Origin of the sequence: Vibrio sp. Isolate22 (assembly GCF_022398115.1) — a bacterium.
Lineage (GTDB): Bacteria > Pseudomonadota > Gammaproteobacteria > Enterobacterales > Vibrionaceae > Vibrio.
The window spans coordinates 57,672-102,879 of record NZ_JAKEUW010000015.1 but is presented as its reverse complement, the minus strand read 5'-3'; the positions used below and the strand labels follow the sequence as shown (position 1 = coordinate 102,879).

At 45.1% G+C, this 45,208-nt stretch carries 45 protein-coding genes (1 of these 45 running past the window's edge); 22 read left to right on the top strand and 23 right to left on the bottom strand.

Annotated elements, in window-relative coordinates; translation table 11 throughout:
• Positions 1 to 217 (top strand): IS3 family transposase (locus L1D55_RS10985; RefSeq protein WP_152966870.1); only part of this gene is annotated, 217 nt, incomplete at its 5' end.
• Between the two features lie 271 nt (positions 218 to 488).
• Positions 489 to 1,226: an HAD-IIB family hydrolase gene (locus L1D55_RS10980; RefSeq protein WP_239917444.1), complete on the top strand. Its 738-nt coding sequence runs from the start codon at positions 489 to 491 to the stop codon at positions 1,224 to 1,226.
• Between the two features lie 53 nt (positions 1,227 to 1,279).
• On the opposite strand, the gene L1D55_RS10975 is transcribed toward L1D55_RS10980, so the two are convergent.
• From L1D55_RS10975 to L1D55_RS10965, 3 genes are all read right to left on the bottom strand, one after another.
• Positions 1,280 to 1,492 (bottom strand): TIGR02450 family Trp-rich protein, encoded by a 213-nt coding sequence (locus L1D55_RS10975; RefSeq protein WP_102423016.1) that lies wholly within the window; start codon positions 1,490 to 1,492, stop codon positions 1,280 to 1,282.
• A gap of 143 nt (positions 1,493 to 1,635) precedes the next feature.
• Positions 1,636 to 4,083 carry a trimethylamine-N-oxide reductase 2 gene (locus L1D55_RS10970; protein ID WP_239917443.1) on the bottom strand — a complete coding sequence of 816 codons (2,448 nt, stop codon included), beginning with the start codon at positions 4,081 to 4,083 and terminating at the stop codon, positions 1,636 to 1,638.
• Between the two features lie 19 nt (positions 4,084 to 4,102).
• Positions 4,103 to 5,197, bottom strand: a complete 1,095-nt coding sequence (locus tag L1D55_RS10965) for a NapC/NirT family cytochrome c (RefSeq protein ID WP_239917442.1) — start codon at positions 5,195 to 5,197, stop codon at positions 4,103 to 4,105.
• 316 nt (positions 5,198 to 5,513) lie between these two features.
• Here L1D55_RS10965 and L1D55_RS10960 point away from each other — a divergent pair, with 316 nt between their 5' ends.
• Complete coding sequence (locus L1D55_RS10960; RefSeq protein ID WP_105024663.1) at positions 5,514 to 5,789, top strand: nitrogenase-stabilizing/protective protein NifW; 276 nt, start codon at positions 5,514 to 5,516, stop codon at positions 5,787 to 5,789.
• A gap of 134 nt (positions 5,790 to 5,923) precedes the next feature.
• Positions 5,924 to 7,048 carry a M14-type cytosolic carboxypeptidase gene (locus L1D55_RS10955; RefSeq protein WP_239917441.1) on the top strand — a complete coding sequence of 375 codons (1,125 nt, stop codon included), beginning with the start codon at positions 5,924 to 5,926 and terminating at the stop codon, positions 7,046 to 7,048.
• Between the two features lie 130 nt (positions 7,049 to 7,178).
• Here the strand turns inward: L1D55_RS10955 and L1D55_RS10950 are convergent, their stop codons facing one another.
• Together L1D55_RS10950 and L1D55_RS10945 are read right to left on the bottom strand one after the other, a co-directional pair.
• Complete coding sequence (locus L1D55_RS10950; RefSeq protein ID WP_239917440.1) at positions 7,179 to 7,535, bottom strand: PilZ domain-containing protein; 357 nt, start codon at positions 7,533 to 7,535, stop codon at positions 7,179 to 7,181.
• Positions 7,536 to 7,815: 280 nt separating this feature from the next.
• The gene (locus tag L1D55_RS10945; protein ID WP_239917439.1) at positions 7,816 to 8,442 is read right to left on the bottom strand and encodes a LysE family translocator; all 627 of its coding nucleotides are present in this window, start codon (positions 8,440 to 8,442) and stop codon (positions 7,816 to 7,818) included.
• Between the two features lie 209 nt (positions 8,443 to 8,651).
• Between L1D55_RS10945 and L1D55_RS10940 the strand changes: the two genes are divergently transcribed.
• The 3 genes from L1D55_RS10940 to L1D55_RS10930 all read left to right on the top strand — a co-directional run bounded on the left by L1D55_RS10940 (position 8,652) and on the right by L1D55_RS10930 (position 10,870).
• Positions 8,652 to 9,935 carry a DEAD/DEAH box helicase gene (locus L1D55_RS10940; RefSeq protein ID WP_239917438.1) on the top strand — a complete coding sequence of 428 codons (1,284 nt, stop codon included), beginning with the start codon at positions 8,652 to 8,654 and terminating at the stop codon, positions 9,933 to 9,935.
• A gap of 287 nt (positions 9,936 to 10,222) precedes the next feature.
• On the top strand, positions 10,223 to 10,444 hold the full coding sequence (locus tag L1D55_RS10935; RefSeq protein ID WP_004742106.1) for a hypothetical protein: 222 nt from the start codon (positions 10,223 to 10,225) through the stop codon (positions 10,442 to 10,444).
• Between the two features lie 123 nt (positions 10,445 to 10,567).
• On the top strand, positions 10,568 to 10,870 hold the full coding sequence (locus L1D55_RS10930) for a thiamine-binding protein (RefSeq protein WP_032554455.1): 303 nt from the start codon (positions 10,568 to 10,570) through the stop codon (positions 10,868 to 10,870).
• 40 nt (positions 10,871 to 10,910) lie between these two features.
• Here L1D55_RS10930 and L1D55_RS10925 read toward each other — a convergent pair whose 3' ends face one another.
• A complete protein-coding gene (locus L1D55_RS10925) occupies positions 10,911 to 11,078 on the bottom strand; it encodes a hypothetical protein (protein WP_004742101.1) in 168 nt (55 codons plus the stop codon).
• A gap of 108 nt (positions 11,079 to 11,186) precedes the next feature.
• Complete coding sequence (locus L1D55_RS10920) at positions 11,187 to 11,450, bottom strand: DUF1289 domain-containing protein (protein ID WP_171368276.1); 264 nt, start codon at positions 11,448 to 11,450, stop codon at positions 11,187 to 11,189.
• Positions 11,451 to 11,638: 188 nt separating this feature from the next.
• Here L1D55_RS10920 and L1D55_RS10915 point away from each other — a divergent pair, with 188 nt between their 5' ends.
• From L1D55_RS10915 to L1D55_RS10895, 5 genes are all read left to right on the top strand, one after another.
• On the top strand, positions 11,639 to 12,085 hold the full coding sequence (locus L1D55_RS10915; RefSeq protein ID WP_102422912.1) for an META domain-containing protein: 447 nt from the start codon (positions 11,639 to 11,641) through the stop codon (positions 12,083 to 12,085).
• Positions 12,086 to 12,466: 381 nt separating this feature from the next.
• Entirely contained in the window at positions 12,467 to 13,633 is a 1,167-nt protein-coding gene (locus L1D55_RS10910) for an ABC transporter substrate-binding protein (protein ID WP_239917437.1), read from the top strand.
• Positions 13,634 to 13,638: 5 nt separating this feature from the next.
• Positions 13,639 to 15,339 (top strand): thiamine ABC transporter permease, encoded by a 1,701-nt coding sequence (locus L1D55_RS10905; RefSeq protein WP_239917436.1) that lies wholly within the window; start codon positions 13,639 to 13,641, stop codon positions 15,337 to 15,339.
• Positions 15,305 to 15,955 (top strand): ATP-binding cassette domain-containing protein, encoded by a 651-nt coding sequence (locus tag L1D55_RS10900; protein ID WP_239917435.1) that lies wholly within the window; start codon positions 15,305 to 15,307, stop codon positions 15,953 to 15,955. The genes L1D55_RS10905 and L1D55_RS10900 overlap by 35 nt, the downstream gene beginning before the upstream one ends.
• Positions 15,945 to 16,565, top strand: a complete 621-nt coding sequence (locus tag L1D55_RS10895) for a CDP-alcohol phosphatidyltransferase family protein (protein WP_239917434.1) — start codon at positions 15,945 to 15,947, stop codon at positions 16,563 to 16,565. The genes L1D55_RS10900 and L1D55_RS10895 overlap by 11 nt, the downstream gene beginning before the upstream one ends.
• Before the next feature lie 77 nt (positions 16,566 to 16,642).
• Here L1D55_RS10895 and L1D55_RS10890 read toward each other — a convergent pair whose 3' ends face one another.
• The 4 genes from L1D55_RS10890 to L1D55_RS10875 all read right to left on the bottom strand — a co-directional run bounded on the left by L1D55_RS10890 (position 16,643) and on the right by L1D55_RS10875 (position 21,683).
• Entirely contained in the window at positions 16,643 to 17,596 is a 954-nt protein-coding gene (locus tag L1D55_RS10890; RefSeq protein WP_239917433.1) for a class I SAM-dependent methyltransferase, read from the bottom strand.
• An 8-nt stretch (positions 17,597 to 17,604) separates the two neighbouring features.
• Complete coding sequence (locus tag L1D55_RS10885) at positions 17,605 to 18,303, bottom strand: TIGR01621 family pseudouridine synthase (RefSeq protein ID WP_239917432.1); 699 nt, start codon at positions 18,301 to 18,303, stop codon at positions 17,605 to 17,607.
• A gap of 156 nt (positions 18,304 to 18,459) precedes the next feature.
• A complete protein-coding gene (locus L1D55_RS10880) occupies positions 18,460 to 20,076 on the bottom strand; it encodes a methyl-accepting chemotaxis protein (protein ID WP_239917431.1) in 1,617 nt (538 codons plus the stop codon).
• A gap of 173 nt (positions 20,077 to 20,249) precedes the next feature.
• Entirely contained in the window at positions 20,250 to 21,683 is a 1,434-nt protein-coding gene (locus L1D55_RS10875; protein WP_080566587.1) for a sodium-dependent transporter, read from the bottom strand.
• 366 nt (positions 21,684 to 22,049) lie between these two features.
• On the opposite strand from L1D55_RS10875, the gene cls reads away from it, so the two are divergent.
• Complete coding sequence (cls, locus tag L1D55_RS10870; RefSeq protein WP_186170844.1) at positions 22,050 to 23,504, top strand: cardiolipin synthase; 1,455 nt, start codon at positions 22,050 to 22,052, stop codon at positions 23,502 to 23,504.
• A gap of 162 nt (positions 23,505 to 23,666) precedes the next feature.
• On the top strand, positions 23,667 to 24,851 hold the full coding sequence (locus L1D55_RS10865) for a cystathionine beta-lyase (protein ID WP_239917430.1): 1,185 nt from the start codon (positions 23,667 to 23,669) through the stop codon (positions 24,849 to 24,851).
• Positions 24,852 to 24,962: 111 nt separating this feature from the next.
• Here the strand turns inward: L1D55_RS10865 and L1D55_RS10860 are convergent, their stop codons facing one another.
• From L1D55_RS10860 to pspA, 9 genes are all read right to left on the bottom strand, one after another.
• Complete coding sequence (locus L1D55_RS10860) at positions 24,963 to 25,433, bottom strand: hypothetical protein (RefSeq protein ID WP_239917429.1); 471 nt, start codon at positions 25,431 to 25,433, stop codon at positions 24,963 to 24,965.
• Positions 25,424 to 26,395 carry a winged helix-turn-helix domain-containing protein gene (locus tag L1D55_RS10855; RefSeq protein ID WP_239917428.1) on the bottom strand — a complete coding sequence of 324 codons (972 nt, stop codon included), beginning with the start codon at positions 26,393 to 26,395 and terminating at the stop codon, positions 25,424 to 25,426. The genes L1D55_RS10860 and L1D55_RS10855 overlap by 10 nt, the downstream gene beginning before the upstream one ends.
• A gap of 109 nt (positions 26,396 to 26,504) precedes the next feature.
• Positions 26,505 to 27,071, bottom strand: a complete 567-nt coding sequence (locus tag L1D55_RS10850) for a DNA-3-methyladenine glycosylase I (protein WP_239917427.1) — start codon at positions 27,069 to 27,071, stop codon at positions 26,505 to 26,507.
• Positions 27,072 to 27,147: 76 nt separating this feature from the next.
• Positions 27,148 to 30,258, bottom strand: coding sequence for an efflux RND transporter permease subunit (locus L1D55_RS10845; RefSeq protein WP_239917426.1), 3,111 nt, complete (start codon positions 30,256 to 30,258; stop codon positions 27,148 to 27,150).
• Complete coding sequence (locus tag L1D55_RS10840) at positions 30,251 to 31,336, bottom strand: efflux RND transporter periplasmic adaptor subunit (RefSeq protein WP_239917425.1); 1,086 nt, start codon at positions 31,334 to 31,336, stop codon at positions 30,251 to 30,253. The genes L1D55_RS10845 and L1D55_RS10840 overlap by 8 nt, the downstream gene beginning before the upstream one ends.
• A 1-nt stretch (position 31,337) precedes the next feature.
• Positions 31,338 to 32,372, bottom strand: a complete 1,035-nt coding sequence (locus L1D55_RS10835) for an efflux RND transporter periplasmic adaptor subunit (protein ID WP_239917424.1) — start codon at positions 32,370 to 32,372, stop codon at positions 31,338 to 31,340.
• A 158-nt stretch (positions 32,373 to 32,530) separates the two neighbouring features.
• On the bottom strand, positions 32,531 to 32,917 hold the full coding sequence (gene pspC / locus L1D55_RS10830; RefSeq protein ID WP_008222647.1) for an envelope stress response membrane protein PspC: 387 nt from the start codon (positions 32,915 to 32,917) through the stop codon (positions 32,531 to 32,533).
• Positions 32,910 to 33,143, bottom strand: a complete 234-nt coding sequence (gene pspB / locus L1D55_RS10825; protein ID WP_004742066.1) for an envelope stress response membrane protein PspB — start codon at positions 33,141 to 33,143, stop codon at positions 32,910 to 32,912. Before pspB ends, pspC begins: the two co-directional genes overlap by 8 nt.
• A 14-nt stretch (positions 33,144 to 33,157) precedes the next feature.
• Positions 33,158 to 33,829, bottom strand: a complete 672-nt coding sequence (gene pspA, locus L1D55_RS10820) for a phage shock protein PspA (RefSeq protein WP_239917423.1) — start codon at positions 33,827 to 33,829, stop codon at positions 33,158 to 33,160.
• Positions 33,830 to 34,101: 272 nt separating this feature from the next.
• On the opposite strand from pspA, the gene pspF reads away from it, so the two are divergent.
• The 7 genes from pspF (at position 34,102) to L1D55_RS10785 (ending at position 41,294) form a co-directional block, all read left to right on the top strand.
• Positions 34,102 to 35,124, top strand: a complete 1,023-nt coding sequence (pspF, locus tag L1D55_RS10815; protein ID WP_239917422.1) for a phage shock protein operon transcriptional activator — start codon at positions 34,102 to 34,104, stop codon at positions 35,122 to 35,124.
• Positions 35,125 to 35,226: 102 nt separating this feature from the next.
• The gene (gene sapA / locus L1D55_RS10810) at positions 35,227 to 36,849 is read left to right on the top strand and encodes an ABC transporter substrate-binding protein SapA (RefSeq protein ID WP_239917421.1); all 1,623 of its coding nucleotides are present in this window, start codon (positions 35,227 to 35,229) and stop codon (positions 36,847 to 36,849) included.
• On the top strand, positions 36,849 to 37,811 hold the full coding sequence (locus L1D55_RS10805; RefSeq protein WP_239917420.1) for an ABC transporter permease subunit: 963 nt from the start codon (positions 36,849 to 36,851) through the stop codon (positions 37,809 to 37,811). Before sapA ends, L1D55_RS10805 begins: the two co-directional genes overlap by 1 nt.
• Positions 37,798 to 38,685, top strand: coding sequence for a putrescine export ABC transporter permease SapC (gene sapC, locus L1D55_RS10800; RefSeq protein ID WP_061031742.1), 888 nt, complete (start codon positions 37,798 to 37,800; stop codon positions 38,683 to 38,685). The genes L1D55_RS10805 and sapC overlap by 14 nt, the downstream gene beginning before the upstream one ends.
• Positions 38,685 to 39,686, top strand: a complete 1,002-nt coding sequence (locus L1D55_RS10795) for an oligopeptide/dipeptide ABC transporter ATP-binding protein (protein WP_004742055.1) — start codon at positions 38,685 to 38,687, stop codon at positions 39,684 to 39,686. Before sapC ends, L1D55_RS10795 begins: the two co-directional genes overlap by 1 nt.
• A complete protein-coding gene (locus tag L1D55_RS10790) occupies positions 39,683 to 40,465 on the top strand; it encodes an ATP-binding cassette domain-containing protein (RefSeq protein ID WP_004742054.1) in 783 nt (260 codons plus the stop codon). The genes L1D55_RS10795 and L1D55_RS10790 overlap by 4 nt, the downstream gene beginning before the upstream one ends.
• A 49-nt stretch (positions 40,466 to 40,514) precedes the next feature.
• A complete protein-coding gene (locus tag L1D55_RS10785) occupies positions 40,515 to 41,294 on the top strand; it encodes a DUF2927 domain-containing protein (protein ID WP_239917419.1) in 780 nt (259 codons plus the stop codon).
• A 104-nt stretch (positions 41,295 to 41,398) separates the two neighbouring features.
• Here L1D55_RS10785 and L1D55_RS10780 read toward each other — a convergent pair whose 3' ends face one another.
• Together L1D55_RS10780 and L1D55_RS10775 are read right to left on the bottom strand one after the other, a co-directional pair.
• Positions 41,399 to 41,788 carry a DUF2750 domain-containing protein gene (locus L1D55_RS10780; RefSeq protein WP_239917418.1) on the bottom strand — a complete coding sequence of 130 codons (390 nt, stop codon included), beginning with the start codon at positions 41,786 to 41,788 and terminating at the stop codon, positions 41,399 to 41,401.
• Positions 41,789 to 41,937: 149 nt separating this feature from the next.
• Entirely contained in the window at positions 41,938 to 42,843 is a 906-nt protein-coding gene (locus L1D55_RS10775) for a manganese-dependent inorganic pyrophosphatase (RefSeq protein WP_239917417.1), read from the bottom strand.
• Positions 42,844 to 43,045: 202 nt separating this feature from the next.
• On the opposite strand from L1D55_RS10775, the gene L1D55_RS10770 reads away from it, so the two are divergent.
• Positions 43,046 to 44,260, top strand: a complete 1,215-nt coding sequence (locus L1D55_RS10770) for a putative manganese transporter (RefSeq protein WP_239917416.1) — start codon at positions 43,046 to 43,048, stop codon at positions 44,258 to 44,260.
• A gap of 268 nt (positions 44,261 to 44,528) precedes the next feature.
• On the opposite strand, the gene torA is transcribed toward L1D55_RS10770, so the two are convergent.
• Positions 44,529 to 45,208 carry the 3' portion of a trimethylamine-N-oxide reductase TorA gene (gene torA / locus L1D55_RS10765; RefSeq protein ID WP_239917415.1) on the bottom strand. 1,783 nt of this gene lie beyond the right edge of the window, so only the last 680 of its 2,463 coding nucleotides appear in the window; the start codon falls outside the window, past its right edge; its stop codon occupies positions 44,529 to 44,531.

Genomic DNA, 45,208 nt, shown 5'->3' with positions numbered 1-45,208 from the left:
GTCGAGAAAAGGTAACTGCTTGGATAATGCGGTTGCTGAAAACTTTTTTGCTTTACTCAAAACAGAGATGTATCACAACCAAAGCTTTGAAGATGCAGATGCTCTGATAGAGCAAATTAAAGAATACATCGAGTACTACAATACCAAACGTATAAAAGTGAAACTAAAAGGCCTGACTCCGATAGAATATCGAACTCAGGCCTTGAAAGCCGCTTAACAGAAATGTCCAACTTTACGGGGTCACATCATCTACATGAGGTTGCTGGTTTTTTTATATAACCAACACAATCATTATCCACTCCAAAGAATTAATAGATTTATCTTTAGTTTCCATGACATAGCACCAAGTGTGATACTTGCTGCAAACTATCGAATCTCACTTGTCGAGAACCAAAGACGACTTGAGATGTTGTTATTGCTGAGCCATTCTTTGTATAAATGATGGTGAGCTTTTCCATCACAATTAAAGAGAATGACAAGGAATTCGAATGATAAAAATGTTGGTTTGTGACTTTGACGGTACACTCGATGGCGGCCCTTCTTATGGGGTTAATCAACTTTTCAATTACCTTACAGAGCAACCCGATATCCGCTTTATCATCGCGACCGGTAGAACGCTGCCTTCCATTCAAACTGGCTTAGCATCAGATAACTACCCAGAACCACACAGCATCATCAGTGATGTTGGCACAAGAATTCACCACAACCATACCCAAAAGCCTGACCATATCTGGCATGAGAAACTCGAAGCATCGTGGAATAAGTCAAAGGTAGAGTCAGCGCTAGCGCCACTCGACTTTATGGGTGAACGCTTAGAAGGCCACCAAGGTCCCCATAAGATGACCTTTGAGGGTAAGCTGTCTGAACCTCAACATGCATTAATTGAATCACAATTGGAATCCCATGGCTTAGATGTCCACCTCACCTATTCACACGACTGGTATCTGGATATCACACCAAAAGGCGTTAACAAAGCAACTGCAATTCATCACCTCCTGAAGCAACATGATTTGAGCATCGAACAGGTTTGCGTTGCCGGTGACTCAGCGAACGATACGTCTATGCTGACGATAGAGGGTGTGAACTCTATATTAGTAGCAAATCACTACCCTGAAGTGGCTCACCTATCAGTCAGAGATAACGTGTATACCAGTAAGGCGCCCCATGCAGCAGGCGTGCTGGAAGGCCTTAAATACTGGCAACAACGAGCTTCAAGTAACCGCTAATATATATCCTCGCAGCTTCCAGCTGTGCAGTTCAATCGAAGCTGGGTTCCTTGCTACTTCCAACCAGGGAGCCACGCTTGATTGTCGGTGAGGTCGCGCCAATTTATCGCTTCTTCTCGTTTCGTCATCACCGCTTCGATCAAACAGCGCACCACTTCTCCTTCGTCAAACTCGACCTCCGTAACCATAAAGTGCTTTTCCTTTTTCACCGGGCTAACGGCCGTCCACTTACTACGAAATAGTTTCTTGGGGTTGATACGGTTCATGAGCACCTCTCTCGCTTTAGTGTCGTTGATTATTCTTAGTTGTTTGAGCAGCAGAGAGTAATAGTCTCTTGCACGCAAAAAAGATCAAAATAAGCCAGCGTATCTCGCTGGCTTTGGTTTGATTATGGCTTTCGCGCTAGTCGTTAACCGTTTTTAGGCGGTACAAATGCGGTTAGTTCAAGGGCTGGGCCTGTGTATTTCTCAATCTTCACAAGTGCAGAGTTCGCGGCACAGCCGTTTGCTAAACGTGAAGTTGGGATATCCAATGTCAGGACGTTACAGCCGCCGTTCTTACAAAGACCAGTTTCTTTGTCTAGGTCAGGCCAACCACCTTCGTGGATACATACTGCGCCTTGCTTGATGCCGTCAGTCACTAATGCACCCACCAATACTTGTCCACGCTCATTGTATGCACGAACAAGGTCACCCGTTTTGATGCCACGAGCCTTCGCATCTTCTACGTTAATAGAGATAGGCTCACGATTTCCAATAGCGTATTCTTCACGAATCTTCGCGTAGTTGAATTGGCTATGCAGACGGTGCGCAGCGTGCGCTGTCATCAATTGAAGTTCATCACCTTTCGCTTTGCCAAAGAACTCTGTTGGCTCAATCCATGTTGGGTGAGCAGGACAATCAGCAAGCTTGTAGCCTTCGATCGTTTTAGAGAAGATCTCGATCTTACCACTTGGTGTGCCTAGTGGGTTCATCACTGGATCTTTGCGGAAATCAGCGTGACGAACAAATTGTGCAGCCTTCTTGTTGAACTTCATTTCAATTAGCTGGTTGTCATCCCAGAACTTACCAAACTTCGGCATACGAACACGTGCTTTCTTACCTGCCTTCTGAGCTTCATCGTAGAAGCCTTTCAGCCACGCCATCTCATCTTTGCCTTCGGTAAACACATCACGGCCGCCAGCTTTGATCAATTCAGACATATCCGCAAAAACATCAAAGTCATTGCGTGCTTCGCCTTGTGGTTCAACAACTTGCTTCATCGGCACTAGGTGCTGGTTACTGTAGTCACCTGTCATTGTCATATCGTTACGTTCAAATGACGTGGTAATTGGCAATACAATATCGGCGTGCTTCGCAGCGGCTGTCCAGTAGATCTCAGAAATAACCACTAGCTCAGGTTTTTGCCATGCTTTAATCAAACGGTTGGTGTCTTGGTGATGCGTAAAGTTACCGCCGCCCGCCCACCAGATCATTTTCACGTCTGGGAACTTTAACTCATGACCATTGTGCATGTATGTTTGACCTGGGTTTTCTAATGCTTCTGTAATACGCGCTACAGGGAAGCTGTTCACTGCACCAGATACCGCCCAGTCATTACCGGCAGAAGAACCACCGCCAATAGACGCTGAAATCGCTGGTAATACACCCGCATCACGAGTTGGGTTACCACCATTAGAGTAGTGATAAGACAGACCAAAACCACCACCAGGCAAGCCGATTTGACCTAGCATTGCCGCTAGCGTTACCACCATCCAGTGACGTTGCTCACCGTATTGTTGGCGTTGAATACCCCAACCTGCCATGAGCATAGTGCGGTTTTGGCTAAAGATATCAGCAAGTAGTTCAAGCTGTTTCGCAGGAACGCCGGTAATCGCTTCAGCCCAAGCTGGAGTCTTCTCAACACCGTCCTCTTTACCCATCAGGTACGCTTCGAATTTATCGTAGCCTGTCGTGTACTTATTTAGGAACTCGACATCGTGCTTACCCTTTTTAACCAAAGAGTGTGCAATACCCATCATCATCGCAACATCTGTCATTGGACGAGGTGCAATCCATTGAACGGCATCGCCAAAGAACTCGATTGTCTCAGAGCGCATTGGGTCAATTGCGATGATCGTCTTGCCAGATTTTTTAAGCTGGTGGAAGAACTCTAAGCCTGAGCAATCGGTTGAGCTCCAAGCAATTTTAAGCGTATTCAGCGGGTTCATACCCCAAAGTACGACAACATCAGAGCTTTCTAGTACCACTGGGTGCGTCGTTTGTTGCTCGTATACTTCAATAGAGCCCATAACGTGCGGCATGATGACTTGTGCAGCACCCGTAGAGTAGTCACCTAGGTGGCCTGAATAACCACCAGCCAAGCTCATGTAACGCTGTAATAGTGTTTGCGCTTTGTGTAACACACCACTTGAACGCCAACCGTAAGAGCCTGCAAATACTGACTCTGGACCATTTTCTTTACGAATTCGCATGTGCTGTTCATGAATAAGCTTGTAAGCTTCATCCCAAGAAACTCGAACATACTCATCATCACCACGAACGCCCGTTGGTGCTGATGGGTTGTCTAAAAAGCCTTTACGAACCATTGGGTACTTAACACGCGCTTTGGTGTGTACTTGGTCTGGACCTGTCGTTTGAAGGCTGTTTGGAACCGTTTGAGCAAGTGCGTTGGTTGTTGACACTAGCTTGCCGTCTTTTACTTCACACAGCATAGGTCCCATGCGACCTGCTGTTAGTATACCTTTACCACGCTTGTTTGCAGCCGACGCTGTCATTGGCGTTAGCGACGTAAATGCAAGCGCACCAGCTGCCATGCCCGTTCCTTTAAGGAATCCGCGACGAGTAATATCAGTCATAATTATTTCCCTTTGTTTCTTAGTGGCCAGCCACATCTTTTGCGTGGTTCTGGAAGTATTTAGTCAGTAGTTCTAGATCTTGGTCAGAAATATCAGTTCGCTCGCCCATGCCTTTTGCAACTGGGCCCCAAGCATTAACGGTGAAGTGGTTTGCACCAATTTTTGCGTGACATGTTGAGCAGTAAACATTGTCGAGCTCTTCCGCGTATTCCCAGATTGGCTCTAGTGAATCCAATACAGGTGCATCAATCGTTGCGGTTAGAACAGCTGGTCGCCATTCATTGCCGTATTCATCAGCCTCAAAATCACCAACGTTAAGGCTCGCCTGTCCTTGCTCGGAAAGCATTGCAACAATCGCTCTCTGACCATTGCCGTAGTACAGCACTTGTTCTGCACCTTTCATTTGATAAGCGTGTAGCTCAACAGTACGCTCGGTGCCTTCGACGTTTTTCACATCTAGACGTGCTGTTGGGTTAATCGTGCCAAGCTCACCAATATCGATAGTTTCAGTGGAGTAAACCACCTTAGCTTTAGGGTCTGTTTTCTCGGTGAATGCCATCAAGTTGTCGAATGCCTCGCTGTCCATTTCAGGCTCTGGTGCAAAGTGCGCGACACCCTTGTGACAATCGATACAGGTTTGGTTATTTTCTTGTCCATATTCATGCATTTTTGCCGCATCTTCCGACTGCTCATAGCTATCCATTGCGTCGAAGGTATGACAAGAACGACAAGTAGCAGAATCACTCTCACGTAATTGAGCCCACACCGTTTCAGCCATCGCCATGCGGTGCTCTTCATACTTCTCTTCTGTATCAATTTTTCCAGTCACAAACTCGTGGTAGATATCTTTTGAGGCACGAATCTTGGTGATTACGTAGTCAACTGGATCAGAAGGAATATGGCAGTCAGAGCATTCAGCACGAATACCTTTTGCATTACTGAAGTGGATTGAGCCTTCATACTCTTCGTAAGGGATTTGCATAGTGTGACAAGAAGTACAGAACTCGGTACTAGAGGTGTAATGCATAATGGCTGCAGTGCCGCCAAGCGTTAACCAACCGATACCAATGCCCACAGCGGCAATAAGAGCAATGTATCGTTTTTTAATAGACATAATTAGAAATCATCTTCAACAATTAGTAACAATTGCGAATAGAATAATACTTTAGGGTTACCCACTATTGATTCACGTCATAATTTGCCTTTATTGATAATAAAGAAAACTAACAATGAGACCTAAACACAACTGAACTATATAGATGACTACGCAATCATTTTTAATCACATTCACTACACAAATGAAATGGATTAATTTATAAAACAGAGGGAGAAGTATCGACCCCGAAATCACGCAGAAAGCAGATTAAAATCAAGATAGAAAATCACAAAGACGCTTACACTATCCGCAAATTCATGCCACCGAATGAGATATGAGCCAAACAGAATTCCAGCAAAAAATGGCGAGCTTTACCTCTATTGAACAAGCGCTCGATTACTTTGAAATTGGGTTTGATAGTAAGTTCATCGACCAAAATAGAGTCGAGCTTGTGAAACGCTTTAATGGCTATCTGATCCTGTCGAAACCTGACGATTGGTTTTCTGGAAGAAGAGCCCTGAAAAATGCCTACTGCAAGGTGCAACGCAGTAAGTTAGATCGTTATACGCGTTCGGCTTGCCGAGGCTGCACAACTTGCCAGCGTCGATAAGCATAAAGTGCTGTTAAAAAAGAGAGCTCGGAAATAGATAGTTGAAATAACATCTCATTACGATTTAGTTAGTAGTTTGCTCGAAAAAAAGTGTGCTAGTCTTACGACAACTCAACTACGAGATAACAACTACAATGAAAATTTTCAGCAATTTCGAAAGCGGCAACATTCACGTCGTTTCAGCAGATTCACCACAAAACATTCAACTGACTATCCCTGCAGACAACCAAACTGAAATCTCTCAGTGGTTCCATTTCCGTTTAGAAAGTGAAGCGCAACAAGCTCACCATTTTGAAATCGGTCAATTGGCAACGTCTGCTTATCCTGAGGGCTGGAAGGATTACGATGTAGTTGCATCGTATGACCGCGAAGAGTGGTTCCGTATCCCATCTCAGTTCGATGGTGACACACTAAGCTTTGACATCATCCCTGAGCACGACTCAATGTACTTCGCGTACTTTGCGCCATACTCATACGATCGTCACCAAGACCTTCTGCACAGCGCGCAAACGCACCCTGCATGTAAACTTGAAACACTAGGTCACACTCTAGACAACAACGACATTACTTTGCTAACCGTTGGTGAGCCAAGTGAAGAGAAGAAAAACATTTGGGTTATTGGTCGTCAACACCCTGGCGAGACAATGGCTGAATGGTTGATTGAAGGCTTGCTGCAGCGCCTACTTGACGAAACAGACACGGTAGGTCGCTCTCTTCTAGACAGCGCTGTATTCCGCGTTGTTCCGAACATGAACCCAGATGGCAGTATCCGTGGTCACCTGCGTACCAACGCAATCGGCGTGAACCTGAACCGCGAATGGCAATCACCGTCTATGGAGCGTAGCCCTGAAGTATTCCTTGTGCGTGAACGCATGTTAGAAACTGGCGTTGATATGTGTTTAGACATTCATGGCGATGAAGCGATTCCATATAACTTTGTGGCAGGTAGCGAAGGTACACCTTCTTACAATGAGCGCATTGCGAAGCTAGAGAACCACTTCAAGCAAGCACTACTCACGATTACGCCAGAGTTCCAAGACGAGTTTGGCTACGATAAAGATGAGCCAGGCAAAGCGAACATGACGGTAGGTACCAACTGGATCGGTGAGCAGTTCAAGTGCTTGGCGTACACGGTTGAGATGCCATTTAAAGATCACATCAGCCACGCTGACGAACTTTACGGTTGGTCGCCAGAACGTAGTGTTGCGTTTGGTCACGACATGCTAGCGGCGGTTTGGGCGACAGTAGACGAGCTATAAAGCAACGAGTGTCTTGGCTATCAAAACCAGGACTATAGATAGAACAAAGCCCAGCACTTGCGAAAGTGCTGGGCTTTTTAATGTTTGCCTATGATTTACGATTTATCGAGCCACCTAGCTCTAGAGGCCGTTATGCGACTCTCAAGCTCGCGAAAAAGACTGGGTATTTTTTCCTGATGTGCCTTTGCTCAGACACCATATCTTTGAAGCTTGGTCCTTGTGATAACTGAACAACCACTTCATCACCCTCTTGGCGTAACACAGCACCACTAATAGCAACACTATTGTTGCCATGTAGCCTCAAAGTACCTGCCATTGAGAAGCCACGATATACAGGGATGATATTACGCATCATAAGGCGAACACCCTTTTCAGAAATCTCACTGACATGAAAAAGCTCATCCTTAATTCGCATCACCGGACGTGCCTTATGTGGGTACTTCAAACGGTAATATTTGCGCTTCTGAATGAATGACTTTTCACTCATCTGTGACTCCCTGTCTCTGTTTATTCGCAGTAGCAATCTGGCCGATCATTCTAACTATTCGGAACTATTCGGAACTATTCGTGATTATCGAACAGCCTTTAGCCCCAGCTTGTAATTCAACTCAGATATTCATCAAATTAATGACTGATTATTATATCGACTTTGTTAGCTATTGCTTTAAGCATTTATACAGAGATAGCTGGGTTCCACATGATTCACCAAAAAGTGAGATATGAGTCGTATCGTCTTGGCCTCAATACCTCATACCGGCTCATCAAACCTACAGCTGAAACAGAGCTAACTGAATACTGAAACCGACAAATAGCACGCCACATACAATATTCATCATTTGCGAGGTACGCTTTTGAACCAATAAGCGTTTAAAGGTATCTGCCATTAAAATCACAACCAAGAACCACATTGAAACGACCATCGCCTGAATCCCGCCAAGAATCAGGCTGTCGGACACAATTGCGTCTGTAGTAACAAATTGGGGGAAGATCGATAAATAAAACAGGACGATCTTAGGGTTAAGTAGATTAGTAAGTAGTCCTTTAAAAAACTGGCTATAGAGTTTAGTCCCAGACGCGCTCACGACAGAAAGCACGCCTTCTTGAGCACGTAATGCCGCCCGAAAGTGGTTATAGCCTAACCAGAGCAGATACAAAACACCCGCCCACTTCAGCCCCTCAAATGCCATTGGCGTTTTCGACAGCAGTAGGCTGATACCATTCGCAGAAATAAAGGCGTGGAAAAAGAAGCCGCATGACACACCTAACACATTCACAAATGCGAACAGCTTCCTTTGAGTCAACGCTGTGCTTAACACAAGCAATGCATTAGGTCCTGGAATAATGGCAATAAAAAAGACAATAACAATGAACAGCCAGATACTATCCCAACTCATTTTGTTCTCATACAGTGAAGGTTTTTAGGGCAGACATTGTACGTCCAATTGATACCATTACAATATGATAAACGCTTAATTAATTCGTATGTTTAACTTACAAAATTAGCGCATATAATAAATACGTTCACCGTGAAGCAAACAAAACTGATTCTCTAACATTTCTAGCCCTGTTAGACTCCACCTCCCTTTTGATACTTGGTTCATTTATGTCATTTGCTAACCTAAACCTCAACACAAAAACCATTGCTGCTCTCCCGTCTCAATTCAATAAGCCGACTGAGATCCAACAAGCGGTCATTCCGACGATTGTTTCAGGAAGAGATGTGCTTGCATTGGCTCAAACAGGTAGCGGGAAAACATTGGCATTTGGGTTACCTTTGCTCAATAACATCGACCAAGGTTCGAATAAACTGCAAGCGCTTGTCATCGTTCCAACACGCGAGCTAGCGTCTCAAGTGACTGAGTCTTTACAACTGATTGCAACGGCCCTGAGTATCAAAACGGTAACGCTCACGGGCGGTGCCAATGCAAATGAGCAACAGCAGCAACTGTCAACCGCACCTCAGCTCGCCATCGCTACGCCTGGGCGCCTGCTTGCACTCATCAAGAGTGGTGAATTAGAGTTAGCTCAATGCACATCATTAGTTTTAGATGAAGCCGATCGATTGATCGACATGGGCTTTTGGCCAGATATTCAAGCGATCACCGCAGCTCTGCCAACTAAGCGCCAATCACTGTTATTCTCTGCAACGCTTCCACCTGAGTTAGTCAACCAAGCTGAAACGCTTTTATCGAACCCAGAGAAGATTACAACTCATAAAGAAAACAGCGTTGTAGAAACTATTGAAGAGACACTGTATCTGGTAAACAAAGGCAGTAAAGCTCAAGCATTGATTGCCCTGCTCAATCAGAACCCGTGGCCACAAGTACTAGTGTTTATTGGCGCGAAAGACAACGCAGACGCACTCACTAAGCGATTAAACAAAGCCAAAATCAGCGTGAGCGCACTACATGGCAACAAGAGCCAAGAAGAACGAGCACAAGCGTTAGATAGCTTTAAAAATGGTGATACCCGTGTTCTTATCGCGACCGATGTGATGGCTCGTGGCATCCATATTGATCAGCTACCTATTGTGATTAACTTTGAGTTGCCACCTCATTCAGCAACTTATGTACACCGTGTTGGAAGAACGGCAAGAGCAGGAAGTACTGGTTGTGCAATCTCGCTGGTTAGCCACAGTGAAACTGACTACCTGACTGCCATTCGCACTTTAACCAACAAAGCACTGCCGCTACAGTCATTGGAAGGCTTCCCAGTCACCGACAAACCAGCATCAGAAACAACGACTCGTAAACGCCCACCAAAAGACAAAATGGCAAACCGCAGAACGGCTAAAAAGAAGAGCGTAAAACAGTTTAAGAGCAAACCGAATAGCTCTAGATCCCACAGCTCAAAATCCAACAGCGCCAAGCCAACGAGATCAAAGTAGAGCGAGAGCAAAGATTCAGCGTTTGTCCCTGTTAATTCCCAAACTCAACGACAATCATTTTGATTAAATTCAGCCCAGAGTTTTCTGGGCTTTTTTTCGCTTCAACCACCGACTTTCAGATGCTAAATATGACACTAATGCTATTCACTAGATGACATTTTTGTGAATTACGAAGGCAAGGTATTGATTCTTGGTTGCTCAAAAAAAATACTTTCTGATCACGTTGACGCCCCTATATCTGGCAACTAGATTTTTCTATTAGTGTCTAAAACCAGGAGGTCATTGAAATGAAACGTGCTAGCTCTACATATCGATTACAACTGATTAAGGAAGTGGCAACTCGCCGAGATCGTCAACGTTCTAATGACCCGATGGCAAACTACATTCAAACTCTAATCGACAACAAAGATGACTGTGATACTTCAGTTGAACGTAACCAAAGATTCAGTGGAAACCATTTTGATGAGCACATTGGTGGCTGGGTTAGCGATCATTGGGGTAGTAAATAAAACCAAGAAAAACCACCAGCTTTGCTGCTGTAGAATTAATCTCCGCATTAACCTATCATCTGCAACAACTTCCAATCATTGAGTAAGCAGAAAGTGTCTGAGTTAAAAAGAGAAAAAGAAGTGATGGTTGCCTTCCAAGTGATCCCTCGCGTTAAAGAAGGCAACAACTTCGAAGTGGTCGATAAAGCAATTGAAGTCGTGAAAGAAGCCGGTATTCCCTTTCAAGTCGGTGCGATGGAAACGACCATGAAAGGCGAACTCAATCAATTACTCGATATCATCAAAAATGCTGAGCAGGCTTGTTACGATGCTGGTGCCGTAGAGGTCATCACAAACATAAAGATTCACAGCAAAACCACCGCTGCCGATGATACATTTTGCACGTATCATCGTGGTGTGACGAAAGCGAATCATATGTTTGTGTAAGAAGTCTATGTTAAAGAATGACTCTAATTAATAAGTGATGTTATTGAAAAGGCATATCGGAAAGGTGAGAGAGTATCTCCATGCGCTCTTCTTCTGACATGGTATGCCAGTCACGCGCGCTTTCCTCAGGGTCATCTTTCGCCCCTAATCGCTTTCTATCCAAAGCTTTAACTGGTTTCTTGTTGAGTTTTACGTCCTTTTTATTCATACCGACACCACTCCTCTGGTACAAAGGTACCTATCTTAATATTACACCCCAACCATTATGTAAAGTAATAGTTACTGCGGAGTTAAATAAAATCTTAATACTTCCTCTTTAGCCGAAAAGATCTCTTTGGGGACTTGTACTTCCCTCTTCTTCTACCGGCTGACCAACCAAGTTGTTTTGCTTCATTATTTTTCTTCTGTAACGCTGACGACACAGCTTGATGACGTGTAATTGCTCTGCGGGAGTCATCGACATCCAATTAAAACGTTCATCTCTTTTTCTCATACACCCATTGCAATAACCTTTGTCATCGCTAGAGCAAACCCCAACGCAAGGGCTTGGAACTTGGAAAAACTCTAACTGCTCCACCACGCCTCCTTACACATCCAAAATTACGCTTACTATCTCAAAAATAAGCGATTAATTTGTCGCCACGCCTACGAAATCCATACTAAACTATGACCTTATACTGACACATATAGTGTTTTGTAAACTATACTTTTAAGCCATCAAGTTACAGATTTTCGGTAACTTCGTTTTTTCCTTTGGAGCCATATAATATGAAGTTTAGTTCAAAAAAATTACTAGCAGTAGCCGCTTTACCTATGATGCTAGCAGCATGCACAACAACAGGTGATAACGCGATGCAAGTAACACCAACCGATCTACAGCACCATAATTGGGAACTTGCGCAAATTGATGGCAAGGACATTGAGAAAAGCGAACACCAAGCGACACCTCGTCTAGAAATCGGTGAAAAGATGACTGCAAACGGCGTAGCTGGTTGTAACAACTTCTTTGGCCAAGGCGAGCTGAAAGACGGTCAATTCCGCATCAAGCAAATGGGCATGACTATGAAAATGTGTCACGGCTCAGCGATGGAAATCGAGCAATCAGTTTCTGCTACTCTAAGCGAGTGGAGCGACGTAACCCTAACAAAAGATACGCTAGTACTTAAAAACGATGTACACACGCTAACGTACACAATTCGTGACTGGGTAAACTAATCTGTCATCGACATCAAATACCGAAAAGGAGCCTTCATGGCTCCTTTTTTATTGCCTGCTTCAAAGTTCAATCTACTCAAAATGACTCTTCACACCAACTTTTCGTGCCAAGCTCCGATAAATCATAAAAAAACCTCATTTAGATGCAATTAATTCACAGCTTTAACGGTCTGTTGCTAGGATGGCAAAAGCCCAAAGTCTGTTGAGTTACATAAATAACTGCACATTGAACAAAACTCAACCGAGAACTTCCGGCGTCTTCTCAAGTAATTGATTGAATTTACTGTTGAATTAGAATTTATTTGAGAAACAGATAGAATAACTGTTAGGGAGTTCGAAAACACAATGCTCTTGCCCGTTCACTACCAAATGGAAAAGTTTATGAACAAGATAGTAAGTACGTTAGGAATCATGGCAACCGTTGCCTACAGCGCAACCATTTATGCTGATGAAGCAACATCCACCGATAGCTGGAATCAAATAGAACAGCAGGCAGAAGGACAAACTGTCTACTTTCACGCTTGGGGCGGAAGCCAAGAGATCAACCGTTACCTACAATGGGCAGGCAAGAAGTTACAAAGTGACTATGGCGTAACGTTAAAACATGTAAAAGTCACAGATATCGCTGAAACAGCGACTCGCCTACTTGCGGAGAAAGCCGCAGGTAAGAATAGCAAAGGCAGTGTCGATATCGTTTGGATCAACGGCGAGAACTTCCGTTCGATGAAAGACAACAAACTGTTGTTTGGCCCATTCACAGAATCCCTTCCTAACTGGAAGTACGTCGATAAGTCTTTACCGATTGATGTCGATTTTTCTGAGCCAACGGAAGGTTTAGAAGCACCTTGGGGCGTTGGGCAATTGGTGTTTATCCACGACCCAAAAACACTGCACAATCCACCACAATCGTTTTCAGAGATGTTGAGCTACGCTCAGGCATTCCCTAACCGCTTAAGCTACCCTCGCCCACCAGAATTTCATGGCACTAGCTTTATTAAGTCTTTACTGATTGAGCTAACCAACAATAGCCCAGAACTCGCTAAGCCTGCTTCAGAAGAGAACTTCCAAGCGATCACTGCACCACTATGGGCTTATTTAGATAAATTCCACAAAGTTGCATGGCGCGGTGGTAAACAATTCCCGGCGGGCACATCAGAAAGTATTCAGCTTTTGGATGACGGACAACTCGACCTCGCGATTACGTTCAACCCAAACTCTGTATATTCAGCCCAATCAAGTGGCCGTTTAGCAGAAACAACCAAAGCCTATGCGATGGAAAACGGTGCTTTATCTAACATCCACTTCCTTGCGATCCCTTGGAATGCGAATGCTACCGCTGGCGCACAAGTGACCATCAACTTCTTGTTAAGCCCAGAAGCACAATCGCGCAAAGGTGACCTGAATGTTTGGGGTGACCCTTCAGTATTGAGCAGCAAGTACCTAACAGGTAGCGCTAAGAATACTCAGCAATTTAAATCGATTGATGAACCACACCCAAGTTGGCAAAACGCACTCGAGAAAGAGTGGCTAAAACGATACGGTAACTAAGCTCGATGCTACGTGCTCTATATTTTGTCGTTATAGTGGTATGCATTATCCCAACAATTCCTGGGGTAGTGGGAGTAGTGGCTTCGTCACTGAGTTATATCCCGCCCCTAGGGTTGATGGAGCCCTCTCTCAACGGTTTTAGCCAAGTATTCCAATGGGAAGGCGCTTGGCACTCGATTGGTTTGAGTCTTTGCTCTGCGATTGCGAGCAGCTACATCGCGTGCTTTCTTACCTTTTGTATTCTCCAAGCTTCGTGGGGAAAACGATTCTGGAGAAAGATCGAACTGACCCTTTCACCTATGTTGGCTATTCCCCATGTGGCTTTCGCCATTGGCTTTGCTTTTCTATTTAGCCCGACAGGTCTCGGAGCGAGAGCTGTACATCATTTGCTGGGTGAATCCGCATCCAGTTCCGAACTAGCGCTGCTCGTAAAAGATCCGTATGCATTTGGCTTGATCATTATGTTGGCACTCAAAGAAGTACCTTTCTTATTGCTGATGAGCATATCGATACTTCAGCAAATTGATGTAGAGCGTATTACTAAAGTGAGTGCTTCATTGGGTTATAGTCGCTCGCAGATATGGTGGAAGTGCATTTTTCCACAATGGTTCACCAAGCTTCGCTTCCCAATGTTGGCGGTGCTCGCCTACAGCGTATCAGTTGTCGATATTGCACTAATCATTGGTCCAACTAACCCGCCTACTTTTGCCGTTTTGGTATGGCAATGGTTCAACGATCCCGATCTGAACCTACTACCAAGAGCTGCGGCTGGCGCGATTGTTTTGTTCGGATTAGCGTCCTTGATCATCGCCTTAGCCCGCTTCATTGAATGGGCTGTGTTGAAGTTCTATAGAACTTGGCAATATTCGGGGCGAACAGGCGTTAAACTACCAGGAAAAACCGTATTCACAGGTTTAGCAGCACTATCACTCGCAATCATTCCTTTGATGATGATTTGGAGCGTGGCTCAACGTTGGCGCTTCCCTGACTTACTTCCGAGTCGCTACAGCATGCGCTTTTGGGAATTTGAATGGGATGGCATCATGAGTACCGTTGGTCAGAGCTTATGGATTGGTCTGATCGCAGCTTCAGTTGCGCTGGTCCTTGCACTGATTGCTCATGAGTACCGAATCAAATACAAATGGCAAGTGCCTGGTTTTGTTATCGCGATTCCGATGTTGATCCCGCAGCTATCGGTATTATTCGGTATGCAAGTCACCACGCTGTATGTAGGAAGCAACGCCTATGAATTCTGGGTGATTTGGGCACACGTATTCTTCGCCTTCCCATTTGTCTATTTATCTTTAGATGGACCATGGAAAAGCTTCAACGATGGGCTCATTAAAGCATCACTCAGCTTGGGTAAATCACCATTTCAAAGCTGGTACTCCATCAAACTGCCTATATTGTTACCAGCGATTGCCTTTGCGTGGGCCGTTGGTATCAGCGTGAGTTTGGCTCAATACTTACCAACATTGATGCTAGGTGCAGGGCGTATTGGCACCATCACGACAGAAGCTGTCGCCCTAACGAGCGGTTTCGACCGTAGAGTGACCGCAATTTATGCCATTTGGCAGGCCTTGTTGCCTCTATTCTTCTTCTCTTTTGCGATATTAGTCAGCCGACTTCAACTCAGATATCGCCGTCTTACTTTCAAAGGTTTCTTAAGTAATGAGTCTGTACCTCAACGACCTCGCCATCCGTAAAACCGATGGCGACTCGCTGTTTTCAGCGCTAAATGTAACATTAGAATCAGGCCAGATACTGGCATTGATGGGACCGAGCGGTTGCGGTAAATCCACCTTATTGGATGCCATCGCCGGCCACTTAAATGAAGAGTTCTCGTACTCTGGAAGTGTAGTTTTGAATGACATTCATCTGGATGAGATCCCATCACATCAACGTGAGGTCGGTATTCTTTTTCAAGATGATCTATTGTTCCCTCACCTAAAAGTATGGGAAAACTTGGCATTCTCACTACCAAATTCGATTAAAGGCTCTGCTCGCCAACAGCAAGCTATGGCAGCGTTAAAAGACATTGAACTGACACACTTAGCAGAGTCTTTTCCTGACCAGATTTCTGGTGGTCAACGAGCAAGAATCAGTTTAACTCGTATGTTACTGGCGAAGCCTAAATTGGCTCTACTTGATGAACCGTTCAGTAAGTTAGACCAAGAGCTCAGAGCACAATTTCGAGACTGGGTCTTTGAACAATTAACCAAAGCCAATATCCCAACCCTGATGGTGACGCACGACGAAGCAGATGTGCCTCAAGGGGCTCAAGTACTCTCTTGGCCATGGAGAAGTAACCATGCTGGATAAGTACTCTATAAAGGTCATCAAATGGCCATTAAACCAGTCTGCCAAAGTACTGAATCGAGTCGGTATTACCGCTAATCAAACCACCCTATTCGGTTTCTTGGTCGGCTGTTTAGCGTTTCCGGCGTTAGCGTTTGAGCAATATGAGTGGGCGTTAAGTTTCATCATTTTCAACAGAGTTTGTGATGGGCTTGATGGCACCTTAGCTCGAATCCAAGGTATCAGTGATGCGGGCGGCTTCCTCGATATCAGTTTAGATTTCCTTTTCTATTCACTGATCCCTTTGGGGTTTGTGATTGCCAATCCAGAACACAACGCCATTGCCGGCGCATTTTTGATATTCTCTTTTATCGGTACAGGCAGTAGCTTTTTGGCGTTTGCAGTCATGGCGGGCAAACGAGGCATCGAGAATCCAGTGTACAAGCACAAATCGCTCTACTACATGTCTGGTCTAACCGAAGGGACAGAGACCATCGCCTGTTTCATTGCCTTTTGTATTTGGCCACAACACTTTGCTGTTATCGCCTATACCTTTGGTGCTGCGTGTTGGCTCACCACATTTATGCGTATCTATTTTGGGTTCCAAACTCTTAAGTCTCAGCAAGAGAGTTAGCGGTCTAACGACACAAACAAGATACAAAAATGCCACTCAATATGAGTGGCGTTTTCTTTTCTAATGCTGACGTTAAATTAAGCGTCAGCAGGCGTGTTAATTCTAAATCTCAGTACTTTAAGGCTTGAATCAAGGTCAACATCCACAAACTCAGGTGGGTTGTCTAGGCGTTCAATAAACTCAACGCTTGGCGCTTCCTCTGCCATCGTTTCGATAAGGAAGTTAGGTGATACTGCTGGTGAGTTCACACACGCGATCACTTCACCGCCTTCCGTTAGAAGCTCTGGCAAACGACGTAAGATCTTTTTGTAGTCTTTAGTTAGGGCGAAGCTGCCTTTTTGGAACGAAGGTGGGTCGATGATCACCAACTCATAAGGACCACCCTTCTTGATTTTGCCCCACGACTTAAAGATATCGTAACCAAGGAAGTTCACCGAACGCATGTCGTGGTCATTCAAACGGTGATTATCGCGGCCTTTGTTTAGCGAGCCACGTGACATATCAACGTTCAAACATTGACGAGCGCCACCCGCAATTGCAGCCACAGAGAAGCCACAAGTGTACGCGAACAAATTAAGTACGTTCTTACCCTTGGCATTGTCTTGCACCCATTGACGGCCATTACGCATGTCTAGGAACAGACCAAAGTTCTGGTTACGGCCAATGTCTAACTGATACTTAAGACCATGCTCAACAACCACTGGAGAGTCGTTCAGCTCACCCCATAGTACTTCCGAAGGTGCGCCGTCAGCATAACGGTGTTGAAGCACGATGCTGGTACCTTGCTTGCTTTGCCAAATATCTTTGTTGGTCAGCGCTAACAAACCGTCTTTAAGCGATAACAAAAACGCGTCATCAACCTCTTTAAACACGTTCACCAATAATTGGCCATCGACCCAATCACATGTGATCTGTTCTAGGCCAGGCCAAAACTTACCACGGCCATGAAAAATACGACGTAGCTCGTTAGGTACTTCGTTTAGCTGTTGTTCGATATGTTCAAAAAATACCGGTAAAGCAGATGCTTCCATTATTTCACTCACTTAGTGTTTAGCTTTGGCCACGCCAGTGACCAAGGTTCAAGCCAACCGTCCAAACCATTAGATACGGTTTCTTGGTGCCACTTCTCGCCTAAAGAGTCTAGGCTCCTTGGGTCACAGACAAATTGGTAGGCTTGTGATTGATAAGTAAATCGAATCGCGAAGGCGTGCAGATAACCTCTGTCGGCCTCACTCGATGGATTATAAATTGGGTCACCAACGATAGCTGAGCCTATCGACTTCATCGCCACGCGGATCTGGTGCGTACGCCCTGTATAGGGTTTGCATAAAAGAAGTCGCTCACCAGGTTCGGCCGCTGCTGATAGAAATTGAGTTATCGCTGGGTTTTCTTTGGTTGTTAAGAGTTTCCAGCTAGAGCGTCGAGACCGCTCCATATCCCCAGAAATCAAACCCTGTTTTTTCTTCGGTTTCTTAGAGCCAATCGCCAAGTAGTACTTCTCCACTTCGCGCTTAGCAAATAACTGTGAAAGCTCACTAGCTGCCAATGAACTCTTGGCTAATAACAGAATGCCTGAAGTCATTTTATCGAGACGATGAACGAGATACAGCTTAGGCTCATTGATTGCCTTAGCCACTTCTTGAAGCAGCATGGTATCGCCATCGTCTTTGTGGACACTGACTCCAGGATGCTTATTGATGAGTAAAAAATCAGAGTGATTGAGAAGAATATCGAACATGTAAAGGCTAGCTCCGTTATAGAAGGTGGAGTATACCGTGTCTGAATACAGATTCCAGCCACGAAAAAGCCCAACTCACTCAATAAAGATTGAATCGTTGGGCTTGTTTCTCGTTGTCTGCATTTAAGGGTAGGTTTGACCCCCTATCAATAGAAACTAAGCGAGCTTGAACTTACCGACCAAGACTTCTAGCTCCGCAACTTTACCGTTCAAACCTGAAGTATTTTCTGAGCTACGCGTTGCCAGCTGCAAGGATTGCTCGGAGATATCGCTGATTGCCGTAATGTCTGCAGCAATTTCTTTGGTCACAGCGGTCTGCTCTTCTGCTGCGGTCGCAATTGAGTTAACCATACTTTGTACGTTACCTGCACCGCTTACAATCGCTTCTAGAGCAGAAACAGCACCAGAACTTTGCTCAACACCAATCTCGACCAAGCGGCAGTTATCTTGGGTATAAGTCACCGCTTCTTGAGTACCAGACTGAATCGATTGAATGATGCCAGACACTTCTTGTGTCGCTTTGGTTGTTCTCTCAGCTAGCGCTCGCACTTCATCGGCAACCACAGCAAAACCACGGCCAAATTCGCCCGCACGTGCCGCCTCAATCGCCGCATTCAGAGCCAATAGGTTAGTTTGCTCAGCAATGTCTTCGATAACTTTGATAACGCTACCAATCTGCTCACCATGAGAGCCCAAAGTATTCATTTGCAGTGACATATCACTCATTTGAGTCGACACCTGTTGAATACTCACCACCATTTCGACAATCACATTACGCCCATCTTCTGCAGACGTTTCAGAGCGTCGCGCCTCTTCATAAGTAGACGTGCCCTGCTGCGCCACTTCTGAAATGGTCAAGCTTAACTCTTCAGCAGCCGTCGCAATCAAGTTCGCTTTGTCAGCTTGAGCAGAAGCACCCGTGACGATGTCTTGGCTAATAGAAGATAGTTCGCCCGTAACAGATTGAACTTCGTGCGTCACAGAAGAGATCGAGCCGAGTAAGTCCACTAACGACTTCTGCATCTGGTTAATCGAGCCAGCAAGATCAGCAAGTTCATCACCAGACTCATCGGTAATATCACCCGCTGTTAAATCACCATTTGCCACGCGGCGTGCTACTTGTTCAACGCGAGTCAGGCGATTAGTGATAGAACTCGACAACATATACGCAATCACACAACCAAAGACGATAGCAATCGCAGACAACACCATGATAGTGCGTTCAATAGTAGTAAATGTATCGGTGAGTATCAGTAGCGACTGCTCGGTATCCGCTCGCTCACTTGCAGATGCTTGATCCAGTAAGTTTTCAATGGGTATCAAGTTAGTCTCGTATAGAGAACGCAGCTGCTGAATGTTGACTAATAGCTCAGACTGATCATTGATCTTAGGCACAAGCTTAGATTCAAACTCTTGGGTGAAGCGTCCCATTAGCTTTTCAATACGCAGAATACGGCGATGATCTTCAGAGCCTCTGCTTTCCAAACGTTTTGCCTGTTCAATAGCCTGAGCGAACTCACTCTTATTAGAGCGATAGTCATTCAGTGCATTATCAACCTGAGTAATTGCACCCAGCGCATCTCGGTATACATCACCCGCTTCATCAATCAGTACCAAGTAGGTAACGGTCCCTGGAACATCGTCCATTCTAATTTCATCTGCGCTTTTGTGGGCATCAATGACTTCAAACCAGACGATGGTAACTAAGGTAACAAGCACCGCCAAAATTGAGCCAAACCCAGCATAAAGCTTTTTTCTTACAGATAATTTCACACAACACCTACCTAAATAAACGACGGCTTATACAGCCTTAACATTTATATATCGTCTACCAGACGGATAACTTTAGTGAATACCATTAATTATTTTTTATCGATTATTAAGTTACAGGCATAAAAAAACGGGAGCAATTGCTCCCGTTTTTTCGTTATTTACTTAGCTTGCGATTAAAGCTTCTTGGAGATAAGCGCAGAGCCAGCGATAATACCAATACCTAGTAGCATGATTGCACCTTTACCGCTGTCGAAGCCAGAAGAGATACCCATGAACGCAACGATTGCGATAGCTACTGGGATGATGTACTTAACTAGTGCGTACCATAGGCCGAATAGTGGGAAAGATACTTCACCGTCGTTAGTGATTTCTTTCTCTAGGTCTGCACGGTTTAGTCTCCAACCAGCGAAGATACATACCAACATACCGCCAACAGCTAGGAAGATCTTATCTGTTAGTAGATCGAAGATATCAAATGCACCCGTGTCGAATAGTGTTGGACCAACGCCGCCTAGAGATAGAGAAGCGAAGATACATAGTGCAGCCATTACAACACTTGCAGACAGTACTGCAGTTACACGCTTCATGCCTTTCTCGTCTATTAGGTAAGAAACCACAACCTCTAGTAGAGAAACAGAAGATGTTAGAGCTGCAACACTTAGACCGATGAAGAACATAAGTGCGAATAGAAGACCAATCACGCCGCCCATTTCAGCAAATAGCTGTGGAACAACAACGAATACTAGACCAGGACCTGCTGCTGGTTCCATACCGAATGCGAACATCGCTGGGAACATTGCAACACCAGCTAGGATAGCAACACCTGTATCCATTGCTGTAACCATAGCGGTAGTTTGAACTAGGTTTTCTTTCTTCTTAAGGTAAGAACCGTAAGTCAACATACAACCCATACCTAGAGATAGTGAGAAGAATGCTTGACCAAGTGCAGCTAGAATTACGTTGCTGTCTACCTTAGAGAAGTCAGGGCTGAATAGGAACTCAAGACCTGCCATAGAACCTGGAAGAGTCAGACCTTTGATCGATACCACGATAAGGATCAGGAATAGCAGTGGCATTAGAACCTTACCCGCTTTCTCGATACCGCCCGAGATACCTTTCATAACGATAACAACGTTAAGAAGTAGGTATAGACCCATCCACATTAGTGGTTGAACTGGGTTAGAGATGAAACCACCGAAGCTGTCACCGATTGCTTCAGGTGCGTCTAGAAGACCACCAGCAATCTTACCGATGTATGCGATAGACCAGCCACCTACTACAGGGTAGAAACCCATGATAAGTAGACCACTTACTACGCCAATAACACCAGCGAACGTCCAACGACGGTCAGTTGATTTAAATGCACCTACTGCTGATTTTTGCGTATGACGGCCAATAGCAAATTCAGTCAGCATTACACTGAAACCGATGAAAATTACAAAAAACAGGTAAATTGCAACGAATGCACCACCGCCACTCTCGCCTGCTGTGTATGGGAATTTCCAAATGTTACCTAAGCCAACAGCAGAACCTGCTGCAGCCATTACGAATCCTAACTTCGAACCCCAGGTATCACGGGGTGTTGTGGTTGTATTACTAGTAGCCACGTTTACTCCAAAATTTGTGTTGTGTGATGTTGTGTTTTGCTTTGGGTGGCGTCTTTAAAAGATAAGGTGTACAAACGGCTTTACACACCTAGAAGATTTGATTGACGCTCTTTGTATAGCAAGTAAACCAGTTTAAGAATAAAATTGGAAGTCCGAACCGTACATATTTCGTTACCAATGTAAATTTTTATGGTTAAATGCCGCCTTTTCATACAAAACAATCGTTTTCGTCTTAAGTTAACCAAAACTTAACAACTATAACCTGTTTACAGCTTTTGCTCTAATTTGTAAATAGTTGATTCCTTAAATTCCCATATCCACAAAATAGCATTACTATCTAAGTGTCTCTTTTTTCGAGTATTCAATGTGGAAAAGCTCTACCATTTTTTAACTTTAGCCTCTGTCGCTTTGTACTGGGTCCTTGTAGCCGGTGTAACACTGCGTGTTGTACTAAAACGACGCTCTGTCAGCGTTTCTCTCGCCTGGCTTATGGTTATCTACATTATCCCAATTGTAGGTGTGGCTTGTTACTTCCTTTTTGGTGAACTGAACCTTGGTAGAAAAAGGGCTGAGCGCGCACATCGCATGTTTACTCCCTTCGGAGATTGGTTCCGTCAATTGAACGATTGCCAACTTCACCAACCAGGGAAAGTCGGCTCCCCTATCCATAAGATTGACGAGCTTTGTAACAATCGAATGGGCATTCCTGCGCTCAGTGGAAACACTCTATCTCTGCAATCTTCACCAAACGAGATCCTACACGCAATTATCGAAGATATAGAAAATGCCCAAACCAGTATTAAGATGGTTTTCTATATTTGGCACCCAGGCGGCCTAACAGATTCAGTGGCCTCTGCTCTGATTCGCGCAGCAAAACGTGGCGTAGATGTTAAAGTCTTGCTCGACTCAGCGGGTAGCCCGCGCTTTTTCAAAAGCCATTGGCTGCCAATGATGGAAGATGCCGGTGTGCAGGTTGTACAAGCTCTGGAAGTAAGCCCTTGGCGTATTTTCTTGCGACGCCTTGATCTCAGGCAGCACCGTAAGATCATCGTGATTGATGAGACTATTGCCTACACAGGCTCGATGAATATGGTCGACCCCGCTCATTTCAAACAGAGCTCAGGAGTTGGTCAGTGGATCGATGTCATGGTCCGTGTGACAGGTCCAACCGTTAACGTGCTCTCTGCAATCCATGGTTGGGACTGGGAAGTAGAAACCGGAGATCGCATTCTGCCTGAACTGCCTGAATGTTCTGTAGAAGAAGCGGTGACGCATCATCCCGTACAAGTTGTGCCATCGGGTCCAGGCATGCCGGAGTATTTAATCCTGCAGGTTCTGACTATTGCGATTAATCAGGCTAACCATACCGTGCGTATTACGACCCCTTACTTTGTACCGAGTGCGGACTTATTAGAAACACTTAAGATGACTGCTCAACGCGGTGTCAACGTAGAACTCGTCATTCCGCATAACAATGATTCGTTGATGGTGAAATGGGCCTCTCGCGCTTTTTATACCGAATTACTCGAAGCCGGAGTTAAAATCTACGAGTTCTATGGTGGCCTTCTTCATACCAAGTCGGTAGTCATCGATGAAGAGTTTTGCTTGATTGGAACGGTCAATATCGACATGCGAAGTTTATGGCTCAACTTTGAAGTGACGCTAGCGGTGGATGATGTGCATTTCACTCAGAACCTCTCTGAGCTGCAGAAATCTTACATCGATTCATCCCACTCTGTTGAATTAGAACAATGGGAGCAAAGAAGTTTACGCAACCGCTTCTTTGAAAGACTGTTCTACCTGTTTAATCCTCTTCTGTAATAGCTCACTGTTTCCCCGTCGCTCATTTTTGATCTTTCACTCTTTACTGAGTGAAAGATTAAAAATCGTAAGAAAAGCGTAAAAATCCCCGCTCCGCTCTTGCTTTGAACACTCTTGGCATGTTTTAAATAGGACATAACCGATTGATAAGGAATTCACAGCATGTCCGAGAACAAAACCACTAAACTGATCACTGCCGGTCGTGATAAGAAGTGGACCAATGGTGTTGTTAACCCACCAGTACAGCGCGCTTCAACTGTCGTATTTAACTCAGTAGAAGAGAAGCGTAAAGCTACGATTAACCGCGCCAACAAGACCCTTTTTTACGGACGTCGTGGAACCAACACTCATTTTGCTTTCCAAGATGCGATGGTTGAGGTGGAAGGTGGCGCAGGCTGTGCACTCTACCCTTGTGGAACGGCAGCTATCTCTAATGCGATCCTTTCTTTTGTGGAAACAGGCGACCATATTCTGATGGTTGACACTTGCTACGAACCAACTCGCGATTTCTGTGACACCATCATGAAAAAGATGGGTGTAGAAACCACCTACTACGAGCCAACAATTGGCGAAGGTATCAAAGAGCTTATCAAGCCAAATACCAAGGTGTTATTTACCGAGTCTCCGGGTTCAATCACCATGGAAGTTCAGGATGTCCCAACACTCGCACGCATTGCTCACGACCATGACATCATAGTGATGTTAGACAACACATGGGCTGCTGGTGTTAATTTCTCTCCATTTGATTTTGGTGTTGATATCTCGATTCAAGCGGCGACTAAATACATCGTCGGCCACTCTGATGTGATGTTAGGTACTGCCGTTGCCAACGAGAAGTGCTGGGACCAACTAAGAGAGCAAAGCTACTTAATGGGCCAATGTGTTTCACCAGATGACGCTTACCTTGGCCTACGCGGCATTCGTACCTTAGATGTACGACTACGCCAACATGCAGAAAGCAGTTTAAAAGTCGCGAAGTGGTTAGAAACTCGACCTGAAGTAGACCACGTTCGTCACCCTGCTCTTGAATCATGCCCTGGTCATGAATTCTTTAAACGAGATTTTACCGGTGGTAATGGCCTGTTCTCGTTTGTGCTAAAGAACTCGAATACACAAGCAACCACAGCGCTGCTTGATGGTATGAAACACTTCAGCATGGGTTACTCGTGGGGTGGATTTGAGAGCTTAATTCTCGCGAACGAGCCGAGCAGCTTTAACAGCCTAAGAACGGTAGCAAATCCAAACTTCGACGGTACTTTAATTCGTGTACATATCGGCTTAGAAGATGTTGATGATTTGATTGCAGACCTAGAGGCAGGATTAGATCGCTACAGCGCTCTAGTTTAGCTAGAAACGGCATATTCAACATACAAAAAAGGCAGGATATTCCTGCCTTTTTCAGTTCTGCGCATCAGCAGCCTATAGCTCCACAACTAACGCACAGTGCCTCGTAGTTCATTATTGAACTTGATAGCATGTCCAATTAAAGATTTCAGAGCGGTGCTCATTAAACAGATACAGGGACTGCTCCTTCTCCAAAATCGAGTAATCAATGGTCACTCCTTTATACTCACTGTATTCCTGATTAATGATCGGATCATGAAATGGAGTTGCGGTTCTCACGTCAATAATGCTCATAGACAAATGATCCCCGTCCAAACCATAGTAACCAGAATAAAGATTTTCCATTGTGCCTTCGGTACCGTCTTTCTCTGTGATCGTCACAAACTCTCTCATGCTAAAAGTTTGGTCAGACTGAAAAGTAATGCTCATACGCTCATAAAGCGATTGATAAGGTTGAAATGCCTGAGATAAGAAATCCGTTTTTAACGTTTTACAATGCCATCGAGTGCCCGCCAGTGCATTCTGGTCTAGAAAAAAGCTCGCCGAAGCTATTGCCAATAAAATGAGTAAGCCAATTAATCGCAAAAGTAGCTCCTCTTTTCCATATGACCGGCAAATGAGTCAAAAGACGTCTCTACATTGAAAATCGTCGCCCCGTAATTGAGCGCTTCGCCATCCTTCCTTTGAACTAACATGTACAAAGCATCGCTCTCTGGTTGGTCGACAGATGGATAAATACGAACAAACACATCCACATTGCAGTGACTAGGTATCACACTGGTCAGCTTTTCTGTTATCGCTGGTAGCGAATAAGAATCTCCATGAACAATATGGAAAAAGTAGTGGTTGGTATTGTCTGTGTAACTATCACGATATTCCGACTTATCAATAAAGTAAGGCGTTGGCTTGTAGTAAGTTTGGAATAGATTGAACACAGTAACGAGAACACAAATAAGTGCGATTATATAGCCCGCTTTTACCGCGTGCTTATTGCTAGTAATACTTGATAACCCAAGTGCAATCGAACCGTGCGCTTGATTTGAAGTTGTAGAGTCCGAAGCGATAGTCGACGAGTTCTCTTCAGGCTCTTGACTTGTCGTAGATGGTTTATCTGCTTGTACAGTCGACACGTCTTTAATAGCAGGCTTTGCTGCGATAGCCACCATAGACGCAGACTCGGCTTCACCAAGATCTACTTGAGGCGCAGCTTGGGTATTTGAACTTGTCTTTTTAGACTCGTCTATTTCAAGGGAATAGCCGGTTTTACTGACAGTGCGGATCGTCGCGCAGCCACAGGTTACCCTAGATAGTGTTTTTCTGATCTTTGAGATTACATTGGTGAGAGCTTGTTCCGAGACAATCACATTGCCCCAGCATCTATCAAATATCAGACCTCGTTCGATGCACTCGCCGACGTTTTCAAGTAAGAAGAGGAATACCTTACCTTCAAGTGGCGCGATGGTTTCTACGTGTCCATCTTCACGCACAAACTGCCTAAGCAAGGGATCATAACTAGCATCACATATTTGGTAGTTTTGTTGTTTCACTATCGTTTTCTATCTTTAAACTCGGTCGCATATAATATTGAATAGTTTATAAATGGCTAGTGAATTTTCCAATTTTTGAGTAATTATTTCGCGACGCTAAATAACACTTTTATTTGTAAGGACAACACACCATATGGTCATTAACCATACCGGTAGCTTGCATGAACGCGTAACAGATTGTTTCACCTACAAACTTAAAGCCCCTCTTTTTTAAAAACTTACTCATAGCTTTAGATTGCTCCGTAGAAGCAGGGACTTGTGACATTTCTGTCCACTGATTATCGATCACTTTGTTATCAACAAATTGCCACAAGGCATTGGATAAAGAACCGAATTCTTTTTGAAGCTCCAGCGCTGCACGAGCATTATTGTACACAGAAGCAATCTTGCCCTTATGTTTAACCACATCAAAATTTTCAATGATATTGGGTACATTGTCTTCATCGAGTTCGGCTAATTTGTGTAAGTCGTAGTTCTCAAATGCCGCGCGATAGCCTTCTCTTTTTTTCAGTATGGTAATCCAACTCAGACCCGCTTGAGCTCCCTCTAGCGTGATGAATTCAAACAACACTTGATCATCATAGACAGGCACGCCCCATTCCGTGTCGTGGTACACCCTTTCAAGTTCATGTTTAAGTGCCCATGCACAAGTTCTCTCCGCGCTATTCGCTTCCATTTCGATCATCTCACTTAAATACAGTACATAAAAATAATGCCCCAGTTAGGGGCATTATTTCAAAGATAAATTGGCGTTATGCTACGTCAATCTTATGGAACAGGCGGTACAGTACCGGTACAACAATAAGCGTCAGTACCGTCGCAAAACCCAAACCAAACATAATGGTTACTGCCATTGGCTTGAAGAAGATATCTGGCAATAGAGGAATCATACCTAGAATCGTCGTAATCGCCGCCATACATACTGGGCGAACACGGCTTAGTGCAGCATCAACAACAGCAACATAAGGATCCTTACCTGACTTCATCTCAATCTCGATTTGGTCAAGCAGTACGATACCGTTCTTCAAAAGCATCCCGGATAGACTCAAGAAGCCTAACAGAGCCATAAAGCCAAATGGGGTGTTTAAGGCCAGCAAGCCAGTCGTCACACCAATTAAAGCCAGTGGTACCGTTAACCATACGATCAGCGGCTCTTTTACTGAGTTAAACAGGAACACAGTGATCAAGAACATGAACAAGTAGCCAAGAGGCATAGTTGTGAATAGTGATGCTTGCGCATCCGCAGACGACTCATACTCACCACCCCACTCAAGAGAATAACCAGGTGGCATCTCAATCGCTTCAATTTGTGGCTGTAGGCGCTTCTGTAACGTAGAAGCAGTTTCTTCACCCAGTAGGTCTGGATCCGCCATCACTGTCAGCATACGCTTACGGTTCTTACGAATAATCAGTGGATCTTCCCATTCCAACTCATAACCTAAAGTCACTTGTTGCAGTGGGATATATTCACTTAACGCAGGGCTCCAGATCTTCATACCTTCGATGTTACGAATATCGACACGCTCATCTTCCGGCAAACGTGCCACAATTGGCATCAGTGTTGTACCATCACGATACACACCAATCGACTTACCAGAGAAAGACATCGCGAGGAAATCATCAACATCTGACTTGGTGATACCGTAACGACGAGCTTGGCTTTCATTAAACTGAGGCTCTAGCACCTTAGTTCTTTCACGCCAGTCGTGGCGAACGTTAAATGCACCGCTATCAGCACGCATTACATCCATCACTTGTGCTGCGATTGAACGTAATACCGTTGGATCTGAGCCTACAATACGAGCTTCAATCTTCGCACCGCCACCAGGACCTAACTCAATCTGTTTTAGCTTGTAGTCAATCTCAGGGAACTGACCATTAACATGGTCACGGAAGCGCTTCATTAGCCCTTCAAGCACTTCGTAGCTCTTAACACGAACCGTTATCTCACCGTAAGCGCTATAACTTTTCTCCGGTGCGTAAGTCAGCATGAAACGCTGTAAGCCCTTACCAGCGGTCGTCGTGATGTGTTCAACTTCGTCCTGTTCAGCTAACCAGCTTTCAAGCACTTTAAGCTTAGTGTTGGTCGCTCGAATATCGGTCCCTTCCGGCATCCAAACATCAACTTGGAACATCGGTGTTGTCGATGATGGGAAGAAAGCTTGTTTTACGAAACCAAAACCGTAAACACTCGCACCTAGACCAATAACCAGAACAATCATGGTTAGCCACGCACGCTTCATACAGAATTCTAGGAAGTTTTTGTAGACAACAAAAACCATCCCGTTGTACGGATCTTTACCCTCAATGTCTGCATCGACCTTCTGACCTTTAAAGAAGATATCGGCAAAGAATGGCGTAATTGAGATAGCTGTAAACCAGCTCAACATTAGCGAGATAAGCAGAACCGTGAACAAGGTGCCACAATACTCACCCGTCGAGTCTTCAGACAAACCGATAGGCGCAAATGCCGTTACCGCAATAACCGTTGCACCTAGCAATGGCCATTTAGTCTGAGTGACGATATCAGTGGCGGCCTGCATCCGGGTTCGCCCCTTCTGCGTGCCGATCAATATCCCTTCAACCACCACTATGGCGTTATCCACCAGCATCCCCAGTGCGATAACCAATGCACCCAGTGAGATACGTTGTAAATCGATTTTGAAGTACTGCATGAAAATGAAGGTACCAAACACGGTCAGTAGCAGTATCAAGCCAATCAACAGACCGGAACGCAGGCCCATGAAGAACAGTAGCACCACGATTACGATTGCAACCGCCTGCCCCAAGCTCACCACAAAGCCGCTCACGGATTTATCTACTTCTTTAGGTTGGTTATAAACCTCTGAAATGTCGATGCCTACTGGCTGTTGGTATTTCAATTCAGCAAGTCTGCGGTCAAACGCTTCCCCCACCGCGACCACGTTTACGCCTTGAGCAAAGGACACACCAAGGTTAAGTGCTAGTTTGCCGTTGTAGCCGATAATGTTAGTCGGTACCTCAACATAACCGCGGGTTACTTCTGCCACATCTTTTAGATAGATAAGGCCTTGAGCACCACCTTCGGTCAGGATCAAATCACCCAATTGCTCTACATTCTGGAACTCGCCGGTAGGATGGATACGAATGTACTCGTCACCAATTCTCACCGCACCCGCACTGGAAACAATGTTTTGAGTCGATAAAAGGTTAAATACCGTGTTTGGCGAGATGCCCAAAGAGCTGATCCGTTTCATCGAGATTTCGATGAATACTTGCTCTTGCTGCTGACCAGAAACAGAAACTTTACTGACCCCATCAACCAGTTCCAGCTCACGCCTTAAATAATCGATATAATCCAACAGCTCTTTGTAGCTGTAGCCATCACCGGTTACCGCAAGCAAAATACCGTAAACATCACCAAAATCATCGATGACTTGTGGATCGTTCACACCAGGCGGCAGTGACACTTTCAAGTCATTCACTTTTCGACGAAGTTCATCCCAAATCTGCGGCAGATCGTCTGGGCCATAGTTGTTCTTCATCGTTACCGTTACCTGAGACAAGCCGCGGCTAGAGATAGAGTTAACCTCATCGACGTAAGTAAGTTGTTGAATCGCTTTCTCTAGTGGATAAGTGACTTCCTCTTCCACTTGCTGCGGTGTCGCACCTGGGTAAGAGGTGACAACCATCGCATCTTTGATGGTAAAGGCCGGGTCTTCTAGACGCCCCAAACCAAAGAAGGCAGACACACCACCAATTAGGAAGATCAACGAGAGCATCCAACTGATAACTTTATTGCGAATAAAGTAAGCCGCTACACCCGTGATCTGGTCGTCACCCTGTTGAGCGTCACTCTGGGGCTTGTTATTTGCTTCACTCATTGTTCGCCTCCTGAGATAATACTTCCACTGTCATCCCATCTCGCAATCGCGATACGCCCGCTACAACTATATGTTGCCCCATCTCTAATCCTTTGATTATTTGCAACGTTTTCTGGTTGGCTTTGCCTAATACCACTTTCTGCTTTGAAACTGTGTTGTCGTCATTAATGACCCAAACGAATGAGTTCTTACGAGTAAGTTCATCGCCGTCAGCATTGAATACCGCCTCTATAGGTACTAAAACACCGGCTTTCAGTTCTAAGCCAATATCTCGACCATGTGAGGTAACGTCGACCGCCATACCGTCCAAAATCAGATCGTCTTCAGGCATCGGTAGTGCCAAGGTCACGGTAAAGGTTCCGGTGCTTGGCTCGGGCTCTGTTGTGAACTCTTTAATGCCTGCTGGGTACTCATTACCGCTTGGAACTCGTACCAAGGCCGTCACATTTTCAAGGATGGTCTCGCTAGGCTGGTTAACGTAGATTTGATCAGGTAGCTGAATCACGACCTCAACATCCTCAACGCTGTGAATATTCACGATTTGCTGACCCACTTGAATGTTCTCAAATTGGTCGACACTGACACGGGAAATGATGCCATCAACGGGAGCTTTGAGCTTAGTGAAAGACAAGCGAAGCTTCGCCAGTTCTAACTCGGCGTAGGCAATCTGACGTTGAGCGGCAATCTCATCAAACTGAGACTTCGCGAGTAAGCCCTTTTTCACTAGAGGTTTTGAGCGCCTGAACTGGCTGTTCACCACTGTATATCGAGCTTGAGCATTATCAACGTCCAATTGATAGTCCGTAGGATCAAGCTCAGCAATCACATCCCCCGCCTCAACTCGTTCGCCTTCTTTGACATCGAGCCTGTATATTTCGCCCGCCACTCGAAAGCTCAGATGTGCTTTTTCCGCCGCATTGGCAACGGCTGGGAAATAGAGTTTGTCATTGAAATCTAATACTGAAATCTCAATCGCTTTAACCAATGGAATGTTCTCAGCTTCTACTTGAGGTTTTTCTCCACAAGCAGTCAGCAAAGCTAAACATGACAGTCCTGTCGCTATTTTAAATGCACTCATGTTATAGCCCCCTTTCCTTGATCCACTCTCGAACCTTAATGCCGGATTCAAGGCCATTAACACCAGAGGTTACAATGCGATCTCCATCGTTTAAGCCAGAGACAATGTGACGTTTTTCATCAATCACGATCGCGACTTTTTCAACGATACCATCACTATTCACTCGCCAAACTGAGACATCATCGCCATCAGTCATCATGGCAGAGGTCGGGATTTTGGTTGCCGCGGCTTGAGCCGACACAAGATTCACGGTACCAGACATGCCTGGCAAGATACCGATATCGGTTGGTCTTTCCATCACCATGGTGACTTTATATGAACCCGTTTTAGGGTCAGCTTCTGTATCTACCTCTTGGAACGTCAGTACGTAGGAGTTTTCAGGAAACGCATCAAATACCATGGTTGCATCGATTTCAAACCCTGAAGAAAAGCGCGTAATAAGTTGATCGGGCAATAAGAAAACGACTTTTAGAATCTGATTGGTCTGAATATTCATGACGCCTTCTTTAGCGGCAATGTACTCATGATTTTCAGCTGGAATAATGGAAATGGTGCCATCATAAGGGGCAACTAAAGTGGTGTAGCGAAGATTCGCATTCGCTTGATTTAGCATCGCGCGAGCCGAATTGTGGTTTGCTTTCGCTTGGTCGAAATCTTGCTCTGACACTACGCGGTCTTTACGCAGTTTGATCGCACGTTGGTACTGAACATCGGCAAGCTGAAAGTTCGCTTTTGCTTGCTTCTCTAGAAGTTGATATTCATCAGGGTTTAGCATGGCGAGTTTGTCGCCTTTCGACACATGCTGACCTGCGGTCACGTCGATGCTCTGTAATAATCCGGGAACGCGGAATGCGAGTACCGCTCTATCACCAGCTTCAGTTGTAGCAGGGAAATTACGCTCAAAAGCATTGTTACCGACGGAGACAGTGAAGAGTTTGGCGGGTCTAGATTCAGGTTCAGGTACGGGAGGAAGCTCCTTACCACACCCAGACAACCCAGCTAAGGCCGTCAATAGGACAAGGGAGGCTCTATACATTGGTGATCATCCATATCTATAAATATTTTTATAACATAGATTAATCGCATGTAACTTACCAGTCGGCGTAAGATTTATTTAGAGAAAATTATTAAAAAAAATAACGGCTTGGAATAAATTTTCCTAAACCGTCATCTTATATTTTTTAGGTTTTACCGCTACATGTTCTTAAATTCGCGGTTCACTTTAAACGTATCGGATGTGACATAAGCTTCCATGTTGCGGACACTGGTCTCTAACTTCTGGAAATCACCCTCTAAAGTGTTCAATAGTGACTCTGCAGTTTGCCCTTTTTCCCAAGGCTTTTGCTTGAGTGTATGCTCTTGTTTAGCCTTCATTTGGTCGACATACTGAGGTGGTTGTTTTTCAAGCATAAATGTCAAAGCAATATACGCCAATAACACCAAAAAACTACCACCGAGCAGTGCAGCAGAGATAACCATGATGCGAACCAACCAGACTTCCAGGCCGAAATAATTCGCCAAGCCTGCACACACGCCAGACAACTTACCGTTAATTGGATCGCGATACAGATCTCTACTCATAGTTTCGTCTCCAGTTAGGTGACTCCGCATCCAGTATTTTTTCTAGCGTTGTTACACGATCTTGCATCGATTCTGCCTGTGCTGAAAGCTTGTGCAGGCGTTGAAGATCCGTTTCCGATAGCCCATTACTGGATTTCTTCTTGCTGCGGTAATGTAGGAATAACCATAGCGGTGCCACGAAGATCAAAAAGACAATCAGTGGACCTGCAATTAGAAATGTGGACATAGACAACTCCTGAATTATTTATCGCGGTTTTCAACTTGTTGCTTCAGCTTCGCTAGCTCTTTTTCAATCTCATCTTGAGCTTGTAGCTCTGCAAATTCTTGGTCTAACGATTTTGCATTGCCTGTCTTCGCGTAAACATCCGCTTCAGCTTCTAATTCATCCACTTTACGCGAGAATTGCTCAAACTTCGCCATTGCTTCACTGGTTTTGCTTGAATGCAGGTGTTTTTGCACATCACGACGGTTGCTTGCAGCGTTGTTGCGAATCATCAGTGCTTGTTGCTTGGCACGTGTTTCTGCGATCTTAGTTTCAAGCTTACCAATCTCATTCGTTAGTTTCTCAATCGTTTCATGCACTAACGTTTGCTCTGTGTGAAGGCTCTTGATGATGTCTTCAAGCTTTTGCTTTTCGATCAGCGCCGCTCTCGCTAGATCTTCACGTTGCTTGGTCAGTGCCAGTGTCGCTTTATTCTGCCAATCAAGAATCAGAGTTTCGATAGCTTCAACTTTACGAGCGAGTTCTTTCTTGTCCGCGATTGCTTTTGCTGAGTTAGTGCGAACCTCTACCAATGTATCTTCCATTTCTTGGATGATCAGGCGAATCATTTTTTCAGGATCTTCAGCCTTGTCTAATAATGCGCTGATGTTTGAATTTACGATGTCTGCAAAGCGAGAAAAAATACCCATGAGAAACTCCTTAATTACAATTGAAGGCAAATGCGTTTTAAATCGTTGTGCGACTCATCACCACTTGCTCGCTAATTTACATTTGTTGTTAAACCTACCATAAGTAATCCAAGTAGCGTGCCAACTTTTAAGACATTAATTATCAGTCACTTACAATGTAATGGCGATTAACCTGAACCATGCTATGATGAATTTAACCAAGTATTGGTATTTTTCACCATTACAGCCCTTATATGACCTCCACTAGCGCTCAGCTACTACAAGGACCCGCTATGCAGCAGAATCTCATTGGTGAATCACCTAGCTTTCTTTCTGTTTTGGACAAAGTTTCTCAACTGGCTCCAATAGAGAGACCTATTCTGATCATTGGCGAGCGTGGTACAGGTAAGGAGTTGATTGCACAAAGGCTCCATTACCTCTCAAAGCGTTGGGACCAACCCTTGATCTCACTAAACTGTTCAACCCTGAGCGAAGGCTTAATTGATTCAGAGCTGTTTGGTCATGAGTCAGGCTCCTTTACCGGTTCAAAAGGTCGTCACCATGGCCGATTTGAAAGAGCAGAAGGCGGCACACTATTTCTTGATGAACTCGCGACAACCCCTCTAGCTGTGCAAGAGAAACTATTGCGGGTTATTGAATACGGACAATATGAACGTGTTGGTGGGCAAAAAGCGCTAAGTGCAAATGTAAGGCTGGTGTGTGCGACCAATGCAGACCTACCAGAGATGGCATCTAAGGGCGAATTCAGAGCTGACTTATTGGATAGACTCGCCTTTGATGTGATTACTATTCCCCCGCTTCGTGAACGTAAAGAAGACATCACATTATTGGCCGAATACTACGCTATTAAGATGTGCCGTGAATTAGAGCTTGAGCTATTTGTTGGCTTTGCACCATCGGCCATTGAATCCTTATTGGAATACTCTTGGCCAGGTAATGTCAGGGAGCTCAAGAACGTCATCGAGCGTGCCATCTACCAACATGGCAATAACCCATACCCTATTGAATCTTTGGTATTTAACCCGTTCAAGCCAGCATGGGACACGAATCAAGAATCCTCTCAAGAAATTGGTAATGATCCATCCAACAGCCATACTTCTACTGAGAGCTCGTTTTCTTTGCCTCTTGACTACAAAGCATGGCAAGAACAACAAGACATCAAACTGCTCAATCAAGCCTTAAAACAGAGCAAGTACAACCAAAAGCAAGCCGCGGAATTACTCGGACTCACCTACAACCAATTAAGGGGAATGGTGAGGAAGTACGCGATTGTCGGACAAGGCAGTGAGAAATAGCCACACTCATAGGATTATTATTTGGAGCCGAATAAATAAAATGTTAAATTATCCGGATCTTGAGGCTCCTCTAACGCCTCGTTTCGAAAAGTATTTCTTTTTATGAAAGCACTAATAAGACTATCACTGAGCATCTGCACGCTGAGCTTTTTAGCCGGATGTGGTGAGAGTGTGAATCACGATCAAATTCGTGAAAAAGGCTTCATTTATTGTGGCCAAGGTAATCCTAGTACCTTCAACCCTCAATTGGTTGATAGTGGAATTACAGCAGAATCACTGAGCCCTCAAATCTTCGACACGCTGCTCACACTCGATCCTATGACCTATCGACCACAACAGAACCTAGCAACAAGCTGGTCTGTCGATAAATCAGGTACTGAATACACTTTCAAACTGCGCCCGAACGTCGCGTTCCAGACCACAGACTGGTTTACGCCAACCCGTTCTATGAACGCGCAAGATGTGGTTTTTAGTTTCGAACGTATCATTGATAGCTCAAACCCATTCCACTATGTGGGCGGCGGTCTATATCCATGGTTTGCTGGCATCGATTTCAAGAACTTGATTGTCGATATCACGGCAGTGGATGACTTAACGGTTAAATTCCAATTAAGTCGACCAGATAATTCCTTTCTAAATAACATTGCGACCAGTTACGCGGTAATTCACTCTAAAGAATACGCAAACCAACTCGTGGCTGCTGATGAGAAGAATGAAATCGACTCAAAGCCAGTTGGTACAGGTCCATTCTATCTCGATGAATATCAAATCAACGACTTGGTGCGCCTTAAAAAGAACAAGCATTACTGGAAAGGTGATGTGCAAATGGACCAAGTGGTTTTCGATACCTCACAACGCGGAACCGGCACACTCGCTAAGTTGCTGCGCAATGAATGTGATGTGTTGAACTCGCCGATTTCTAGCCAGATCCCAATCATTCAAGCACACGAAGAGCTGCAGATATCCGCGACACCCGCGGTTAATGTCTCTTTCATCGCCCTTAATACAGAGCACCCAGCCCTGCGTGACTCTCGCGTACGTAAAGCGCTGAACTTGGCTATCAACCGCCAGAATATTCTTGATTCGGTATACTACGGCACAGGCACCAAGGCTTACACGCTGCTGCCTCCAACATCTTGGGCTCATCAGAAAGACAATGTTCAAGTACGTTATGACCGAAACTATGCGATAGCTCTTCTCAAAGAAGCTGGCGTCGAGCCGGGATTAGAGCTTTCAATGTGGGTACCGCTAGAGCCAAGAGCGTATAATCCAAGCCCGCGTAAGACAGCAGAACTTATCCAAGCTAACTTAGCGGACATCGGCATCGAATTGAAACTTTACACTGACGACCGATTCGACCGTACACAGCTATCTTCAATCGCCTCAACAGATCTGCTACTAACTGGCTGGATCGGTAATACTGGTGATCCTGATAACTTCTTGCGCCCCCTACTCTCTTGCAGCTCTGAGCGCGCAGGACTCAACGTATCGATGTGGTGTAATTCAGACTTTGATTTCCTTCTGGATTTAGCCATAGAGATCAACCAACAAAGGCACCGTGTAAACTTGTATCGCCAAGCCCAAAACATTCTTAACGAAGAAGTTCCTGTGATCCCTCTGGCTCACGGAGTGCAGTTCCGCGTTCATGATCGTTCACTAACCGGCTTCAAACAGAGTCCGTTCAATGCCCAACCTTTTGATCAAGTCAGAAGAGAGGTGCACTGATGTTTTGGTATACATTAAGACGTATTAACTTGTTCGTGATCACGCTTGCGATTCTGACGATGGTCGGCTTTTCGTTACTGCGACTCGACCAAACCTCACCGTGGGCGATTCAAGATTTCTGGCCGGGCTGGATAAGCTATGTTACTGAATTGTCGACGCTGAATTTTGGCTTGAGCAAACACGGTACCCCTATCATTGATGAGCTTGTGGTTGTATTCCCAGCCACATTGGAGCTGTGTTTCTTTGCCTTTGTGCTAGCGCTTTTGATTGGCATCCCTTTTGGAACCATCGCAGGCATGAGACAAGGTAAGTTTGTCGACACCACTATCTCGTTCACCTCAATGGCCGGTTACTCAGCACCAATATTCTGGGTCGCACTCTTGATGATCATGGTGTTCTCTCTGCATTTTGAGATGTTCCCTGTTGGCGGTCGATACGATCTACTTTATGAGATTGAACACGTGACTGGCTTTGCGATCATCGATGCTTTTTTTGCTGAAGGCCGTTACCGCGCGCATGCTTTGCAAAGTGTCATCGAGCACATGGCGCTGCCGTGTCTTGTTTTAGCATTGGCACCAACGACTCAGGTTATTCGTCTGATGCGAGCATCAGTGGCTGAAGTGATGACACAGAACTACATCCGTGCGGCACGTATTAAAGGTCTATCAACAAGAGAGATCGTGACTCAGCACGTATTAAGAAATGCGATTCCACCGATTATTCCTAAGGTCGGTGTTCAGCTTTCGAGCATGTTAACGCTTGCGATCATTACCGAGTCTATCTTTAACTGGCCGGGGATTGGACGCTGGTTATTGGATGGTTTATCGAATCAAGATTACGTTTCTATTCAAGCAGGCGTAATCGTGGTGGCAACTCTGGTTTTGACTGCAAATATTCTGTCTGACCTGCTAGGCGCTATGGTCAACCCACTGGTAAGGAAGGAATGGTATGCTAACAAATAACGTCTACCAGGAAGAACAGATTCCTACCCAGTTTGAGCGCTTCTGGCGTAGCTTCCGCTCTAACAATCTTGCGATGTTTGGCTTGTGGTGTTTGATACTTATCATTCTGGTGACGATCACTTCTCCGTGGTTAGCTCCTCATGATGCGCAAGAGCAAACAGGCCATCTGCTAACACCGCCATCTTGGGATCCAGCAGGCACTGTTGAATACTTCTTAGGTACAGACGATCTGGGTCGAGATATTCTTTCTCGCTTAATCATTGGCTCTCAGCTTACCTTTGGCGCTGCAGTCGTGATTACCTTTATCGCTGCCGTTATTGGCTGTCTCATTGGTGTACTTGCCGGTATGACGCGTGGTTTGCTATCAAGTACCCTAAACCACCTGCTTGATACAGTGATGTCGATTCCGTCTCTGCTACTGGCAATTATCTTTGTGGCATTCCTCGGCTTTGGCGAGTTCAATATCTTGCTAGCCTTATGTTTGGCATTGATTCCGCGCTTTATTCGCTCGGTCTACATTGCTGTGCATGCTGAGGTAGAGAAAGACTATATTCTGGCTTCTCGCCTTGATGGTGCGAACGACTTCTACCTGCTGTGGAACTCGATTCTTCCTAATATTCTTACTGTGGTGGCACTAGAAATTACGCTGGCGTTATCCGTCGCGATTCTTGATATCACCGCTTTAGGCTTCCTTGGTCTTGGCGCTCAAGCACCGAGTACCGAATGGGGCTCTATCCTCGGTGATTCTGTAGAACTGATTTATCTCGCACCATGGACAGTAACCCTACCTGGCCTAGCCATTATGTTTACAGTGATTGTGATTAACCTCGTCGGTGAAGGTGTTCGCCAAGCGCTAAATGCAGGAATCGAATAATGCCGTTACTTGATATTCGACATCTAACCATTGAAATTGAGACCCCTCAAGGGATGGTTAAAGCGGTAGATCGAATGAGTATTACCCTCAATGAAGGGGAAATTCGTGGTTTAGTAGGTGAATCAGGCTCAGGTAAAAGCTTGGTTGCTAAAGCGATCGTTGGTGTTTGTAAAGAAAACTGGAAGGTATCCGCTGACCGTATGCGACTCGGGAATGTTGACCTGCTTCAACTGACCCCTAAAGAGCGCAGACGTGTTATTGCTCGTGATATTGCGATGATTTTCCAAGAGCCATCGACGTGTCTTGATCCTTCGGAAAAAGTAGGCAATCAACTGATTGAAGCCATCCCCTCACACGCCTTTGAAGGTCGATGGTGGCAACGATTTAAATGGCGTAAGAAGCAAGCGATAGCACTTCTTCACAAAGTCGGCATTAAAGATCACTCTCGCCTAATGGACAGCTACTCTTATGAACTCACTGATGGTGAGTGTCAAAAGGTGATGATCGCAATGGCAATCGCTGCCAAGCCGAAAGTCTTGATTGCCGATGAACCAACTAACGACTTGGATCCGATTACCCAGTCTCAGATCTTGCGATTATTGAGCCGAATGAATCAGCTCCATAACACGACCATTATCCTGATCGGCCATGACTTAACGACCATCACTCAATGGGCGACTCGAATTACCGTTATGTACTGTGGTCAGTCTGTTGAATCTGCGGATACGCAAAAACTGTTGGATGCGCCAAAGCACCCATACACTGTGGCTCTGTTGAAAGCGATGCCAGACTTCAACGACTGGATCCCACACAAAGAGAAACTTCAGTCGCTACCAGGCTCGATTCCTCCACTACAACATCTTCCTATTGGTTGTCGGTTGGGTCCACGTTGCCCTTACGCGCAAAGACAGTGTGTGGAAATCCCACATACTAAACGAATCAAAAACCATAAGTTTAACTGTCATTTCCCTCTGAATATGGAGAAGAAAAAGAAATCATGAGTGCATTATTAGAAGTCAGTGAATTATCCAAAGACTTTACGACTCGCTCTGGTCTTTTCCGTAAAAAGATTCATCAAGCGGTGAAGCCGGTAAGCTTTACGCTTGAAGCAGGCCAAACGATCGGCTTTATTGGTCAAAACGGCTCTGGTAAATCGACGTTAGCAAGAATGCTAGCAGGCATGGTAGAACCGACTGCGGGTGAGATTCGTGTAAACGGTGAAAAGCTGGAACACAAAGACTACTCAACTCGCTGTAAGTTGATTCGCATGATCTTCCAAGATCCCAATACATCGCTTAACCCGCGCATTCAGATTGGTCGTATTCTGGAAGGCCCTTTGAAGCGAAACACCAACATGCCACCAGAAGCCCGCATGCGCCGTGTAAAGGACACACTCTTACGTGTAGGCCTTCTGCCGGAACATGCTTACTTCTACCCTCAAATGCTTGCTGCGGGCCAGAAACAAAGAGTTTGTCTAGCTCGTGCCTTGATACTTCAGCCATCAATCATTGTCGCTGACGAAGCTTTGAACGGTCTAGATATGGCAATGCGTTCTCAGATCATCAATCTGTTCTTAGAACTGCAAGAAGAGATGGGCGTATCTTTCGTCTACGTATCTCAACACCTTGGCATTGTTAAGCACATCACCGACAAAATCATTGTGATGCACGAAGGCGATGTGGTTGAGAGTGGGGACACCGATGAAGTATTAACCAACCCAAGTCACCAAATCACTCAAAGACTGGTTGAGAGTCATTTCTCCAAAGCGCCAAACCACTAAGCTGAAACGACTAAGCTAGAACCAAGCTATGTTGAGTAGGAGGGAAAGTATGTTACGAACCGCTACAATGCTTCCCCTCTTGCTTGTTAGCCTCTCATTTAAAGCGGCAAGCACACCGCTTACTTGGTTAGATAAAGCCTTCATAGAAACCGCGTTTTATAACGTGGCACTGCAACACGAATACTCCTCAGGCACGAAACCACTCGCCAAATGGCAGCAACCGATCAAAATTTGGATTGACCATCGTGTCGGCGATCAAGAGCTTCATCAAGAACTCGCCGAACTTCATATCCAGCACTTAGCTCAAGTGACCCAACACCCCATTTCACTCGTCAACAAAGAGTCTGAAGCGAACGTTAAATGGATATACACCAGACAAAGCAAGTGGATTTCGGAATCCAAACGCGTACTCAATCTCAAATCGACCGAGCACCTAAACAGTGCGATTTGCACAGCGGGTTATCGAACCAACACAAAAGGTGAAATTGTCTATGCAGGAATCATTATTCCTGTTGATCAGGCGAGATCACGAGGAAAGCTTGTCGCCTGTATCGTAGAAGAAATCACACAAGTTCTAGGGCTACCCAATGACTCAGATAAAGCCTACCCTTCCATCTTCAATGACCATACGCCAGAGGATCTACTTTCACCGTTAGATGTGGTGCTACTTCAATTACTCTACGAGCCAGAGTTGAAAGCTGGGATGACCAAAGCACAAGTAAAACCCATTGTGCGAAAAATTTTGAAGAGGTACCACGAGACGGGCGTACTTAAGCGGGCACCAAACACTGCGCAGCAAGCGCCTTTGTATCAGTTGATTGGATATTAGTACGCGAGATAGTGGTTGTGTTGTTTGAGGAGCGCTGGGGCAGCACACAGAGTGAAAGCGTTGCCTAACAGAAGGCAACGCTGACTTATGATGTAACGAGAAGATTAACGCCTAGCAGCCTGTTTCTTCAGTTCAAAGTCGAATTCATCAGGGAACAGGATAACGCCTTCTTCTTGCTCATTAGGGAATACAACCACAGCAAGTTCATCGTCTTCTAGACCGTTAGTCCAGCGGCTGTGCCATTTGTTTAATGAGATAGACTCAGCCTTACACTCAGCCCAGTCACCTGTCGCCCATGACTCAGCAAACTCTTGGTTTGGCCATACAGGAACGCAGTCTTCGTCTTCTGTGTTTAGCATTACACAACCGTGCTCATCGGTTAAGATCCATACTTCACGGTTTGCTACGATTTCTTTCACACAGTACTTTAGGCGTTGCTCACCCGTGTACTTATTGATTTCAGCGATTCTTTTATCGTCTAGCTGTGTAGTCATCTTAATTTCCTACTTTAGTCAGTAACTTTGCGCTTAAAGTTATTTTATGCAGAGTGCTTTTAACTGCAAATATTATCGATGAAGAAAAGTGCTTACTTCAAAGAAAAACGCCTGCTAAGTTAGCAGGCGTTTATTATTAAGTGACTTGATTAAACAAGCTCACCTTGTAGCCAAGGCCAGCCTTGCTTCTTACGGCTTAATGTATTTTCCATCATTAGCATGCCGTCTTTTTCGTGCTTAACCAACTTCTCAGCCCACTCACCTTTGTAAAGTAGACGAGTTTGAGCTGTAGTGATGTCAGTAAGCATTACAGCAGCGAATGCTAGACCGTTTTTCTCACAACGCTCTTCAAGATCCGCTTCAAGTGCTTCGATCATGCCATCTACTTGCTCAAGAGTTGCAAGTTCAACTTGACCTACAACAACATCGCGACCGTTGAATGGGTAGCCTTTAAGGTCTTTTTCTACTAGCTGTGCAGCAGATAGGCCTTCGATGTTTGTTTTAGCGATTAGAAGTGCTTTGATAAATGCATCAACGTCGTCTACGCCAGCGATTTCAGCAAGTTCAGCAACCGCGTCTTTATCTTTTTGAGTACAAGTTGGAGATGCGAAACCAACAGTGTCTGAAAGGATTGCAGACATCATTAGCTTAGCGATTTGTTGAGAGATAGCGTGACCTTCAATCTTGAACATGTTGAAAAGTACTGTGTTAGTACAACCAACAGGCCAGATCCAAGCTTCCATTGGGTTAACTGTCATCACGTCACCTAGACGGTGGTGATCGACAATACCTAGGATCTCTGCGTCAGCAACATCGTCTGGTGCTTGTGCTAGATCTGAGTAGTCTACTAGCCAGATTTTCTCACCAGCAACAGAAGTACGAAGTTCTGGCATTTCTGCACCAGCAACTTCAAGAATGTGTTGAGTTTCGCGGTTGATCTCGCCTTGGCGAATTGGTGTCGCTTCCTCGCCACGAGCTTTAAGAAGCTCTGTTGCAACTAACGCACTACAAATACTGTCACTATCAGGGTTTTTGTGACCAACAACTAAAATCATGTTTCTTCCTATTACACTAACAATTACGACTCTACCTATAGAGCCTCTCTTTATTAGGCACACTTTACCTTATTTTTTTAGTTTGGTCATGTTTCGTCGATTTTCCCCACTTCAAGAATAGAGAAAAAAACCAAGAATGCAATTGATAATTATTATCATTCGTATATATTAATCTTTAGACACCTATTTTTGAGTAACACCCATGGATCGACTAATCTCATTTTTACCAAGTAGTAGCACTGCGAAAACCACTCAGTTTTCACTCTCTTTCAAGCGACTGCTTTTGCCTATTTCACTTGCCGCTCTAGTTGCAGCACCGGCTACGCGAGAGCTTACGGTAACCACATTATCTGACGCCTTCTGGGCCGTGTCTTGTTATGTTGCTCTAACCCTGGCGGTCTATCACTGGCTAGCTCTCTACATCAATAAAGACAACGTATTCAGTAAGTTGGTCCATCAATCTCGCTCCAACCAAGTTGTATTTGCCGCTCTGATGGGTGCGCTGCCCGGTTGTGGTGGTGCTATCGTGGTAACCACACAATTTATCTCGGGTAAGCTCGGTTTCGGTGCTGTTGTCGCTGTGTTGGTGTCTACTATGGGCGATGCAGCCTTTCTACTCATCGCCAGCGAACCGAAAACAGGCCTCGCTATGATGGCAATGGGTGTCATCGTCGGTACCGCTTCAGGTCGAATCATCAACCTATTCCACGCCGATGACTTTTTACGTCCTAAACAAGTTGAGAATGATGAACCTGTTAGAAGCTGTTCATCGCAATCACAAGACAAAGAAGCTGTCTCTAAAAAAGCGATCAATTTGCAAGGTTACTTGTGGTCAGTATTGATTATCCCAGGCGCTGCGGTTGCCCTACTCGGCTCATTTCAAGTCGATGTCAATCAACTGCTCGCTTTACCTGAAATGTCGATGGAATGGCTTGGCGCTATCTTGTTGATTAGCTCCATGTTTTTGTGGGGTCTTACTCGTGAGATTAAAGACTACAAATCAGCGGTAAGTGAGGACGAAAAATGTCTAGGCTCTCATCCACTACAAAAAACAGCGCAGGATACGAACTTTGTTACAGCGTGGGTCGTGGTTGCTTTTCTGTTTTTTGAGTTCGGCTCTGTGATAGCAAATGTTGATTTTGCGACGCTATTCTCAAGCTGGGGAATGATGCTCCCCCTGGCTGGGGTCCTGATGGGTTTGCTACCGGGCTGTGGACCACAATTATTGGTGACTAGTCTTTACCTTTCAGGCGCACTTCCCCTTTCAGCTCAGGTAGGCAATGCAATTTCAAATGATGGTGATGCCCTGTTCCCTGCCATTGCGATGGCACCTAAAGCGGCACTGGTCGCGACCTTGTACTCCAGTGTACCCGCTCTAATCTGTGCGTACGGTTATTGGTTTATGTTCGAGATTTAACTCTCACAGCTCGATAGGTCTCTATTAGGTCGGTACTTGGTATCGACCTTTTTGCTTTCTCATACTTTGTCATCATAATCACCACTTATAGCCGCTCTTATCTAAGAACAGACTCTAACCGGCAAGCTTCTCATCCCTCACCTCTCAATACGCTTCTAAACGCGCTCCACCGATGCTTTACCGTAAATACAAAGTTGGATAGCTAAAAAACAAAAAGCCCCTGTAAGAGTACTTACAGGGGCTTTAATTTAAACGTTTATCTCAGAACTTAAGATACTTCGATTGGACCGCCGAATGAAGTTACTGGAGGCAGTTTGCTTTGGAACTTCTCGAAGTCTACCAAACATGTGTTTGCTGAGGTCGCTTGAGCTAGCTCAGAAGTACCGATGTCTTGAGTCAGTGTGTTTGGATCGCCGTATGTATCTAGCGCGCCCACTTTCTCGTTGATCGGACCGTACCAAGCACCTTCTTCGATACGTACAACACCAGGAGCGTAGCTATCCATTAGAACAGCACCTGCTAGTAGTTGACCACGGTCGTTGAACACACGTACTACGTCACCGTCTTTGATGCCTTTCTTCTTAGCATCAACTGGGTTGATGTAGATTGGCTCACGGCCTTGTACCGCGTAAGTCGCACGCCACTCTTCAGATTCACACATTTGAGAGTGAAGACGCTTGTCTGGGTGACAAGATTGTAGCCAGTACGGGTGTTTATCAGAGCCTGGACCACCGTGTGAACGTTCAGATTTCTCGAACCACATTGGGTGTTCTTGACAGTGCTCGTAGCCCATGTTGCCAACAGTACGGCTTGTGATTTCGATGAAACCAGAAGGTGTACCTAGTGCATTGATCTCTGGATCTTCACGGAATGAAGCGTGACGAGTCCATGGCTTACCTTTACCGAAGTCTAGGAAACCTTTTTCCCAGAACTCAGCGAACTCAGGCA

Coding starts and splice junctions, on each gene's coding strand:
- L1D55_RS10980 (WP_239917444.1), top strand. CDS start 489: ATGATAAAAATGTTGGTTTGTGACTTTGACGGTACACTCGATGGCGGC.
- L1D55_RS10975 (WP_102423016.1), bottom strand. CDS start 1,492: ATGAACCGTATCAACCCCAAGAAACTATTTCGTAGTAAGTGGACGGCC.
- L1D55_RS10970 (WP_239917443.1), bottom strand. CDS start 4,083: ATGACTGATATTACTCGTCGCGGATTCCTTAAAGGAACGGGCATGGCA.
- L1D55_RS10965 (WP_239917442.1), bottom strand. CDS start 5,197: ATGTCTATTAAAAAACGATACATTGCTCTTATTGCCGCTGTGGGCATT.
- L1D55_RS10960 (WP_105024663.1), top strand. CDS start 5,514: ATGAGCCAAACAGAATTCCAGCAAAAAATGGCGAGCTTTACCTCTATT.
- L1D55_RS10955 (WP_239917441.1), top strand. CDS start 5,924: ATGAAAATTTTCAGCAATTTCGAAAGCGGCAACATTCACGTCGTTTCA.
- L1D55_RS10950 (WP_239917440.1), bottom strand. CDS start 7,535: ATGAGTGAAAAGTCATTCATTCAGAAGCGCAAATATTACCGTTTGAAG.
- L1D55_RS10945 (WP_239917439.1), bottom strand. CDS start 8,442: ATGAGTTGGGATAGTATCTGGCTGTTCATTGTTATTGTCTTTTTTATT.
- L1D55_RS10940 (WP_239917438.1), top strand. CDS start 8,652: ATGTCATTTGCTAACCTAAACCTCAACACAAAAACCATTGCTGCTCTC.
- L1D55_RS10935 (WP_004742106.1), top strand. CDS start 10,223: ATGAAACGTGCTAGCTCTACATATCGATTACAACTGATTAAGGAAGTG.
- L1D55_RS10930 (WP_032554455.1), top strand. CDS start 10,568: ATGGTTGCCTTCCAAGTGATCCCTCGCGTTAAAGAAGGCAACAACTTC.
- L1D55_RS10925 (WP_004742101.1), bottom strand. CDS start 11,078: ATGAATAAAAAGGACGTAAAACTCAACAAGAAACCAGTTAAAGCTTTG.
- L1D55_RS10915 (WP_102422912.1), top strand. CDS start 11,639: ATGAAGTTTAGTTCAAAAAAATTACTAGCAGTAGCCGCTTTACCTATG.
- L1D55_RS10910 (WP_239917437.1), top strand. CDS start 12,467: ATGAACAAGATAGTAAGTACGTTAGGAATCATGGCAACCGTTGCCTAC.
- L1D55_RS10905 (WP_239917436.1), top strand. CDS start 13,639: ATGCTACGTGCTCTATATTTTGTCGTTATAGTGGTATGCATTATCCCA.
- L1D55_RS10900 (WP_239917435.1), top strand. CDS start 15,305: ATGAGTCTGTACCTCAACGACCTCGCCATCCGTAAAACCGATGGCGAC.
- L1D55_RS10895 (WP_239917434.1), top strand. CDS start 15,945: ATGCTGGATAAGTACTCTATAAAGGTCATCAAATGGCCATTAAACCAG.
- L1D55_RS10890 (WP_239917433.1), bottom strand. CDS start 17,596: ATGGAAGCATCTGCTTTACCGGTATTTTTTGAACATATCGAACAACAG.
- L1D55_RS10885 (WP_239917432.1), bottom strand. CDS start 18,303: ATGTTCGATATTCTTCTCAATCACTCTGATTTTTTACTCATCAATAAG.
- L1D55_RS10865 (WP_239917430.1), top strand. CDS start 23,667: ATGTCCGAGAACAAAACCACTAAACTGATCACTGCCGGTCGTGATAAG.
- L1D55_RS10850 (WP_239917427.1), bottom strand. CDS start 27,071: ATGGAAGCGAATAGCGCGGAGAGAACTTGTGCATGGGCACTTAAACAT.
- L1D55_RS10845 (WP_239917426.1), bottom strand. CDS start 30,258: ATGAGTGAAGCAAATAACAAGCCCCAGAGTGACGCTCAACAGGGTGAC.
- L1D55_RS10840 (WP_239917425.1), bottom strand. CDS start 31,336: ATGAGTGCATTTAAAATAGCGACAGGACTGTCATGTTTAGCTTTGCTG.
- L1D55_RS10835 (WP_239917424.1), bottom strand. CDS start 32,372: ATGTATAGAGCCTCCCTTGTCCTATTGACGGCCTTAGCTGGGTTGTCT.
- pspC (WP_008222647.1), bottom strand. CDS start 32,917: ATGAGTAGAGATCTGTATCGCGATCCAATTAACGGTAAGTTGTCTGGC.
- pspB (WP_004742066.1), bottom strand. CDS start 33,143: ATGTCCACATTTCTAATTGCAGGTCCACTGATTGTCTTTTTGATCTTC.
- pspA (WP_239917423.1), bottom strand. CDS start 33,829: ATGGGTATTTTTTCTCGCTTTGCAGACATCGTAAATTCAAACATCAGC.
- pspF (WP_239917422.1), top strand. CDS start 34,102: ATGCAGCAGAATCTCATTGGTGAATCACCTAGCTTTCTTTCTGTTTTG.
- sapA (WP_239917421.1), top strand. CDS start 35,227: ATGAAAGCACTAATAAGACTATCACTGAGCATCTGCACGCTGAGCTTT.
- L1D55_RS10805 (WP_239917420.1), top strand. CDS start 36,849: ATGTTTTGGTATACATTAAGACGTATTAACTTGTTCGTGATCACGCTT.
- sapC (WP_061031742.1), top strand. CDS start 37,798: ATGCTAACAAATAACGTCTACCAGGAAGAACAGATTCCTACCCAGTTT.
- L1D55_RS10795 (WP_004742055.1), top strand. CDS start 38,685: ATGCCGTTACTTGATATTCGACATCTAACCATTGAAATTGAGACCCCT.
- L1D55_RS10790 (WP_004742054.1), top strand. CDS start 39,683: ATGAGTGCATTATTAGAAGTCAGTGAATTATCCAAAGACTTTACGACT.
- L1D55_RS10785 (WP_239917419.1), top strand. CDS start 40,515: ATGTTACGAACCGCTACAATGCTTCCCCTCTTGCTTGTTAGCCTCTCA.
- L1D55_RS10780 (WP_239917418.1), bottom strand. CDS start 41,788: ATGACTACACAGCTAGACGATAAAAGAATCGCTGAAATCAATAAGTAC.
- L1D55_RS10775 (WP_239917417.1), bottom strand. CDS start 42,843: ATGATTTTAGTTGTTGGTCACAAAAACCCTGATAGTGACAGTATTTGT.
- L1D55_RS10770 (WP_239917416.1), top strand. CDS start 43,046: ATGGATCGACTAATCTCATTTTTACCAAGTAGTAGCACTGCGAAAACC.